The organism is Amycolatopsis sp. NBRC 101858, from assembly GCF_030269325.1.
GTDB classification, from domain to species: Bacteria; Actinomycetota; Actinomycetes; order Mycobacteriales; family Pseudonocardiaceae; genus Amycolatopsis; species Amycolatopsis ponsaeliensis.
The window spans coordinates 2,488,743-2,544,320 of the sequence record NZ_BSTD01000001.1 but is presented as its reverse complement, the minus strand read 5'-3'; the positions used below and the strand labels follow the sequence as shown (position 1 = coordinate 2,544,320).

General features: G+C 69.7%; 59 protein-coding genes and 3 tRNA genes (1 of these 62 cut by a window edge). 33 read left to right on the top strand and 29 right to left on the bottom strand.

What is annotated here, in order from left to right:
• On the top strand, positions 1-86 hold the 3' end of the coding sequence (locus QSK39_RS12380) for a FadR/GntR family transcriptional regulator (RefSeq protein ID WP_285477735.1). Its footprint begins 661 nt before the window's first position; the window shows 86 of its 747 coding nt (coding positions 662-747); its start codon lies off the left edge, out of view; its stop codon occupies positions 84-86.
• Positions 87-96: 10 nt separating this feature from the next.
• Positions 97-1,131, top strand: coding sequence for a patatin-like phospholipase family protein (locus QSK39_RS12375; protein WP_285477734.1), 1,035 nt, complete (start codon positions 97-99; stop codon positions 1,129-1,131).
• Here the strand turns inward: QSK39_RS12375 and QSK39_RS12370 are convergent.
• From QSK39_RS12370 to QSK39_RS12355, 4 genes are all read right to left on the bottom strand, one after another.
• The gene (locus QSK39_RS12370; RefSeq protein WP_285477733.1) at positions 1,128-1,709 is read right to left on the bottom strand and encodes a class F sortase; all 582 of its coding nucleotides are present in this window, start codon (positions 1,707-1,709) and stop codon (positions 1,128-1,130) included. The genes QSK39_RS12375 and QSK39_RS12370 overlap by 4 nt on opposite strands.
• Entirely contained in the window at positions 1,706-2,509 is an 804-nt protein-coding gene (locus tag QSK39_RS12365) for a hypothetical protein (RefSeq protein WP_285477732.1), read from the bottom strand. The genes QSK39_RS12370 and QSK39_RS12365 overlap by 4 nt, the downstream gene beginning before the upstream one ends.
• A gap of 61 nt (positions 2,510-2,570) precedes the next feature.
• Complete coding sequence (locus QSK39_RS12360; RefSeq protein WP_285477731.1) at positions 2,571-3,611, bottom strand: trans-sulfuration enzyme family protein; 1,041 nt, start codon at positions 3,609-3,611, stop codon at positions 2,571-2,573.
• Positions 3,612-3,702: 91 nt separating this feature from the next.
• Positions 3,703-6,921, bottom strand: a complete 3,219-nt coding sequence (locus QSK39_RS12355; protein WP_285477730.1) for a penicillin acylase family protein — start codon at positions 6,919-6,921, stop codon at positions 3,703-3,705.
• A gap of 139 nt (positions 6,922-7,060) precedes the next feature.
• Between QSK39_RS12355 and QSK39_RS12350 the strand changes: the two genes are divergently transcribed.
• The 4 genes from QSK39_RS12350 (at position 7,061) to QSK39_RS12335 (ending at position 9,990) form a co-directional block, all read left to right on the top strand.
• Positions 7,061-7,435: an FKBP-type peptidyl-prolyl cis-trans isomerase gene (locus tag QSK39_RS12350; protein WP_155548343.1), complete on the top strand. Its 375-nt coding sequence runs from the start codon at positions 7,061-7,063 to the stop codon at positions 7,433-7,435.
• A 104-nt stretch (positions 7,436-7,539) separates the two neighbouring features.
• Complete coding sequence (locus tag QSK39_RS12345; RefSeq protein ID WP_285477729.1) at positions 7,540-8,292, top strand: S1 family peptidase; 753 nt, start codon at positions 7,540-7,542, stop codon at positions 8,290-8,292.
• 89 nt (positions 8,293-8,381) lie between these two features.
• Positions 8,382-9,134 carry a S1 family peptidase gene (locus QSK39_RS12340; RefSeq protein WP_285477728.1) on the top strand — a complete coding sequence of 251 codons (753 nt, stop codon included), beginning with the start codon at positions 8,382-8,384 and terminating at the stop codon, positions 9,132-9,134.
• A 115-nt stretch (positions 9,135-9,249) separates the two neighbouring features.
• Entirely contained in the window at positions 9,250-9,990 is a 741-nt protein-coding gene (locus tag QSK39_RS12335; RefSeq protein WP_285477727.1) for a S1 family peptidase, read from the top strand.
• A gap of 135 nt (positions 9,991-10,125) precedes the next feature.
• On the opposite strand, the gene QSK39_RS12330 is transcribed toward QSK39_RS12335, so the two are convergent.
• Positions 10,126-10,208 (bottom strand) — tRNA-Leu (locus QSK39_RS12330).
• A 131-nt stretch (positions 10,209-10,339) separates the two neighbouring features.
• Here QSK39_RS12330 and QSK39_RS12325 point away from each other — a divergent pair.
• From QSK39_RS12325 to pknB, 7 genes are all read left to right on the top strand, one after another.
• On the top strand, positions 10,340-11,575 hold the full coding sequence (locus tag QSK39_RS12325) for an FHA domain-containing protein (RefSeq protein ID WP_285477726.1): 1,236 nt from the start codon (positions 10,340-10,342) through the stop codon (positions 11,573-11,575).
• A gap of 100 nt (positions 11,576-11,675) precedes the next feature.
• Positions 11,676-12,137: an FHA domain-containing protein FhaB/FipA gene (locus QSK39_RS12320; protein ID WP_003079002.1), complete on the top strand. Its 462-nt coding sequence runs from the start codon at positions 11,676-11,678 to the stop codon at positions 12,135-12,137.
• Entirely contained in the window at positions 12,134-13,531 is a 1,398-nt protein-coding gene (locus tag QSK39_RS12315; protein ID WP_285477725.1) for a PP2C family protein-serine/threonine phosphatase, read from the top strand. Before QSK39_RS12320 ends, QSK39_RS12315 begins: the two co-directional genes overlap by 4 nt.
• On the top strand, positions 13,531-15,018 hold the full coding sequence (locus tag QSK39_RS12310) for an FtsW/RodA/SpoVE family cell cycle protein (protein WP_285477724.1): 1,488 nt from the start codon (positions 13,531-13,533) through the stop codon (positions 15,016-15,018). Before QSK39_RS12315 ends, QSK39_RS12310 begins: the two co-directional genes overlap by 1 nt.
• Complete coding sequence (locus QSK39_RS12305; RefSeq protein ID WP_285477723.1) at positions 15,015-16,484, top strand: peptidoglycan D,D-transpeptidase FtsI family protein; 1,470 nt, start codon at positions 15,015-15,017, stop codon at positions 16,482-16,484. Before QSK39_RS12310 ends, QSK39_RS12305 begins: the two co-directional genes overlap by 4 nt.
• A gap of 3 nt (positions 16,485-16,487) precedes the next feature.
• Positions 16,488-17,828, top strand: a complete 1,341-nt coding sequence (locus QSK39_RS12300) for a serine/threonine-protein kinase (RefSeq protein ID WP_285477722.1) — start codon at positions 16,488-16,490, stop codon at positions 17,826-17,828.
• Positions 17,825-19,780, top strand: coding sequence for a Stk1 family PASTA domain-containing Ser/Thr kinase (pknB, locus tag QSK39_RS12295; RefSeq protein ID WP_285477721.1), 1,956 nt, complete (start codon positions 17,825-17,827; stop codon positions 19,778-19,780). Before QSK39_RS12300 ends, pknB begins: the two co-directional genes overlap by 4 nt.
• 54 nt (positions 19,781-19,834) lie before the next feature.
• On the opposite strand, the gene QSK39_RS12290 is transcribed toward pknB, so the two are convergent.
• The 4 genes from QSK39_RS12290 to QSK39_RS12275 all read right to left on the bottom strand — a co-directional run bounded on the left by QSK39_RS12290 (position 19,835) and on the right by QSK39_RS12275 (position 22,312).
• Positions 19,835-20,152 carry an effector-associated constant component EACC1 gene (locus tag QSK39_RS12290; protein ID WP_285477720.1) on the bottom strand — a complete coding sequence of 106 codons (318 nt, stop codon included), beginning with the start codon at positions 20,150-20,152 and terminating at the stop codon, positions 19,835-19,837.
• Positions 20,153-20,250: 98 nt separating this feature from the next.
• Positions 20,251-20,892 (bottom strand): hypothetical protein, encoded by a 642-nt coding sequence (locus QSK39_RS12285; protein ID WP_285477719.1) that lies wholly within the window; start codon positions 20,890-20,892, stop codon positions 20,251-20,253.
• Positions 20,880-21,671, bottom strand: coding sequence for an ATP-binding cassette domain-containing protein (locus QSK39_RS12280; RefSeq protein ID WP_285477718.1), 792 nt, complete (start codon positions 21,669-21,671; stop codon positions 20,880-20,882). The genes QSK39_RS12285 and QSK39_RS12280 overlap by 13 nt, the downstream gene beginning before the upstream one ends.
• Positions 21,668-22,312, bottom strand: coding sequence for an aminodeoxychorismate/anthranilate synthase component II (locus QSK39_RS12275; protein WP_285477717.1), 645 nt, complete (start codon positions 22,310-22,312; stop codon positions 21,668-21,670). The genes QSK39_RS12280 and QSK39_RS12275 overlap by 4 nt, the downstream gene beginning before the upstream one ends.
• Before the next feature lie 112 nt (positions 22,313-22,424).
• Here QSK39_RS12275 and QSK39_RS12270 point away from each other — a divergent pair, with 112 nt between their 5' ends.
• Complete coding sequence (locus tag QSK39_RS12270) at positions 22,425-23,753, top strand: FAD-dependent oxidoreductase (protein ID WP_285477716.1); 1,329 nt, start codon at positions 22,425-22,427, stop codon at positions 23,751-23,753.
• Here the strand turns inward: QSK39_RS12270 and QSK39_RS12265 are convergent.
• Positions 23,750-24,406 carry a response regulator gene (locus tag QSK39_RS12265; protein WP_285477715.1) on the bottom strand — a complete coding sequence of 219 codons (657 nt, stop codon included), beginning with the start codon at positions 24,404-24,406 and terminating at the stop codon, positions 23,750-23,752. The two genes, QSK39_RS12270 and QSK39_RS12265, sit on opposite strands and share 4 nt — an antisense overlap.
• Positions 24,346-26,169 carry a sensor histidine kinase gene (locus tag QSK39_RS12260; protein ID WP_285477714.1) on the bottom strand — a complete coding sequence of 608 codons (1,824 nt, stop codon included), beginning with the start codon at positions 26,167-26,169 and terminating at the stop codon, positions 24,346-24,348. The genes QSK39_RS12265 and QSK39_RS12260 overlap by 61 nt, the downstream gene beginning before the upstream one ends.
• Positions 26,170-26,339: 170 nt before the next feature.
• Here QSK39_RS12260 and QSK39_RS12255 point away from each other — a divergent pair, with 170 nt between their 5' ends.
• The 3 genes from QSK39_RS12255 (at position 26,340) to QSK39_RS12245 (ending at position 28,277) form a co-directional block, all read left to right on the top strand.
• A complete protein-coding gene (locus QSK39_RS12255; RefSeq protein ID WP_285477713.1) occupies positions 26,340-27,053 on the top strand; it encodes an ABC transporter ATP-binding protein in 714 nt (237 codons plus the stop codon).
• Positions 27,050-27,784, top strand: coding sequence for an ABC transporter permease (locus QSK39_RS12250; RefSeq protein WP_285477712.1), 735 nt, complete (start codon positions 27,050-27,052; stop codon positions 27,782-27,784). Before QSK39_RS12255 ends, QSK39_RS12250 begins: the two co-directional genes overlap by 4 nt.
• 100 nt (positions 27,785-27,884) lie before the next feature.
• Positions 27,885-28,277, top strand: coding sequence for an SCO5389 family protein (locus QSK39_RS12245; protein WP_257922765.1), 393 nt, complete (start codon positions 27,885-27,887; stop codon positions 28,275-28,277).
• Here QSK39_RS12245 and QSK39_RS12240 read toward each other — a convergent pair.
• Genes QSK39_RS12240 through QSK39_RS12225 form a run of 4 tightly spaced genes read right to left on the bottom strand, consistent with a single transcriptional unit; the run spans position 28,246 to position 30,906 of the window.
• Positions 28,246-29,235, bottom strand: a complete 990-nt coding sequence (locus tag QSK39_RS12240) for an LLM class flavin-dependent oxidoreductase (RefSeq protein ID WP_285477711.1) — start codon at positions 29,233-29,235, stop codon at positions 28,246-28,248. The genes QSK39_RS12245 and QSK39_RS12240 overlap by 32 nt on opposite strands.
• Positions 29,232-29,711: a protein-tyrosine phosphatase family protein gene (locus tag QSK39_RS12235; protein ID WP_285477710.1), complete on the bottom strand. Its 480-nt coding sequence runs from the start codon at positions 29,709-29,711 to the stop codon at positions 29,232-29,234. The genes QSK39_RS12240 and QSK39_RS12235 overlap by 4 nt, the downstream gene beginning before the upstream one ends.
• Complete coding sequence (locus QSK39_RS12230; RefSeq protein ID WP_284743404.1) at positions 29,684-29,839, bottom strand: hypothetical protein; 156 nt, start codon at positions 29,837-29,839, stop codon at positions 29,684-29,686. Before QSK39_RS12230 ends, QSK39_RS12235 begins: the two co-directional genes overlap by 28 nt.
• The gene (locus tag QSK39_RS12225) at positions 29,839-30,906 is read right to left on the bottom strand and encodes a class E sortase (protein ID WP_502873264.1); all 1,068 of its coding nucleotides are present in this window, start codon (positions 30,904-30,906) and stop codon (positions 29,839-29,841) included. The genes QSK39_RS12230 and QSK39_RS12225 overlap by 1 nt, the downstream gene beginning before the upstream one ends.
• A gap of 183 nt (positions 30,907-31,089) precedes the next feature.
• Here QSK39_RS12225 and crgA point away from each other — a divergent pair, with 183 nt between their 5' ends.
• Both crgA and QSK39_RS12215 read left to right on the top strand, forming a co-directional pair.
• Complete coding sequence (gene crgA / locus QSK39_RS12220) at positions 31,090-31,356, top strand: cell division protein CrgA (RefSeq protein WP_284743405.1); 267 nt, start codon at positions 31,090-31,092, stop codon at positions 31,354-31,356.
• 112 nt (positions 31,357-31,468) lie between these two features.
• Positions 31,469-31,846 (top strand): PH domain-containing protein, encoded by a 378-nt coding sequence (locus QSK39_RS12215; RefSeq protein ID WP_285477709.1) that lies wholly within the window; start codon positions 31,469-31,471, stop codon positions 31,844-31,846.
• Here the strand turns inward: QSK39_RS12215 and QSK39_RS12210 are convergent.
• Both QSK39_RS12210 and QSK39_RS12205 read right to left on the bottom strand, forming a co-directional pair.
• Positions 31,843-32,808 carry a rhomboid family intramembrane serine protease gene (locus QSK39_RS12210; RefSeq protein ID WP_285477708.1) on the bottom strand — a complete coding sequence of 322 codons (966 nt, stop codon included), beginning with the start codon at positions 32,806-32,808 and terminating at the stop codon, positions 31,843-31,845. The genes QSK39_RS12215 and QSK39_RS12210 overlap by 4 nt on opposite strands.
• A 31-nt stretch (positions 32,809-32,839) precedes the next feature.
• Positions 32,840-33,364, bottom strand: a complete 525-nt coding sequence (locus QSK39_RS12205; protein ID WP_284743408.1) for a peptidylprolyl isomerase — start codon at positions 33,362-33,364, stop codon at positions 32,840-32,842.
• Between the two features lie 89 nt (positions 33,365-33,453).
• Here QSK39_RS12205 and QSK39_RS12200 point away from each other — a divergent pair, with 89 nt between their 5' ends.
• Positions 33,454-33,990, top strand: a complete 537-nt coding sequence (locus QSK39_RS12200) for a hypothetical protein (RefSeq protein ID WP_284743409.1) — start codon at positions 33,454-33,456, stop codon at positions 33,988-33,990.
• Positions 33,991-34,054: 64 nt separating this feature from the next.
• Here the strand turns inward: QSK39_RS12200 and QSK39_RS12195 are convergent, their stop codons facing one another.
• Together QSK39_RS12195 and QSK39_RS12190 are read right to left on the bottom strand one after the other, a co-directional pair.
• The gene (locus tag QSK39_RS12195) at positions 34,055-34,507 is read right to left on the bottom strand and encodes a DUF6918 family protein (protein WP_285477707.1); all 453 of its coding nucleotides are present in this window, start codon (positions 34,505-34,507) and stop codon (positions 34,055-34,057) included.
• A gap of 148 nt (positions 34,508-34,655) precedes the next feature.
• The gene (locus QSK39_RS12190) at positions 34,656-35,189 is read right to left on the bottom strand and encodes a DUF2020 domain-containing protein (protein WP_285477706.1); all 534 of its coding nucleotides are present in this window, start codon (positions 35,187-35,189) and stop codon (positions 34,656-34,658) included.
• Positions 35,190-35,271: 82 nt separating this feature from the next.
• Here QSK39_RS12190 and QSK39_RS12185 point away from each other — a divergent pair, with 82 nt between their 5' ends.
• The 4 genes from QSK39_RS12185 to QSK39_RS12170 are packed head-to-tail and all read left to right on the top strand — an operon-like array spanning position 35,272 to position 39,125.
• Positions 35,272-35,883 (top strand): hypothetical protein, encoded by a 612-nt coding sequence (locus tag QSK39_RS12185; protein WP_285477705.1) that lies wholly within the window; start codon positions 35,272-35,274, stop codon positions 35,881-35,883.
• Position 35,884: 1 nt separating this feature from the next.
• Positions 35,885-36,523, top strand: coding sequence for a pyridoxine/pyridoxamine 5'-phosphate oxidase (locus QSK39_RS12180; RefSeq protein ID WP_285477704.1), 639 nt, complete (start codon positions 35,885-35,887; stop codon positions 36,521-36,523).
• A 52-nt stretch (positions 36,524-36,575) separates the two neighbouring features.
• A complete protein-coding gene (locus tag QSK39_RS12175) occupies positions 36,576-37,703 on the top strand; it encodes an SMP-30/gluconolactonase/LRE family protein (protein ID WP_285477703.1) in 1,128 nt (375 codons plus the stop codon).
• A 33-nt stretch (positions 37,704-37,736) separates the two neighbouring features.
• Positions 37,737-39,125 (top strand): alpha/beta fold hydrolase, encoded by a 1,389-nt coding sequence (locus QSK39_RS12170; protein WP_285477702.1) that lies wholly within the window; start codon positions 37,737-37,739, stop codon positions 39,123-39,125.
• Between the two features lie 180 nt (positions 39,126-39,305).
• Here the strand turns inward: QSK39_RS12170 and QSK39_RS12165 are convergent.
• Together QSK39_RS12165 and QSK39_RS12160 are read right to left on the bottom strand one after the other, a co-directional pair.
• Positions 39,306-39,378 (bottom strand) — tRNA-Ala (locus QSK39_RS12165).
• A 27-nt stretch (positions 39,379-39,405) separates the two neighbouring features.
• A complete protein-coding gene (locus QSK39_RS12160) occupies positions 39,406-39,573 on the bottom strand; it encodes a DLW-39 family protein (RefSeq protein ID WP_086679331.1) in 168 nt (55 codons plus the stop codon).
• 406 nt (positions 39,574-39,979) lie between these two features.
• On the opposite strand from QSK39_RS12160, the gene QSK39_RS12155 reads away from it, so the two are divergent.
• The 9 genes from QSK39_RS12155 to QSK39_RS12115 all read left to right on the top strand — a co-directional run bounded on the left by QSK39_RS12155 (position 39,980) and on the right by QSK39_RS12115 (position 45,915).
• A complete protein-coding gene (locus tag QSK39_RS12155; RefSeq protein WP_285477701.1) occupies positions 39,980-40,420 on the top strand; it encodes a VOC family protein in 441 nt (146 codons plus the stop codon).
• A 21-nt stretch (positions 40,421-40,441) separates the two neighbouring features.
• Positions 40,442-40,906 (top strand): nitroreductase family deazaflavin-dependent oxidoreductase, encoded by a 465-nt coding sequence (locus tag QSK39_RS12150; protein WP_285477700.1) that lies wholly within the window; start codon positions 40,442-40,444, stop codon positions 40,904-40,906.
• A gap of 79 nt (positions 40,907-40,985) precedes the next feature.
• Positions 40,986-41,165: a hypothetical protein gene (locus QSK39_RS12145; protein ID WP_285477699.1), complete on the top strand. Its 180-nt coding sequence runs from the start codon at positions 40,986-40,988 to the stop codon at positions 41,163-41,165.
• Positions 41,162-41,803, top strand: a complete 642-nt coding sequence (locus QSK39_RS12140) for a hypothetical protein (protein WP_285477698.1) — start codon at positions 41,162-41,164, stop codon at positions 41,801-41,803. The genes QSK39_RS12145 and QSK39_RS12140 overlap by 4 nt, the downstream gene beginning before the upstream one ends.
• A gap of 147 nt (positions 41,804-41,950) precedes the next feature.
• Positions 41,951-42,733: an SDR family oxidoreductase gene (locus tag QSK39_RS12135; RefSeq protein WP_285477697.1), complete on the top strand. Its 783-nt coding sequence runs from the start codon at positions 41,951-41,953 to the stop codon at positions 42,731-42,733.
• A gap of 58 nt (positions 42,734-42,791) precedes the next feature.
• The gene (locus tag QSK39_RS12130) at positions 42,792-43,688 is read left to right on the top strand and encodes an MmyB family transcriptional regulator (protein ID WP_285477696.1); all 897 of its coding nucleotides are present in this window, start codon (positions 42,792-42,794) and stop codon (positions 43,686-43,688) included.
• Positions 43,631-44,173, top strand: coding sequence for a site-specific integrase (locus tag QSK39_RS12125; RefSeq protein WP_353051043.1), 543 nt, complete (start codon positions 43,631-43,633; stop codon positions 44,171-44,173). The genes QSK39_RS12130 and QSK39_RS12125 overlap by 58 nt, the downstream gene beginning before the upstream one ends.
• 145 nt (positions 44,174-44,318) lie before the next feature.
• Positions 44,319-45,296 (top strand): pentapeptide repeat-containing protein, encoded by a 978-nt coding sequence (locus QSK39_RS12120; RefSeq protein ID WP_285477694.1) that lies wholly within the window; start codon positions 44,319-44,321, stop codon positions 45,294-45,296.
• Positions 45,262-45,915 (top strand): pentapeptide repeat-containing protein, encoded by a 654-nt coding sequence (locus QSK39_RS12115; RefSeq protein ID WP_285477693.1) that lies wholly within the window; start codon positions 45,262-45,264, stop codon positions 45,913-45,915. The genes QSK39_RS12120 and QSK39_RS12115 overlap by 35 nt, the downstream gene beginning before the upstream one ends.
• 6 nt (positions 45,916-45,921) lie before the next feature.
• Here QSK39_RS12115 and QSK39_RS12110 read toward each other — a convergent pair.
• The 8 genes from QSK39_RS12110 to dnaN form a co-directional block, all read right to left on the bottom strand.
• Positions 45,922-45,995 (bottom strand) — tRNA-Ile (locus QSK39_RS12110).
• A gap of 49 nt (positions 45,996-46,044) precedes the next feature.
• Positions 46,045-46,734: a DUF3566 domain-containing protein gene (locus tag QSK39_RS12105; RefSeq protein ID WP_285477692.1), complete on the bottom strand. Its 690-nt coding sequence runs from the start codon at positions 46,732-46,734 to the stop codon at positions 46,045-46,047.
• 38 nt (positions 46,735-46,772) lie between these two features.
• Entirely contained in the window at positions 46,773-49,367 is a 2,595-nt protein-coding gene (gene gyrA / locus QSK39_RS12100; protein ID WP_285477691.1) for a DNA gyrase subunit A, read from the bottom strand.
• A 51-nt stretch (positions 49,368-49,418) separates the two neighbouring features.
• Positions 49,419-51,386: a DNA topoisomerase (ATP-hydrolyzing) subunit B gene (gene gyrB / locus QSK39_RS12095; RefSeq protein ID WP_285477690.1), complete on the bottom strand. Its 1,968-nt coding sequence runs from the start codon at positions 51,384-51,386 to the stop codon at positions 49,419-49,421.
• Between the two features lie 197 nt (positions 51,387-51,583).
• Positions 51,584-52,210, bottom strand: coding sequence for a DciA family protein (locus tag QSK39_RS12090; RefSeq protein WP_502873263.1), 627 nt, complete (start codon positions 52,208-52,210; stop codon positions 51,584-51,586).
• Positions 52,211-52,295: 85 nt separating this feature from the next.
• Complete coding sequence (recF, locus tag QSK39_RS12085; RefSeq protein ID WP_285477689.1) at positions 52,296-53,450, bottom strand: DNA replication/repair protein RecF; 1,155 nt, start codon at positions 53,448-53,450, stop codon at positions 52,296-52,298.
• Positions 53,451-53,460: 10 nt separating this feature from the next.
• Positions 53,461-54,351 carry a phosphogluconate dehydrogenase (NAD(+)-dependent, decarboxylating) gene (gene gnd, locus QSK39_RS12080; protein ID WP_285477688.1) on the bottom strand — a complete coding sequence of 297 codons (891 nt, stop codon included), beginning with the start codon at positions 54,349-54,351 and terminating at the stop codon, positions 53,461-53,463.
• 33 nt (positions 54,352-54,384) lie between these two features.
• Positions 54,385-55,518, bottom strand: coding sequence for a DNA polymerase III subunit beta (dnaN, locus tag QSK39_RS12075; RefSeq protein WP_285477687.1), 1,134 nt, complete (start codon positions 55,516-55,518; stop codon positions 54,385-54,387).
• Between the last annotated feature and the right edge of the window lie 60 nt (positions 55,519-55,578).

Here is a 55,578-nt window from a genome sequence, read left to right as displayed (position 1 = left end):
TCGCCAAACAGGCGTTGTACGACAACTACGCCGAATACGTGCCCGCCGCGCAACGGCCACTGCTCGCGCCCTTGCTGCGGTCCTAGACTGCGCGGGATGGACACGGCGAAACGGGACGGCGTCGGGCTCGCGCTGTCCGGGGGCGGTTACCGCGCGATGCTCTTCCACGCCGGCGCGCTCTGGCGGCTCAACGAACTCGGCTGGCTGCCGAAGCTGACCACTGTCTCGAGCGTCTCCGGTGGTTCGATCGCCGCCGGCGTCCTGGCGCACGCGTGGCACAAGCTGTGGTTCGGCGAAGACGGCGTCGCGGAGAACTTCGGCAAGGAAGTCGTGCAGCCGCTGCGGAAACTGGCCCGCACCAACCTCGACGTCCCGGTGACGCTGAAGGCCATGGTGATGCCGTGGCGCAGTGCCGGCGAGGAGCTGGCCCGCCGCTACGCGAAGCACCTCTTCGGCGACTGCCGCCTCGCGGACCTCGACCCGGCCGGGCCGAACTTCGTGTTCACCGCGACCAGCCTGCAGGACGGCTCGCTGTGGTGGTTCTTCCGCCAGCCCGGCCCGCACGGGCAGGTGCCGCTGGCGACCGCGGTGGCCGCGTCGTCGGCCTTCCCGCCGCTGCTCTCGCCGGTCGTGATCCCGGATCCGCACCAGCCGGACCGCAAGATCGTGCTCAGCGACGCGGGTGTGTACGACAACCTCGGCCTCGACCCGATCGAGAACCAGCGCGCGACCGTCCTGGTCAGCGACGCGGGCAAGAAGATGAAGCACGAGGAACGGCCGAAGCACAACTGGCCGATGCAGTTGTTCCGCGTGCTGACCGTGATGGACAACCAGGTCCGCGAACTGCGCACCGGCTCGCTGCTGAAGTCCTACCAGGACAAGCAGTTCGCCGGCACGTACTGGGCGACCTACAGCGACATCACGCACTTCGAGCTGCCGGACGCGCTGCCGGCGCCGATCGAGCGGACCCGCGAGCTGGCCGAGACGAAGACACGGCTGACCAGGACGTCCGAGCAGGTGCAGGACAGGCTGGTCAACTGGGGTTACGCGGTCTGCGACGCCGGGATGCGCCGCTGGGTCTGTCCCGGTTCGACGGTGCGGCCGGAGTTCCCGTACCCGGGCGGTGTCTAGGCCGCGAGGTTCGCGTAGACGACGATGTTGTCCTTGTAGCTGTGCGCGGCGTGGTCGAAGACGCCACCGCAGGTGATCAGGCGCAGTTCGGGCTTGTCGCTGTTGCCGAACACGGCCTCCTTCGGGAACGTGTCCTTCGGGACCTGCGTGACGCGGTCGACGACGAACTTCAGCTTCTTGCCGTCGCTGCGGTCGATGTCGACTTCGTCGCCGGGCACGAGGTCCTTGAGCTTGTAGAAGATGCCGGGCATCTTGTCGCCGTCGACGTGCCCGAGCACGACCGCCGGGCCGACGTCGCCGGGCACGGGCGAAAGCTGGTACCAGGCGGCCTGCATCGGCTTGTGCACCGACGGCACGGAAATCGAGCCGTCGGTCTTGAGGCCCACCGAGATGAGGCTGGAGTCGGCGCCGATCTTGGGGATCTGCACCGACGTCGGCCGCAGGCCTTTGAACGGCGCGGTCACCGGAACCGACGACGGCACCGGCGCTGCCGCCTTGGGCGGTTCCGTCGCAGCGGAACCGCAGCCGGCCAGCGTCAGCGCGAGGGCGACCGCGACGGCCGCCCGGCGGACGGTCACCGGGCCGTGCCGCCGAAGCCCGTCTCGATCCCGCCCTTGGGCGTGACCTTGACCTGGGCCTTCGGTGCGGAGTTGCCGGAAGCGGCCGAGGTCGAGGTCGCCGTGGTGACGGGCGCGGTGCTCGACGCGCTGGTGCTCGACGGCGCGCTGCTGCTGGTGGTGGTCGGCGCGCTGGTGGTCGTCGACGGGTTCGTGGTGCTGGTCTCCGGCGGCGGCGCCTGCTCGAAGGTGACGACACCCTCGCCGTCGACGCCGACGCAGGTCCAGCTGAACTTGCCGGTGGTCGTGCCCGGCGGCAGCTGGGTGACGCGCACGGAGTAGTGCCAGATCCGGCCGTCGGCCCCGTCCTGGTCCGGGCCGCCGGTGACGTCCAGGTACTGGGTCGCCACGTTCCCGGGTGCGCCGGCCGCGCAGTTGATGGTCAGGCTGCCTTCGCCGCCGACACCGACCGCACCGGCGCCGGTGTTGTCCTGGTAGTCGTCGTCCGCCGGCGGCGCCTCCTGGGTGTCGCCCTCGACCTCGGGCGCGGCCTTGGGCGCGATCCGCTTGTCGGTGGTCTTGACCTCGGGCTGGTTCGCCTTGCTCGATGCGGTTCCCGAAGGGGAGGAAGGCGCACTGGAGGGCGCCTCCGAGGACGTGCTCGTCGGGCTGCTGGAGGTCGTCGTCTCCGAAGTCGACGTGGTCGTCTCCGTCGTCGAAGTCGGGGTCTCGTCCTCCGCGAGCGCGACCGGCGCGGCGACGAAGGTGGCCAGCGCCGCCGCCGAAACGACACCCGCGACCCGGTTCAGCGTTCTACCCACGATGACTCCCAACGGCGGTTGACCTGCGATGCCGCGACTATCGACGATTTGTCGACCGGCGTTACTCCGCTAACGCGGTGTTCAGGTCCCGCCACAGGTCGTCAGGATCCTCGAGACCGACGCTGAACCGGACCAGCCCCGGCGGCACGCGCTCCTCGCCGGGGAGCCACGCCCGCCGTTCGACCAGGCTTTCGACCCCGCCGAGGCTGGTCGCCGGGACGATCAGCCGGGTCGACGCGCAGAACCGGTCGGCGGCCTCGGCATCGGCCAGGTCGAAGGAGACCATCATCCCGAAGCCCGGGTAGCGCACCCGCCGGACCGCGGGGTGCTCGCCGAGGCGCGCGGCCAGCAGCGCGGCGGTGCGGGACTGCTCGGCCAGCCGGACCGGCATGGTCCGCAGGCCCCGCAGCGCGAGCCACGCTTCGAGCGCGCCCGGCGTCGAGCCGACGCGGGTCCGCGCGCCCTTCAGCTCGGCCGCCACCTCGGGGTCCGCCGCGACGGTGATGCCCAGCAGCAGGTCGCTGTGCCCGCCGATCAGCTTGGTCGCGCTGTGCACGACGACGTCAGCACCGAGTTCGAGGGGCCGCTGCTGCAACGGCGTCGCGAAGGTGTTGTCAACGACGACCCGGCCGCGCGCGGCGGCGGCGATCGTCTCGATGTCCATGACGTCGAGGGTCGGGTTGGTCGGCGACTCGAGCCAGACGAGGTCGGACGTCGCGGCTTCGGCAACCCAGGCCGCGGTGTCGGTCGGCTCGAGCTCGGTGACGGCGAGCTTGCCGAGCTTCTGCGCGTGGGCGAGCACCCCGCGCGTCACGGCGTAGCTGAACGTCGGCACGACCACCCGCGACCCGACCGGCAGCAGGTCCAGTACCGCGGACAGCGTGGCGACACCGGACGCGAACGCCGTCGCGTGGCCGCCTTCGAGCGCCCCGACGGCTTCTTCGAGCGCGTGCCAGGTCGGCGTCCCGTCGCCGCGCGCGTACACGGAGTCGCCCCCGGCCCGGTAGGTGCTGGTGGCGACGAGCGGGGTGTTCAGCGGCTCGCCGGGGCCGTGCGGCCGGCCGGCGGCAATGGCCTTGGTGCGGGGCGTCCAGTCGTCCATGCGATCACGGTAACCGCAGGTCATCCCCCGGTCACTGTGACGAAGACGGCCGGCTCGCCCCCGCGTCCAGGGGCGAGCCGGCCTGGCTCCTTCAGTGCGCGTACACCTCGAACTCGTAGAGCGAGTACCCGTACTTCGTGCCGCGCTGGACGCCTTGCAGCTTCACGAACCGGGCCTGCGCCGGCGTGAAGGACACGTTGTCCTGCCCGCCGTTCCCGTCCGTGACGACCGCCGCGTCCGTCCAGTTCACCGCATCCGGCGAAGTCTGGATCTTGTAGCTCTTGCCGTACGCGGATTCCCAGCTCAACGCCACCCGCGAGACCTGCTGCACCGAACCGAGGTCGACGGTGATCGCCTGGTCGTCGCTCCAGTCGCTGGCCCAGCGGGTCGAAGCGTTGCCGTCGATCGCGTTCGACGCCGGGGAGTTGTAGAAACCGGTCTCGGCACTCGTGGCGCTGACCGTCTTCCCCGGCGCGAGGTTCGCGATGTTGTCCCCGCGGTGCGCGGTGTACTCGACGACCTGCTGGAACGTCGGGCGGTTCTGCCAGCTGATCTTGTCCTGCGTGATGCCGCCGAGCGCGGTGTGCACGATCGTGTCGGCGCACCACTGGTCGCCGGCCGAGCAGGACGCGTCACCGGGGTAGACGGTGTTCGCGGCCTGGCCGGCGGCCGTGGTCAGCGAGTCGACGAGCGCCTGGCGGCACGTCGTGACGTTCCCGCCACCGCAGAACGTCTGGCCGAGCGGGCCGGCCACGGGCTGGCCGAGCACCTGCCGGATGTCCTTGCTGACGTAACCCCACCAGCCGAACTGGAACGACGAGCCCTTGTGCGGCTGGCCGGTGTGCTGGCCGTTGCCGTTCTGGAACCCGGACGGGCTTTCGTTGATGCCCAGCACGCCGGTCATCGCGTTGTAGGCGTCGTCGCCCATGCCCGGCTTGAACTCGGCCTGGACGAGCAGCGGCCACCAAGCGTCGAAGATGCGGATCGCGTCGGCGTCCGCGTACGCCTTGCTGCCCGGCGAAGTCTCCTTGCGCTGCTGGCCGTTCGAAAGCCACGTCTTGAGCTTCGCCTCGGCGTCCGCGGCCGCGCCGGTGGTCGGCGTCTTGTCGAGCACCTGCAGCAGCAGCGGCAGGACCCGCTCGGCCCGCAGGTCGGCCAGCGCGGCGTCCTCCATCGCCTGGGTCAGGTTGACCCGGGTGACCTTGGTGCCGCTGGAGATCAGCTTCTTCACGCGCGAGTCGAGCAGGTCGACGCGGTGCACGGCCGACTTGTCCGCGCCCGCCGCCGCGTAGCCGTCAGCCTGCGCGTTGTTCCAGCTGACGTAGTAGTCCTGGTTGATCGACTGCGGGTGCTGCGCCGCCGGCGTGTACGTCGCGACGTTGCCGGCCGGGTTCCAGCCGTTCCAGTCGTGGCCCTGGTCGCCCCACACCGGCAGGTTCGGGTCCACATTGGACTGCCGCGAGGGGTTGCTGCCGGAGTTGAAGTAGGCGATGTCCTTGGAGTCGGCGTAGAACCAGTTGAACGTGTAGTTGATGTCGGCCGCGGCCTTCTGGAAGTCGGCCGCGGACTTGACGAAGCCCGGGTCGTTCAGCTCCTGGAAGCCGATCAGCGAGTCGACCTCGTGGAAGTAGGACGAGCGCAGGGCCGCGTACGCCACCGGCTTGCCGCCGACGGTCGCCCGGCTCTGCACCGGCCCGTACTTCGTCCGGTAGCTGCGCAACGTGTACGAACCCGCCGCGGTCCCGTCGGCCACGGTCGGCTTCCAGGCGTTCTTGACCTCGACGGTGTCCATCGCGATGCACTGGCCTTGCCAGGTGTAGTAGTTCGAGTCCTTCGTCGGCGCCTTGCCGCTCGGGTCGCACAGCTGCAGCGCGTAGGTGTCGATGATGTCCTGCGCCGACGTCGTCGCGCTCCACGAGTAGTCCTGGCCGCGGCCGAGGAGCGTGTACATGCTCAGGCCGGCGAAGGCCGCGCCACGCGAGCTGATGCCCGGGCCCTGCAGCTCCTGCAACAGCAGCAGCTGCGGCGCGAAGTAACCGGTCTGCGGGCCGAACACCGCGACCGGGTGGCCGCTGGCGGTCTTCGCGCCGGAGACGAGCAGCGCGTTCGACATGCCGTGCTTCTCGCTCAGCATGTTGCCCGGCAGCACGCCGTTGTCGAACATCCCGCGGGCGGGCTCCTGCTCGGCGGGCGCGGGGACGTCCACAGTGGACGGCGTCGCGGTGGCAGCCGAGCCGGTCTTGTCGAACACCAGCTGCTGCCCGGTCACCGAACCCTTGTCCGGCAGGGCCTGCCCGACCGCGTTGGCCGGCGTCTTGCCGTACGGGAAGGTCTGGCCGTCGTGCAGCGTCTTGACGGCTTCGGGGTCGTCCTCCGCGCGCAGGCTCTGCCACACCTTCTCGCCCTGCACGACGCCGTACTTCTCCTGCATCGCGAGCTTCGCGACGGCGTTCTGCACCTCACCACCGCCGCCCGCGCCGAACTCGGCGCCGACCAGCGAGGCCAGCGCGACCAGGTCGGTCAGCTTGAACGGGTCGATCGTGCCGGCGTTGGTGATCGCGTCGACGTGCCCGGTCAGCACGTACTCGCCCGGGAAGTACCGGCCACTGTGGGAGTCGTTGATGTACTTGTTGATGCCGTCGACGTAGGCCTGCGCGTCGGCGAGGCCCTGCGCGCCCCGCGGGCCGCTGCTCGCGACGCGGTCGATCTGCTGCTGCAGCTCAGCCTCGGTGTACGGCGCGTTCGCGAAGAACTGCTGCTCGAGCTCGCGGTTGGCCTCGGCGCCACCGGCGAACGGCGTCACCTGGCCGCGGGCGGCGTGGCGCAGCACGTCCATCAGCCACAGCCGGTCCTGCGCCGCCGCGTACCCGGCACCGAACTCCGTGCCGCTGCGGGTGGTCCCGGTGATGTGCGGGACGCCGAGTGCCTTGTCCCGCACGATCGTGACGTCCGACCGCGGCTTCGTCGTGCTCGCGACCTGGTCGGCCGCCACGCCGAACGAAGAGTCGTTGAAGTACTGGTTGATCGTGCCTGTGGTCAGCGTCTTGTACCCGCCCGCCAGGGACGCGTACTTGCCGATCTGGTCGGCCGCGTGGTCGGGCCGGGTGCCGAGCACCTTGTGCGCCAGGATTTCGGCGAGGGTGGCGCTGCCCTGTTCGCCGGGCGGCAGGATGTCGCTGCACTGCCCGCCGCAGTAGTCGTCGGGCGACGCGGCCGCCTGTGCGGCCGGAGCGGTGACGGCGACTTGGGTGAGACCGGCCACGAGGGCCCCCAAAGCCGTCAAGGTCAGGGCGCGGATGCCACGTCGCATGCCGGGCTCCCCTCAGTCAGAAGAGTGACGAAGCGCACGCTACCGAGCAGTAGCCGAAGTGTGAAGACTTTTCGCGTTTTTCAGCCCTTGGACGTAGTCCGTTCGGCGCAGCCTCGCGCGCGTGGGTACGGTGAGTGCCATGACCTTGGAAAAGCCCCAGATCGACCGCCCCGAGGGCAACCCTCCGGCCGACCTCGAGATCACCGACATCACGGTCGGTGACGGCGCGGAGGCCACGCCCGGCAAGGCCGTCACCGTGCACTACGTCGGCGTCTCGCACTCGACCGGCGAGGAGTTCGACGCGTCCTGGAACCGCGGCGAGCCGCTGCGCTTCGGCCTCGGTGCCGGCCAGGTCATCTCCGGCTGGGACCAGGGTGTCGCCGGGATGAAGATCGGCGGCCGGCGCAAGCTCGTCATCCCGCCGCACCTGGGCTACGGCGACCGCGGCGCGGGCGGCGTCATCAAGCCGGGCGAGACCCTCATCTTCGTCGTCGACCTGGTCGGCGTTAACTGACTTTCCGGCGGTGGCGGGGATTCCCGCCACCGCCTTCGCGTTCTTCGCTACCCTCGCCCCCATCGCCGGCCCCCGAGGCCGGCCCTGATCCGGGGGTTTTTCCCATGCGCACTCGCGCTTTGCTCTCCGCAACACTCTTCGCGCTCGCCGCGGCGGTGGTCACCGCGGCACCGGCTTCGGCCGTGGCCAACGGCTCCGACGTCCCGCAGGGGACGTTCAAGTTCGCCGCGAAGCTGACCATGACGGACATCCCGCGGACCGACGGCACCAAGTACAACAGCGCCTGTTCGGGTTCCCTGATCGCCAAGAAGTGGATCATCACGGCCGGCCACTGCTTCCACGACGCGGCCCGCAACCCGGTGTCCGGCCCGGTGCCGTACCCGACGTCGGTCCTGCTGGGCACGACGACCGTGGACAAGCCGGGCGTCACCCGCAACGTCGTGACGGTGTACCAGTCGCCGAGCAACGACATCGCGATCGCGGAGCTCGACAAGCCGGTCTTCGGCATCGAGCCGCTGTCGCTCAACCGCCGCACGCCGTCGATCGACCAGAAGGTCACGCTCGCCGGCTGGGGCGCCCTCACCTCGGTCGACCCGACGCCGGGCACGAAGCTGCAGCAGGGCCAGCTGAAGGTCGCGACGGTCGACCCGCAGTACGTGGGAGTGAAGGGCTTCGCCCCGACGTCCACGACGAGCGCGTGCACGTACGACTCGGGCGCGCCGTACTTCGTCCCGTCGGGCAAGGGCGGCCGGATCGTTTCGGTCGAGAGCGACGGGCCGGACTGCCCCCACGACCAGGCCGAGACGACGGCCCGCGTGGACGTCGTGGCGGACTGGATCGCTTCGCACTTGGGCTGAACGGACGCTTTTCCCGCGCCTCGGCGTCACTACCCTCGAAAGTGATCACCGGCCTTCGACCGCCGGTGCGTGACAAGGGGGATCCACCGATGCGCGTTCGCGCTGTGTTCTCTGCTGTCCTTTTGACGCTGGCCGCCGGTCTCGCCACCGCGGGACCGGCGGCGGCCGTCGCCAACGGCTCCGACGTCCCGGCGGGGACGTTCGGCTTCGCCGCCAAGCTGACGATGACGAACATCCCGAAGCCCGACGGCACGAAGTACAACAGCGCGTGCTCCGGCGCGCTGATCGCGGCGAAGTGGATCATCACCGCGGGCCACTGCTTCCACGACGCCAACCGCAACCGCGTCTCCGGGCCGGTGCCGTACCCGACGGCGGTGCTGCTCGGCACCGTCAACCAGAGCACGCCGGGCGTGACGCGCAACGTCGTCACGGTCTACCAGGCGGCCGCCAACGACATCGCGATCGCGACGCTCGACGCGGACGTCACCGGTATCACCCCGCTGACCGTCAACCGGGTCACGCCTTCGGTCGGGCAGCTGCTGACCCTCGCCGGCTGGGGCAGTCTCACCGCCACCAACCCCACGCCCTCGACGAAGCTGCAGCAGGGGACCGTGAAGGTCGGCCAGGTCGCCGCCTCGACGGTCGGGGTCCAGGGTGTCGCCCCGACGTCGACCACCAGCGCCTGCGTGTACGACTCCGGCGCGCCCTACTTCGTCGCGGGCGGCTCGGGTGGGCAGCTCGTGTCCGTGGAGTCGACCGGGCCCGACTGCCCGCACAACCAGCTCGAGACCACTTCCCGCGTGGACGTCGTCGCGGACTGGATCGCTTCGCACACCGGCTGACCTCCTTCCGGGCGTCACCCGGTGGGCCATCGGGTGACGCCCGGCCAGGGAATTCCGCGGGGCGCGCCCCGGCCCTAACGTCGAACGTCGATCATCGACTCGACGAAGGGGAAGAATGCGCCTGCGCGCTCTGCTCGCCGCTGCTGTCCTGACCATCACCGCCACCCCTGCCGCCTTGGCCGCGCCAGGGGTCGCCCACGGCTCGGACGTTCCGCCGGGCCAGTTCGGGTTCGTCGCGAAGCTCGCGATGACGAAGATCCCGCGCCCGGACGGCTCGACCTACAGCAGCTACTGCACCGGCGCCCTGATCGCGCCCGCCTGGGTCCTGACCACGGGCCACTGCTTCCACGACGCGAACCGCAACCGCGTCTCGGGCAAGGTCCCGTACCCGACGACGGCGACCCTGGGCCTGGTCGACGAGGCGACGGAGTCCGGCGTCGCCCGCAAGGTGACCGAGGTGGTCCAGGCCAAAGAGAACGACGTGGCGCTGATCAAGCTCGACACCGCGGTGACGACGGTCCAGCCCCTCAAGGTGAACCGCGCGGTGCCGAAGGTCGGGCAGCAGCTGACCCTGGCGGGCTGGGGCAGCCTGACGGGCACCGACCCCAAGCCGGCCTCCCGCATGCAGCAGGGCACGGTGGCGGTGGCCAAGGTGGAGCCGGCGACCCTGGGCGTCCGCGGCGCGGCTCCCGAGATCACGACGAGCGCGTGCACGTACGACTCAGGAGCCCCCTACTTCACGGGGACCGAACTCGTGGCCCTGGAGGCGACGGGCCCGGGCTGCCCCCACGCGGGCATCGAAACGACCAGCCGCGCCGACATCCTGGCGGCCTGGATCGCCAAAACGACGGCTTGATACACCTCGAACTCCGCCGTGAGCGAACACCACGCAGAGCCAAACGGGTGATATTCCCCACCTGAGCAGAAGAAGTTCCGCCTGGTCGACGTACACGAAAAAGGGCCCCGGCAACCAGCCGGGGCCCTTTCGGTGTGGGCGAGGAGGGAGTTGAACCCTCACGTCCTTTCGGACACACGGACCTGAACCGTGCGCGTCTGCCATTCCGCCACTCGCCCGAGTGCTTCTCTGCGACAGCGAGGAGAAGACTAGCAGGTCGTTTGAACGGGTTTCACCGGGGGCCGTGTCCGGGCTGGCTCACCCGGATAGGATCGATAGCGGAAGCACACGTGTGAGGAGGTTTTCCCCGGTGAGCCGCGTCGAGCGTTTTGACAGACGCCTCGAGAACCTGGTGGGGAACACTTTCGCGCGCATGTTCGGTGGCAACGTCGTCACGCAGGAAGTGGCGATCGCCCTGGAACGGGAGAGTGAGGAGAACGTTCGTGAGCTGGCAGGCGGTCGGCAGCTCGCCCCCAATCACTACATCGTGTCCCTGGGGGCAGCTGACCACGAGCGCATGGCCGGTGACGAGCAACGGGTCACCCAGGTGCTGGCCAAGGCGGTGGCGGAACACCTCGCCGCCGAGGGCCTGGACACCTATGGTGACGTCGTCGTATCACTCGAGCGCAACGAGGCGCTGCATACTGGACAGTTCAAGACCCGTTCGTCCGTCGATCCCGACGCCCGCCCCTCAGGCGCCGGTTCACCGCGGTCGGCACGACCCAGCAACGCAGGAGACCCAGCAATGAGCCAGCCCCCCGGCTACGGCCAATACGACCAGGGTGACCCGTACGGCCAGCAGGGCCAGTACGGCTACGGACAGCAGGGTGGCCAGCAGCCCGGGTACGACCAGGGTTACGGCCAGCAGCAGGGTGGCTACGAACAAGGTGGCTACGGCCAGCCCCAGGGCGGTGGCTACGACCAGCAGGGTGGCTACCAGCAGGGTGGCTACGAACAGGGCGGCTACGGCCAGCCCCAGCAGGGCGGCTACGACCAGGGTTACGGCCAGGGCCAGCAGCCCGCCTACGACCAGGGTGGCTACGCCCAGCCCCAGCAGGGCGGCTACGACCAGGGCGGCTACCAGCAGGGCGGGTACGACCAGTACGCCGGCCAGCAGCAGCCCGGCTACGACCAGTACGGCGGCCAGCAGCAGGGCGGCTACGACCAGTACGGGCAGCAGGCGTACGGCCAGCCGGCCGGTGGCGACCCGTACGCCCAGCAGCAGGGTGGGTACGCCCCGCCCGCGGCCGGTCGCCAGCTCGCGGCGAGCCTGCAGCTCGACGACGGCTCGAACCGGACGTACTCGCTCAAGCAGGGCGGGAACGTCGTCGGCCGCGGCCAGGACGCGGACTTCCGCCTCCCGGACACCGGCGTCTCGCGCCGGCACCTGGAGATCACCTGGGACGGCCAGAGCGCGACGCTCGCCGACATCGGTTCGACCAACGGCACGACCGTGAACGGCACTCCGGTCCAGACCTGGCAGCTCGCGGATGGCGACGTCATCCGGGTGGGGCACTCGTCCCTCGTGTTCCGTACACAGGGCTGACTGGGGGCACGGAATACTGTTCCCGCAGAATTGACGTGCGGGGGGACCGCGGCGTACCCGCGTCGCGGCTGCACGGACGAGTCGGGAGCGGACACACCAAGTGCCAGAGCTGGTCGTACAACTCACCAGGGTGGGCTTCCTCGTGCTGCTCTGGCTCTTCGTGTTCGCCGCGCTCAGAGTCGTCCGCTCGGACCTCTACGCGGCGTCGGGTATGCGCGTCCAGGTGCCGACCTTCGGACGCAAGAAAGAGAAGAAGCCGCGCAACAGCAAGTCGCCGCAGCAGCTGCTGGTGACCCACGGTGCGCTGGCCGGAACCCGCATCGCGCTCGACGGACGGCCGATCCTGATCGGCCGTGCCGACGACTCCACGCTGGTGCTCGACGACGACTACGCGTCGACCCGGCACGCCCGGATCGCCCAGCGCGGTGAGGACTGGTACGTGGAAGATCTGGGCTCGACGAACGGGACGTATCTGGACCGGGCTAAGGTCACTGCACCCCTCCGGGTCCCGCTCGGAGTCCCCATCCGGATCGGCAAGACGGTGATCGAGCTTCGCCCATGACTCTCGTCCTCCGCTACGCAGCCCGCAGCGACCGGGGCCTGGTGCGTTCGAGCAACCAGGACTCCGTGTACGCCGGCCCTCGCCTGCTCGCGCTCGCCGACGGTATGGGTGGCCACGCGGCGGGTGAGGTGGCCAGCAAGGTCGTCATCGCCTCGCTCGCGCCGCTCGACGACGACGAACCCCGCGACGACCTGCTCGCCCAGCTGCGAGAGGCGGTGGCGAACGGCAACGCCGCGATCGCCGAACTCGTCTCGCAGGACCCGGACCTGGACGGCATGGGCACCACGCTCACGGCCGTCCTGTTCGCCGGCACCCGCCTCGGGCTGGTGCACGTCGGCGACTCACGCGCGTACCTCCTGCGAGGCGGTCAGTTCGCGCAGATCACGCGCGACGACAGCTTCGTCAACGAACTGCTCGAACAAGGCCGGATCACGCCCGAGGAAGCCGCGGTGCACCCGCAGCGGTCACTGCTGCTGAAGGCCCTCACCGGGCACGAGGTCGAGCCGAGCCTGACCGTGCGCGAAGCCCGCTCCGGCGACCGGTACCTGATCTGCTCGGACGGCCTGTCCGGCATGGTCAGCGACGAGACGCTGACCGAAGCCGTGCAGATCCCGGACCCGCAGCAGTGCGCGGACCGGATGATCGAGCTGGCGCTCAAGGGCGGCGGCACCGACAACGTCACGGTGATCATCGCCGACGTCGTCGACGTCGACTTCGGTGAGGACGCGCCCATCGTGGGCGGCGCCGCCGGGGACGGCAGCGACGAGCTGCACCAGGGCGACTCGCCCGCGGCGCGGGCCAGGGCACTCACGCAGCCGGCGCCGCAGCCGCGGCCCGAGCTGCCGCAGCCGAGCGTGGATCCGAAGGCCAAGCGCCGGAAGCGGTTCCGCTGGCTCGCCGGGGCGCTGGTGGTCCTCATCGTGCTCGCCGCGGCCGCCATCGCGACCCGGTACTTCGTCCTGAGTCAGTACTATGTCGGCGAAGGTGCGGACCAGGAGGTCGTGATCTACCGCGGCGTTCCCGGCAGCATCCTCGGCATCGACCTGCACACGTACGAGCAGGGCTCGTGCCCGCCGAACCAGGTGTGCACGGACAAGCTGCGCATCGACCAGCTCCAGGAAGACGCGCGGCTGGCGGTGCAGAACGGCGTCAAGAAGGACAGCCTCGACGACGCCCGGAAGTACATCGACGACTTCCTGCAACTGCACAAGCGCCTGAACAACTGCGCGCCGGCGGGCGGTCAGCCGTCCCCGACGCCGACCCCCACGGTCTCGCCGACGTCCACACCGTCGGCCCCGGCCGGCTCCACAGCTCCGTCGTCGGCGAACCAGCCAGCGGGGAGGGACTGCTCGACGCCGAGTTCGACGGCACCGACGACGGGAGGCGGTAACTGATGAGCCAGCCCGCCGCGCGCGCCGCCGAGCCGCTCGCCGCGCAGTTCCAGACGAACCCGCCGCGTGACGTCCCGACCCGCCGCAACACCGAGCTGGTGCTGCTGGGGTTCGCCGCGTTCATCGTCACCATCGCCCTGGTGCTGGTGGAGGCGAACCAGGAGCAGCAGCTCACCTGGTCGATCGTCTGGCTCGGCCTCGCCTACCTCGCGATCTTCGCCGCGGCGCACCTCGCGGTGCGCAAGTGGGCGCCGTACGCGGACCCGGTGCTGCTCCCCTGCGTCGCGCTGCTGAACGGCATCGGCCTGGTGATGATCCACCGGATCGACCTGGCACTGGCGGAACGCGCCGCGCAGAACGGCAAGGACTACACGCCCGCCGTCACCGCCCAGGTGCTGTTCACGGTCATTTCGCTGGCGTTCTTCGTCGCGGTGCTGGTCTTCGTGACCGACCACCGCACGCTGACCCGCTACGGCTACACCGCGGGCCTGGTCGGGATCGTGGCGCTGGCCCTGCCGGCGCTGCTGCCGTCGAGCCTGTCCGAGGTCAACGGCGCCAAGGTGTGGCTGAAGCTGCCGGGCTTCTCGATCCAGCCGGGCGAGTTCGCGAAGATCCTGCTGATGATCTTCTTCGCCTCGTTCCTGGTGTCGAAACGCGACCTGTTCATGGTGGCGGGCAAGAAGTTCCTCGGCGTCGAGCTGCCGCGCGCGCGTGACCTGGGCCCGATCCTCATCGCCGCGGTCGCCTGCATCGGCATCCTGGTGTTCGAGAAGGACCTCGGCACGTCGCTGCTGTTCTTCAGCGTCATCCTGATGATGTTGTACGTGGCGACCGAGCGGATCATCTGGGTCGTCCTGGGCCTGAGCTTCTTCGTCGGCGGCTGCCTGATCGCCTACAACCTCTTCACCCACGTCCAGCAGCGCGTCGCCAACTGGCTGGACCCGCTGGCCACCTACGACAAGCTCGGCGGCGGCTACCAGATCGCGCAGGGCCTGTTCGGGCTCGGCACCGGCGGCATCGGGGGCACCGGCCTCGGCGCCGGGCGCCCGGACATGGTCCCGGAGGCGAACACCGACTTCATCACCGCCGCGATCGGCGAAGAGCTCGGCTTCATCGGCCTCGCCGCCGTCCTGATGCTGTACCTGCTGGTCGCGATGCGCGGCATGCGGAGCGCGCTCGCGGTGCGGGACACGTTCGGCAAGCTGCTCGGCGGCGGGCTGGCGTTCACCATGGTCATGCAGATCTTCGTCGTCGTCGGCGGGGTCACGAAACTCATCCCGGAGACCGGTATCACCGCTCCCTTCCTGTCGAAGGGTGGTTCGTCGCTGCTGGCGAACTACATCCTCGTCGCGCTGCTGCTCCGCGTCTCGGACGCCGCCCGGCGGCCCGCGGCGCGGCCGAAGCCGCAGGCCCAGCCGCAGGCGCCGATCGCCGAGGCGAACACCGTGCTCGTGCAGCGCCCGCCGGCGGACGGGGGCGCCCAGGCATGAACACCCCGCTGCGCAAGGTCGGCATGGCGATGCTCGTCATGGTCGTCCTGCTGCTGGCGAACGCCACCTACATCCAGGTGGTGAAGGCCGACGACTACCGCACCGACTCGCGCAACGCGCGGGTCCTCTACGACGAGTTCGCCCGCCGCCGCGGCCAGATCGTTTCGCAGGCGAACGGCGAAGTGCTGGCGAAGGTCGACCCGTCGAACGACAAGTACAAGTACACCCGGTCCTACGTCGACGGGCCGATGTACGCCCCGGTCACCGGCTACTACTCGATCAACTACGGCTCCGGCGGGCTCGAGCGTTCCGAGGACGACGTCCTCAACGGCTCGGACCCGCGGCTGTTCGTGCGCCGGCTGTCGGACATGGTCACCGGCCGCGACCCCAGCGGCGGCAACGTCCGGCTGACCATCGACCCGGCCGTCCAGAAGGCCGCGTACGACCTGATGACGCAGCGGAACTACACCGGCGCCGTCGTGGCACTGGAGCCCAAGACCGGCCGGATCCTGGCGATGGTGTCGACGCCGTCGTACGACCCGAACAAGCTGGCGTCGCACACGTCGAAGGCGCAGACCGACGCCTGGAACTCCTACGTCAAGGACCCGAAGAACCCGATGCTGAACCGGGCGATCTCGGAGACCTACCCGCCGGGGTCGACGTTCAAGCTGGTCACCGCCTCGGCCGTGCTCGAAGACGGCAAGGGCCCGGACACCCCGGTCAACCCGGCGCCGAACACGAAGCTGCCCGGCACGAGCGTCACGCTCGAGAACTACGCCGGCGAGACCTGCCCGGGGAACACGTTCAAGGACGCGCTGGCGCACTCCTGCAACGTGCCGTTCGCGGAGTTCGCGGGCCAGCTCGGCGCGGACAAGATGAAGAAGACCGCCGCGAACTTCGGCATCGGGCAGACCGACCTGACCGTGCCGATGAAGGTGGCGCCGTCCACGGTCGGCCCGCTGGACTCCCAGGGTGCGCTCTACCAGAGCGGCATCGGCCAGCGCGACGTCCGGCTGACCCCGCTGCAGGACTGCCTCCTCGCGGCCACCGTGGCCAACGGCGGGATGGCGATGAAGCCGCAGCTGGTGCAGTCGGTACTCGCGCCGGACCTCTCCACCATCGAGGACTACAGTCCCACCGAGCTCACCGGCACGGCGGCACTCTCGTCGTCGAACGCCGCGATCCTCAAGGACATGATGATCGCTTCCGAGGGCTTCACCAAGGGCGGCGGCAAGCGCCCGGACATCCAGATCGCGTCGAAGACCGGCACGGCCGAGCACGGCACGGACTCCAAGAACACCGCCCCGCACGCGTGGTACACCGCCTTCGCCCCGGCGAACGACCCGCAGATCGCGGTCGCCGTCATCGTCGAAGACGGCGGCAACCGCGGGCTCGCGGCCACCGGCGGCTCGGTCGCCGCGGAGATCGGCCGCGCGGCGATCAACGCGAAACTCGGGGGTGGATAGCGCATGCTGTCCTCCGGTCACCTGCTGGCCGAGCGGTACAAGCTGACGAGCCGGATCGCCGTCGGCGGGATGGGTGAGGTCTGGCAGGCCAGCGACACCCGGCTGGACCGGACCGTGGCCGTCAAGATCCTCAAGGCCGAACTCTCCGGCGACGCCGAGTTCCTCCACCGCTTCCGCACCGAAGCGCGGATGACGGCGTCCCTGAACCACCCCGGCATCGCCGCGGTGCACGACTACGGCGAGACCATCTTCGACGGCGACCTGTCGATCGCGTACCTCGTGATGGAGCTCGTCGACGGCGACCCGCTGGCCGGGTTGCTGGCCAAGCACGGGCGGCTGTCGGCGGAGTTCACGCTCGACATGCTCGAGCAGGCGGGCAACGCGCTGCAGGCCGCGCACGAACAGGGCCTGGTCCACCGGGACGTCAAGCCGGGCAACATCCTGGTGACGTCGGCGGGCCAGGTGAAGATCACCGACTTCGGCGTGGCGAAAGCAGCCGACGCCGCCCCGGTCACCCGGTCCGGCATGGTCATGGGCACCGCGCACTACATCGCGCCGGAGCAGGCGCTCGGGCACCCGGCCGAGCCGGCGTCCGACGTCTACTCGCTGGCGGTGTGCGGTTACGAGTGCCTCGCCGGGCACCGGCCGTTCCTGTCCGAGAACGCCGTGACGGTCGCGATGATGCACATCCGCGACATCGCGCCGCCGCTGCCGCCGGACGTCCCGCCCGCCGCGCGCGCGGTGATCGAGGCGACGCTGGTGAAGGACCCGCGGCAGCGCTACAACAGCGGCGGCGAGTTCGCGGCCGCCGTCGCCGCGGTTCGCGCCGGGATGCCGCTGCCGACGCCGCGGGGGCTGGTCAACGCCACGTACGCGACGGGCCAGCAGCCGGTGGTGCAGCAACCGCAGCAGCAGCAACAGCCGGTGCAGCAACCGGTGCAGCAGCAGCCGGTCCCGCCGCAGCAGCAGCACATGCCGGTCGGCCCGCCGTCGCCGGCGGTGAACCCGATGGTCGCCATCGGCCCGCCGTCGCGGCCCGTGCTGCGCCCGGCCATGCCTCCGGTGCCCCGGAAGAAGTCCCAGTGGGGCTGGTGGGCGCTCCTCGCGGCCATCCTGCTCGTTGTCCTGGTGGCGGCCATCGTCCTGGTGGCGAAGATGATCGGCAGCTCGGGCTCGCCACCGCACACCAGCCAGACGAGCCAGGTGGTCCCGGGCAGACAGCCGCCCGCGGAGGAATCGCCCGTTTCGAGCGCGTTACCGGCGGATTCTCCCGGCACGACCGACGATGGCCAGCAAGGCATCATGACCACACCTTGGACGGAATGGAACGGCACCCAGAGATGAGCACACCCAGACTGCTCTCCAACCGGTACGAGCTGGGCGAAACGCTCGGCTACGGAGGCATGTCCGAGGTCCATCACGGCCACGACGTGCGCCTCGGCCGGGAAGTCGCGATCAAGATCCTCCGTGCCGACCTCGCCAGGGACCCGCAGTTCCAAGAGCGCTTCCGCCGTGAAGCGCAGAACGCCGCCGCCTTGAACCACCCGGCGATCGTCGCGGTCTACGACACCGGCGAGGCCAACACCGAATTCGGCCCGCTGCCGTACATCGTCATGGAGTACGTCGAAGGCCGGACGCTGCGCGACATCGTCAAGACCGAAGGCCCGATGTCGCAGAAGCGGGCCATGGAGGTCATGGCCGACGTCTGCGCGGCCCTCGACTTCTCCCACCGCCACGGCATCGTGCACCGCGACGTCAAGCCGGCCAACGTGATGATCACGAAGAACGGCGCGGTCAAGGTGATGGACTTCGGCATCGCGCGCGCGATGCACGACGGCCAGTCCGCCATGACCCAGACCGCCGCGGTGATCGGCACGGCGCAGTACCTGTCGCCGGAGCAGGCCCGCGGTGAGTCGGTCGACGCCCGTTCCGACGTCTACGCCGCCGGGTGCGTGCTGTACGAACTGATCACCGGCGAGCCGCCGTTCACCGGGGACTCCCCGGTCGCGGTGGCCTACCAGCACGTCCGGGAAGACCCGAACCCGCCGTCGTCGGTCAACCCGGCCGTGGCGCCGGAGCTCGACGCCGTCGTGCTGAAGGCACTGGCGAAGGGCCCGGCGAACCGCTACCAGTCAGCCGCGGAGATGCGCTCGGACCTGGTGCGCACGCTCTCGGGCCAGCGCCCGGCGGCGCCGATGGTGATGTCCGAGGACGAGCGCACGCAGGTGATGAACGCCGACCGGCGGCAGCCGCAGCGCTACGAGGAGTACGACGCCCCGGACGACGAAGACCCGAAGGCCAAGCGCCGCCGGCGCACGATCCTGGCCGCCTTGGCCGCGGTGTTCGTGCTGGGCGCGGTGCTGCTGATCATGTGGCTGTCCGGCTCCTTCAAGGGCGGCGGCGACCAAACCGGCACGGTGGCGATCCCGGACGTCAAGGGACAGTCGGAGCTGGCGGCCAAGAACACGTTGCGCGAGAAGGGCTTCAACAACTTCGCGCCGAACAAGACCGTCGTCTGCGGGGTGCCCGACGCGAGCGGGAACACGCCGTGCACCAGCGACCAGGTCAACCAGGTCATTTCGGTGACGCCTGACGTGGGCACGCCGGTCGCGACCACGGCGCAGATCACGCTCACGATCGGCACGGCGCCGGGCAAGGTGAAGGTGCCGGACCTCAAGAACCTCGGCCGCGACGACGCCGAGGCGAAGCTGAAGGAAGCCGGCCTCACCCTGAACCAGTCGATACAGGACGTCGACACCAACGACCCGGACCAGGTCGGGAAGGTCGTCAGCCAGACTCCCCAGGCGGACAGCGAGGTCCAGCAGGGCACGAGCGTGTCCATCTCCATCGGCAAGGGCAAGCAGCAGAAGCAGGTCCCGAGCGTGATCGGCAAGTCCTTCAGCGACGCCAACTCCACGCTCACCGGTCTCGGGTTCACCGTGAAGCGGGTGGACCAGCAGTCCGACCAGCCGAAGGACCAGGTCATCCAGCAGATCCCGGTCGGTGGTTCGGTGCCGGTCGGCAGCCAGATCACGCTGACCGTGTCGTCGGGCCAGCCGGACAACAAGATCGAGATGCCGCAGCTGGTCGGCATGACGCCCGAGGACGCTCAGGCGAAGCTGCAGAGCATGGGCTGGACCCAGCAGCTCCGGGAGCAGTCCGACCGGACCAGCAACAAGCCGGAAGGCACGATCACCAAGCAGAGCGTGCCGCCGGGTACGCAGATCGACAAGGACCAGAACATCACGGTCGGGGTGTCGGAGCCGCTGTTCCCGACGTCTACCGGCGGTCAGTAGCGAGTTCAGACGAAGAAGGCCCGCACGGTTCGCCGTGCGGGCCTTCTTCGTTGCTCAGGCTTTGTCGAGAAATCCTTGGACGGCCCCGAGAACCTGTTCGGCGTCACTCGCGGGACCGCAGTCGAGCTCCAGTTCTTCGGCCGCGCCGGAGCGTTTGACCTTCAGGGAGACCCGGCCTTCGCGATAGCGTCGAAGCCAGGCGAACAAGGAACGGCAGAAAACGCCGGCGGAATTGCTCGTCACGCCGACCACGACGGCGTCGAACAGCTGGACGCGGCCGCGGAGCTCGTCCTCGCCGCGCAGCCAGGCGGCCAGGTCCCGGAGCTCGCCGTCGGAGTCCGGCCCGGTGATCGCGACGATCCCAGCCGTCACCCGTGCTCCCTTCGCCCAGAACCGAAGGACCCGAACCCTAGTCGGCTCCGCGCACCCGCCGGAACCCCGCTACGGAAATTGAAGATTGCAAATTGCACTCAGGAACGACGCTGCACGAGCCGCGCCACGACGAAGAAGCTCGCGGCCAGCACCACCACCGACGCCACCACCGCCAAGACGAGCGGGCCGCCGACCGGTTCCTCGTCCGTCAGGGCGTGCAGCAGCGGGTGGACCAGCGGGATCTTCGCCAGCAGCACGACGATCGACGTGACGACGGCGGCGAGCACCGTCCAGCCGACCCGCTGCACGAGCAGCCGCGAGCACGGCAGGGCGATCGCGATGCCCAGCAGCGCGCACGCGAGGTGCGCGAGCAACCCGATGCCCAGCGCCGACGGCTGGAACCTGAACGACTTGAGCGCCGACCACGCCTCGGTGATCACCGTCAGGACAACCGAAAACGCCAGCACCGTGCAGATCGCGCCGGTGATCATCCGCCGCCACTGCCGCGCGTGGCTCAGGGTGACCAGCCGCTGCACCGGATCCTCGATGTCGAGCAGCGCGATCGTCAGCCAGCACGACACGACGAGCAGCCCGCCGGCGCTCACGCCGAACAGCGGCAACGGCGGCGAATGCGGGTCGGCGTAGAGGATCACGCACAGCGCGAGGTAGGCCAGCAGCGCCGGCAGGTACCGCTGCGAATGACCGAGCAGGGCCAGGTAGTAGCGGGTCAGGGCGAGCACGGCGCCACCTCCCGCACCGACCAGCCGTCCTTCAACGCCCGCAGCAGCACGGCATCCACCGAAGCGACCTCGACCGTGAGTACGGCTTGAGCGTCCTCGGTGACCGCGTGACGTACGCCCGGCTCGTCCACCCAGTCGGTCCCGTGGCCGCGCAGCACGATCCGCGTCGTCGGCTCGGCGCTCTCCGCCGTGAGCCGGCCGTCGTTCATGAGGTGGACGACGTCGGCGTGGTCGTGCACCACCTGCGGCCGGTGGTCGGTGAACACGACGCTCGCGCCGCGCGCCCGCGTCTCGGCGACGACCTCGCCGAGGATCGCGTGCGTGCCGACGTCGAGCCCGGACCACGGCTCGTCGAGGATCAGCAGGTCCGGCCGCACCATGACGGCCTGCGCGAGCCCGACTTTCTGCGCGTTGCCCTTGGACAGCGTGCGCAGCGGCGCCGTCGGGCCGCCGACCAGCGCGAGCCGCTCGAGCAGCGGGTCGATCACCGAGAGGTCGGCGAGCCCGTGGATGCGCGCCATGTGCCGCAGGTACGCCCGCGCGCCCATGCGCTGGCCGGCCGGGAAGCGGTCCGGCAGGTAACCGATGCGCGGGGTGCCGGTGAGCGTGCCGGTGGTCGGGTGCGAGACGCCGGCCATGATCCGCAGCAGCGTCGACTTGCCGGAGCCGTTGCTGCCGAGGACGCCGACGACGCGGCCGGGCTCGATGCTCAGGTCGACGTCGTGGAGGACGAAGTCACCGCGTCCGTACCGCTTGCCGACCCCCTCGAGCCGGATCACGCAACAGCGGCCTTCTGGAGCGCCTTGGTCGCACGCTCGAGCTCGTTCACGCGGGCCGGGTCGACGGGATGCCCGGCCGCCGCCAGCCAGTTGGCCAGCATCCGGTGGCCGCCCTCGGTGAGCACCGACTCGGGGTGGAACTGGACGCCTTCCAGCGGCAGCTCGCGGTGGCGCATGCCCATCACGATGCCGGACTCGGTGCGGCCGGTGACCTCGAAGACGTCGGCCGGGATGGTGTCGGGCAGCACGGTCAGGGAGTGGTACCGGGTGGCCGTGAACTCCTCGGGCAGGTCCTTGAGGACGCCGGCGCCGGTGTGGCGGACCTGGCTCGTCTTGCCGTGCAGCAGCTCGGGCGCGCGGTCGACGGTCGCGCCGTAGACGACGCCGAGCGCCTGGTGGCCGAGGCAGACGCCGAGCATCGGCGTGCGCGTCTCGGCGCACTTGCGGACGACGTCCATGCTCTGACCAGCGCGTTCGGGAGTGCCGGGGCCGGGCGAGACGAGCACGGCGTCGAACTCGGGCACGCGGTCGAGGTCCACGACGTCGTTGCGCCAGACCGTGCAGTCGGCGCCGAGCTGGGCCAGGTACTGGACCAGGTTGTAGACGAAGCTGTCGTAGTTGTCGACGACGAGAACGCGCATGGCGCCGAGCCTACCGGCTCTCAACTAGTGGACCGTACTGCAAATCACATTTTAGGTTAGGGCAACCTAACTTACCGTGGAGGGTGTGAGCCGATCTCTTCGCGTAGCCGTCGTGGGCGCTGGTCCCGCCGGTATCTACGCCGCCGACATCCTGGACAAGTCTGACGTGTCAGACACTGTCGTGACGATCGACCTCTTCGAACGCATGCCCGCCCCCTTCGGCCTGATCCGCTACGGCGTCGCGCCTGACCACCCGCGCATCAAGGGCATCGTCACGGCGCTGCACAAGGTGCTCGACAAGCCGAACATCCGCCTGCTGGGCAACATCGACTACGGCACCGACATCAAGCTCGACGAGCTGCGCGAGTTCTACGACGCGGTGATCTTCTCGACCGGCGCCTCCGCCGACCGCGCGCTCGACATCCCGGGCATCGACCTGGACGGCAGCCACGGCGCCGCGGACTTCGTCTCCTGGTACGACGGCCACCCGGACGTGCCGCGCACCTGGCCGCTGACCGCGTCGTCGGTCGCGGTCCTCGGCGTCGGCAACGTGGCGCTGGACGTCGCGCGCATCCTGGCGAAGACGGCCGACGAGCTGCTGACCACGGACATCCCCGACAACGTCTACCAGGGCCTGAAGGCCAGCCCCATCACCGACGTGCACGTGTTCGGCCGCCGCGGGCCCGCGCAGGCGAAGTTCACGCCGCTGGAGCTGCGCGAGCTGGACCACTCGCCGAACGTCGAGGTCATCGTGTACCCGGAGGACATCGAGTTCGACGACGGCAGCATCGCGGCGCTGCGGGCGTCGAAGCAGATCGACATGGTCGTGAAGACCCTGCAGGAGTGGGCGATCCGCGAGCCGGGTTCGCGCCCGAAGCGGCTGCACCTGCACTTCTTCCACTCGCCCACCGAGGTCCTCGGCACGGACGGCCGGGTTTCCGGCCTGCGCACGGAACGGACCGAGCTGACCGGGGACGGGAACGTGCGCGGCACGGGCGAGTTCCACGACTGGGACGTCCAGGCGGTGTACCGCGCGGTGGGGTACCTGTCGTCGCACCTGCCGGAGCTCCCGTTCGACCACGTCGGCGGCGTCGTGCCGAACCAGGCGGGCCGCGTGCTGGACCTGGACGAGAACCAGCTCCCGGGCGTGTACGTGACGGGCTGGATCAAGCGCGGACCGGTGGGCCTGATCGGCCACACGAAGGGCGACGCGGCGGAGACGATCGCGAGCCTGCTGTCGGACGCGGACACGCTGACGGCCCCGAAGTACGCGTCCCCCGACGCGATTCTCGATTTCCTGGCGGCGCGCGGAATCCCGTTCACGACGTGGGAAGGCTGGGGCAAGCTCGACGCGCACGAGAAGTCGCTGGGCCTGGCCGCCGGCCGCGAGCGGATCAAGGTCGTCGAGCGCGAAGAGATGACCCGGGTTTCGCGCGGCTAACCGGCACCGAGGTACGCCAGCACGGCGAGCACACGGCGGTTCGTGTCGTCCGAAGCCGAGATGCCGAGCTTCTGGAAGATGTTCGCCGTGTGCTTGCCGACCGCGCCTTCGCTGAAGTGCAGCCGTCCGGCGATCGCCGCGTTGGAACAGCCCTCCGCCATCAGGGAAAGCACCTCACGCTCTCGAGGCGTCAAGGCGGCCAGCGGGTCGGAAGCGTTGCCCGCCACCAGTTTCGCGATCACCTCGGGATCCATCACCGTGCCGCCGGCCGCCACCCGGCGGACCGCGTCGATGAACTGGTCCGCGTTGAACACCCGGTCCTTCAGCAGGTAGCCGATCGCGCCCGTGCCGTCGGCCAGGAGTTCGCGCGCGTACAGCTGCTCGACGTGCTGGGACAGCACCAAGATCGGCAGTCCCGGCATCTCGCGGCGGGCGGCCAAGGACACCTGCAGGCCTTCGTCGGTGTTCGTCGGGGGCATGCGAACGTCCACAACGGACACCTCGGGCCGGTGCTCACGCAGGGCCGACGCCAGTTCCGGACCGCTGCCGACCGCCGCCACGACGTCGAAGCCGTGGGCCGCCAGCAAATGCGTCAGGCCGTCTCGGAGGAGGTATTGGTCTTCGGCGACAACGGTTCGGGGTCGATCTGGCACGGGATCTCCACGGTCGCCCTGGTCGGCCCGCCGATCGGGCTGGTCAGGGTCAACCTACCGTCGAAGGCGCCCAGCCGGCGCTCGATTCCGCGGAGTCCCGAGCCCAGCGCCGGGTTCGCGCCACCCTTGCCGTCGTCGGTCACGACCACCGTCAGCTGGTCGTCGGTGAAGTCCACCTCGATCGACGCGCGCTTCGAACCGTGTTTGGCGGCGTTGCCCAGCAGTTCCGACACCGCGAAGTACGTGCACGCCTCGACCGGCTCTTCGACGCGGCCCGGCAGCGAGCCGGTGACCTCCGTCTTCAGCGGGCTGTCGAGGGCCAACGCGCGCACGGCGTCGAGCAGCCCGCGCTCGGACAGCACCGGCGGGTGGATGCCGCGGATCAGCGTGCGCAGTTCGGTGAGCGCCTCCGACGACGCCGCGCGCAGCTCGGCCGCGAGCCGCTTCGCCGCCGCCGGGTCGGTGTCCACGAGCGCCTCGACCGCGCCGAGCTTCATCCCCATCGCGACCAGCCGCGACTGGATGCCGTCGTGCAGGTCGCGTTCGATCCGCCGCAGCTCCGCCGCCTGCGTGACCGTGACATCGGTGCGGGTCTGCTTCAGCCGTTCGACGCGCGCGGCGAGCCGGGTCGCGTCCGTCGGCCCCAGCCAAACCCGCGCGAAGCGGGCCTGCTGCCGGGCCAGCCACGTCGCCGGCGCCACCCCGGCGACGATCATCGCGAGCGCCACCGGCGTCTGCACCGCGGCGCCGAAGTGCGTCGAGACCTCGGGGAACGGCCACCACGTCACCGGCGACGACACGAACGGCCGCCACACCCACAGCGTGAAGAGGCCGACGGTGCCGCGGCCGACCAGCGCGACCGAGGGCAGCACGAGGAGCAGCGAGACGAGCGGGATCAGCGCGCCGCCCGCCATGTCGCGCCAGGTGGCCCGATCACCCACGACCCACCGCGTGCGCGCGTGCTGCACCGGCCAGAACGGCTCCTCGTACAGCTGCTTGCCGGACTGGAAGAGCCCGTCCGCGCGCGGCACCGGCAACCCCGGCGGCGGCAGGTACGGCCGGGCGATCCGCACGCCGGTCCAGTTGCCGGATTCGCGACGCAGCGTGTCGGTGACCGAGCGGGTCCAGAGGATCACCGGCGCCGCCACCGGCATCGCGAAGGCGATCACGACGAGCTGCCACACCGAGAACACGAGGATCACCACGGACAGCGCGAGGATGCCCATCTGGTGTCCCAGCGACTCGAGCCGGCGGTGCAGCCAGCGCCCCTGGCCCGGGACGGGGTCCGGGCGCGGGCCGAGCCACCAGCGCGTCCACCGGCCGTAGCCGCGCAGCGCCACCGGCCCGCCGAGCAGCGCCGCGACCGGCAGCAGGAGCGTGACCAGCGGGTTCAGCACCTGCCAGACGAACTCGCGGCCGGCGGCCGGGTCCTCCATCGCCCAGGTGAAGCGGCGGTTCCAGCGGATCCAGAACGCCCGCTTGTAGAGCGTGTTGCCGTCGCGGTACCAGCCGTCGCGCTCCCGCACCGGCTCCGGCGGCTCGCGCCGGTACGGCGCTTCGATCTCGACGCCGCACCAGCGCGCGGCCAGCGTCCGGGCCGTCGCCGAGCGGCGCCGGGCCCACTCGATGGCGGGACCGAGGAAGAAGACCAGCCCGACGCACAGCAACGCGAAGGCGATCGCTTCGACCAGCACGTCGAACCAGCTGATCACGGCGAGCGCGGCCAGCGCGCAGGCCCGCCCGAGGGCACGCAGGTACGTCATCGCCGCACCTCCTTCCCCGCCGATCTTCGCCGGACCACCGCTGCCCGCGCACTGCCCGAAGCCCCACGACCGGGGTGGGCCCAGCCCCACCCCCGCGTCAGCAAAACCCTACTTGAGCTGGGGATTCAGCGTCATTCTGCGCGGCACCGAACCTTCGTAGCTTTGTCCCCATGCCCCTCATCGAAGTCACCGACCTCCGCAAGCGCTACGGCTCCCGGGTCGCGGTCGACGGCGTTTCCTTCACCGTCGAGCGCGGCGAAATCTTCGGCATCCTCGGCACGAACGGCGCCGGGAAGACCACCACGGTCGAATGCCTGCAGGGCCTCCGCCGGGCCGACGGCGGGACGATCTCCGTGCTCGGCCTCGACCCCGCGACCGACCGCGCCGCGCTGACCCGCCGCGTCGGCGTCCAGCTCCAGGAGAGCCGGCTGCCGGCCAAGCTGCGGGTGCGGGAGGCGCTGGAGCTGTTCGCGTCCTTCTACCCGGACCCGGCCGACGTCGACGTCCTGCTCGACCAGCTGGACCTGCGCGACCACCAGCGCGCCTACTTCGGCAAGCTCTCCGGCGGCCAGAAGCAGCGCGTGTCGATCGCGCTCGCGCTGGTGGGCAACCCGGAACTGGCCATCCTCGACGAGCTGACCACCGGGCTCGACCCGCACGCCCGCCGCGAGACGTGGCGGCTGGTCGAAGGCGTGCGCGCCACCGGCGTCACCGTCCTGCTGGTCACGCACTTCATGGACGAGGCCGAGCGGCTCTGCGACCGCGTCGCGATCTTCGACGCCGGCCGCGTGGTCGCGACCGGCACCCCGACCGAGCTCCGCGCCGCGGCCGGAGCCTCCACTTTGGACGACGCGTTCGTCTCGCTCACGAGGAGCTCCCTGTGAACACCTTCGCCAAGATCACCGCCACCGAAACGAAGCTCTTCCTCCGCACGCCGTTCATGGCCATCGCGGGCATCCTGCTGCCGGCCGCGGTGCTGCTGGCGGTCGGCGCCATCCCGGGCATGACGGAGCCCAGCCCGGCCGCCGGCGGGTTCCGGTTCATCGACGCGTGGGTGCCGTCGGTGATCGTCATCAGCCTCGCGATGCTGGCGCTGCAGTCGATCCCGGGCGCCGTCGCGACCTACCGCGAGCAGGGCGTGCTGCGCCGGCTGGCCACGACACCGGTGCACCCGGCGAACCTGCTGGGTGCGCAGCTGCTGATCCACGTCGTGGTTGCGCTGGCCGGCATCGGCCTGACGCTGGGCGTGGCCCACGCGGCCTACGACGTCCCGATGCCGAAGCACCCGCTGCTGTTCCTGCTGACGCTGCTGCTCGGCACGGTCTCGATGTTCTCGTTCGGCCTGCTGGCGGCGGCTTTCGCCCGCACGGCCAAGGCCGCGGGCGGCTTCGCGATGATCGCGTTCCTGCCGACGATGTTCTTCGGCGGCGTGTATCTGCCGCGGCCGCTGCTGCCGGAGGTCCTGCGGCGGATCGGCGACTACGTCCCGCCGGGCACGCAGCCCCTGCAGGACGCCTGGGTCGGCACCGGCGTGCAGCCGCTGCAGCTGGTCGTGCTCGCCGGCTTCGCGGCGATCGGAACAGCGCTGGCGGCGAAGCTCTTCCGCTGGGAGTGACCACCCTTTCCGCCATATTGGTGATGATCATCGTTTTCTCTTGTGGCGGGGTCGCCCGGCCGGTAGCCAGGAGAGTGGCCCTGCTCAAACTGGAGGTTCGATGTCCCTGGACGTGTCACCCGCGCTGCTGGAGAAGGCCGAGCGCGGGGAGGTCACCGACGCCGAGTTCGTCACCTGCGTCAAGGAATCCCTGCCGTACGCCTGGGAGGTCATCACCGGCGTCATCGCCGACGCCGAGGGAGCGGCGGACGGCTTCGCCGACAACGAGACGCCGCCGCCGAGCGAAGCCGCCCGCGGGCAGCTGCTGCGGGCGCTGGCCTCGGACGCCATCCGCGGCGGCCTCGAGCGCCACTTCGGCGTCAAGCTGGCCTTCCAGAACTGCCACCGGGTCGCCGTGTTCAAGAACTCCGAGCTCGACGGCGACCGCTACCGCGCGTTCGTCTCGCCGCGCGGCCAGCTGCTCAACCAGAGCCCGGAGCTGCGGGACTGCTAGCCCGCAGCGCGGGCAGCACCTCGGTGCCGATCCGCGCGATGTTCGCGTAAGTCCCCTCCGGCGTACCCGACGCCTCCACGAGCATCAGCACGTGGGAGACGCCGGTGCGCCGGAGGCTCGTTTCCAGGGTCCGGACGCAGTGGGCCGCGTCGCCGACGGGGTGGATCCCGCAGAGCCGTTCGGTGTACTCCCCCGGATCTCGTGACGGCCCGGGCCGCCCGTCGACCGTGACGTGCGCGCCGAGCCCGTCCTTCAGCCACGCCGGGAGCGCGGTGCGGACGACGTCGGCGTCGCCCACCTGGCAGAGCACGGTCGAGACGTGGTCCGCGGGCTTTCCGTAGGCCGCGACGGTTTTCGCCTTTTCTTCGTCGTCGGCGTGCAAGCCGAGCAACAGCGGCAGGTTTCTCGCCGCCGCTTGCCGCACCGCAGCCGATTCCGGCCCACCGCAGGCCACGACGACGTCCGGCCGCCGTGGCGGAGCCGGCACCAGCGGCACCTCCCGGAACGCGAAGTGCCTTCCCCTGGCGTGCACGTGGCCGGTGGTGGCCCGCAGGAAGACGTCGAGGGTCTCCTCGAAGCCGGTCTCGTAGCGGTCCAGGCCGGCGCCGAAGACCTCGAGGTCCTGCCACGGCCCACCCCGCCCGACGCCGAGCCGCAGCCGGCCACCGGAAACGGCGTCGAGCATCGCCCACTGCTCGGCCAGCGCCACGGGGTGCGTGGTCGACAGGACGCTGACGGCGGTCCCGACCCCGATCCGCGACGTCCGGCCGAGGACGTGCGCGGCCAGCGTGACGGCGGACGGGCACACGCCGTAGGGCACGAAGTGGTGCTCGGCGAACCAGACGTCGTCGAAGCCGGCTTCTTCGGCCAGCTCGGCGGCGCGGACGGACCGGCGGAGGACGTCGGAGTCGCGTTGACCGGGGAACCGGCCGCTGACCAGGAAGACCCCGAACCTCACGGGGCCAGCTCGTTCCCCAGGTACCGTACGAACAGCTCGTTGTGCAGCACCCGCGGCGAACGGCGGGCCCGGACGAGCGCGATCGCCTCCGTCACCCCGAGCCCCAGCTCGACGAGCGTCCGCGCGACCACCAGGCCGGACCGGTTGTACCCGGCGTGGCAGCGCACGAGCGTCTTGCGGCCCGCTCGCACGGCCTCGGCGGCGAGCACGGCCAGCCGCTCGACCTGCTCGAGCTGCTCCGGGGTCAGCGGTCCGTCCGGGATCGGGACGCAGTGGTGCTCGACGCCGTCCGGCGGACCGTGGCCTTCGCGGCGGTAAAGGCTGATCACGACGTCGAACTCGCGCGCGACGACCACCGGCACCTCACCCGTCACCTCGAACCGGGTGTGCCCGCCGATCCAGAGCCCCGGCCGGACCTCGCTCCAGGCCGGGTCCTCCGCGTACCGGCTCAGTTGACCGCGACCTCGTTGAACCACAGCCGCGGCTCGAGCCACGGGAACACCACGAACATCAGCAGCGCGACCACGCCGAGCGCGAGGACCACGGCGATCGTCAGCTTCACCGCGAACGGGCCGGGGAACTTCCGCCAGAGCCAGCCGTACATCAGGCCTCCCCGATCTTCGAGAGCAGGTCGCCGTAGTCCTTGACCTGGTTCTTCGGCACCTGCTGGGTCAGCACCGACGTGATGATGAGCCGCTGCTGGGCGGAGAACTGCGGGTGGCACGTGGTGAGCGTGAGCAGCGCGGCCTGCTGGGCCTTCGGCAGCGTGTCGGCGCCCTTGTACGGGACCGGGTTCACCGCGGTGCCCTGGCTGGGCAGCACGACCTTGCGGCCGAACGTCTCGTCGTACGCGCCGCCGTCCTCGGCGTTCGGGTCGCGCAGGGTGGAGACGCCCTTGCACTTCGGGTCGGCACCCTTGCCGCCCGCCCAGTTCTCGATCTCGTCGTCGTAGGGCAGGACCTTGTAGATGTAGAAGTCGGTCGAGGTCTCGATCACGATCTGGTCACAGGAGGAGAGGTTGTCCAGGTCGTTGAACGGGGCGCCCTTGCCGACGCGGTGGCCGGCGACGGCGAAGTTGCCGGGCTCGCCGGGCAGCGACGTGCCCTTGTAGTGGCCGGGGCCGACCTCCAAGGAGGCGTCGTCGGTGCCCTCCTGGATCGTGAAGTTGTAGTCGACGCCGAACGTCGGGATGTGGATGCGGGCGAACGCCTTGCCGTCGATCAGCTCGGGGTGCAGCGTGCGGTCGTGCGCCCACTCGCCGTCGAGCTGGTCGCTCGCCTCGGACTGCTTGCCCGCCGAGAACAGGTCGGTCACGTACAGCTCGTAGACCATGAACAGCAGCACGACCAGGCCCAGCGTGATGAGGATTTCGCCGGCCGTCCGGATCGCCACGCCACCCTTGCCGAGGGGTGCGGGGGGCGGCTTCTCCTTGGTCGCGGTGCCGCCCTTGCCGACCGGGGCGAACACGACCGTCTCCTCGGCCGAGCCCGGCGGCGGGGCGGGGCTGGTGTAGCGGCGCGGCGGCGGGCCCTGCGGCCGCCGGGGAGGCTGTCCCGGCGCCGGGCGGGGCGGCAGCTGCCCGCGCGGGGGCGTGGCCGGTCGGCGCTGGGGAACGGGCCGTTGCCCGGGGTTTCTGCGCCGGTCGTCATCCGGTCCTTCGCGCGTAGTCACGCAAGCTCCTCTCAAGCCGCGTCCGACCCTTGGTGACCCCGACGTCACGGTACGGGAAATCCGACCACTCCCGGCCGCTGCTTTCCTGCGGTCGTTTACGTTAACGTGTGCACGTGGCGCTGGTTGCGCACCCCGAGCGGGTCATCGCCACCGACCAGCCCGAACAGCACCGCGAGGAACACGATGCCCAAGTCCAAGGTCCGCAAGAAGACGGCTTACACCCCGCCTGCCGACCGGCGCACGCCGGTGAAGGTGCGGGCGGCCGGTCCCACCGGTCTCGCCTGGAAGATCCCGATGTTCGGGATGATGCTCCTGGGCCTGATCTGGCTGCTGGTGAACTACATCGCCGGGGACAAGATCTCATGGATGGCCGACCTGGGGAACTGGAACTTCGCCGGCGGGTTCGCGCTGATGATCGCGGGTCTCCTCATGACCATGCGCTGGCGCTGATTATTACTCCGAATGGCGGCTTGACGCCGAATTACACCGGTGTGACTCATCCCCAGTGTGGATAACCCCTGTGGATAACTACCCCACCTCGTGGGCACCGCGTCGGGCCCTTGTGGTATCGACGTGGGCGGTCACCGCGCTGCTGCTGGTCGGCGTGGTGGCCGACGTGCTGACCGGCGACCGCGGCGGCCTGGTGCTCTTCGCACTGGCCACGCTGGCCGTCGGCGCGTTCGCCACCCATTCGACGCTCGTGCGGCCCCGCCTGGCCGCCGACGCCGAGGGCCTGGTGACCCGGACGCTGAACGGCACGCAGCGGCTGCCCTGGGCGCAGACCCGCACGCGGCTGCGCACCACCCGCCGGCTGGGCCGCGACGGCGTCACGCTCGAGATCGAGCACGAAGACGACCTATACGTCTTCGGGTGGCTCGAACTGGGCGAAGACCCCCGCGACGTCCTGGACGTGCTCAGCACGCTGCGGGCGCGCAGCTAACCGCCGCAGGTGTAGTAGAGGCCCTGGCGGTACTGGACGAACTGGCAGGTCTCCGGCGGGAACTGCGCACCCTTGTAGATCATCAGGCCGATGATCGCGACGGTGATGATCGCGACGCCGATCGCCTGGTAGCGCGCCTGGTCGACCTGCGGCGCGTAGAGCAGCGCGACGGTGACCAGCGCTCCCGTCACCAGGCCGCCGGCGTGCGCCCAGATCGAGATGCCCGGGATGCCGAAGGTGATGAAGGCGTTCAGCGCGAGCGTGATGAGGAGGCCGGTGGGGTTCAGGCGCAGCTTCAGCACGGTGACCGCGTAGGCGCCCATCAGGCCGAACAGCGCACCGGACGCGCCCGCCGTGCCGGGGAAGCCGCCGGGGTCGCCGAACAGCAGCACCGCCGCCGACGCGCCGAGCATGGAGACGAAGTAGAGCGCCAGATAGCGGGCGCGGCCGGTGACCTGCTCCAGCGACCGGCCCATCATCCACAGCGAGAACATGTTCACCGCGATGTGGATGGGCCCGAAGTGCAGGAACCCGCTGGTGAGGACGCGCCACCACTCGCTGTGCCCGAGGGTCGCGTCACCGTACAGGGCGCCGTACTGGAAGAGCGACGACAGTTCGTTGTCGTTCAAGCTCCCCGACTGGACGACCGTGATCAGGAAGACCAGGACGTTGACCGCGAGGATCGCCTGGGTGACGAGCACCGACTGGGAGAGCCGCGCGCCGAAGACGGTGCGCTGGCCGAACCCGGCCTCCTGGTAGCCGCGGTGCTGCCGGCGTTGCTGCTGGGTGCCGCTGTGGACGCAGTCGGTGCACTGGAAGCCGACGGGGGCTTCGCGGAGGCAATCCGGGCACGCCGGACGCCCGCACCGGGAACAGCTCAGCCCGGTCGGGCGGTTGGGGTGCCACCAGCACCCCGGGAGTGCGGCCTGGGGTTGCGCGGCGGGGTTCGGCGGTTGGCTCACGATGAGACCAACCTACCGAAACCTGACCGGCTCAGCCCTCGTGGTCGATCGTGACCTTCTCGATGACGACGTCGGTCAGCGGACGGTCCGCCGGCCCCGTCGAGATACGGCCGATCGCGTCGACGACGTTGCGCGACTCCTGGTCGGCCACCTCACCGAAGATCGTGTGCCGGAAGTTCAGGTGGGTGGTCGGCGCGACGGTGATGAAGAACTGCGAGCCGTTCGTGCCGGGCCCGGCGTTGGCCATGGCCAGCAGGTACGGCTTGCTGAACTGCAGCTCCGGGTGGAACTCGTCGCCGAACTTGTAGCCCGGGCCGCCGCGACCGGTGCCGGTCGGGTCGCCACCCTGGAGCATGAAGCCGTCGATGACCCGGTGGAAGATCGAACCGTCGTAGAAGGGGCCGGAGTTCGTGCCCGCCGCGTTCGGCTGGGTGTACTCCTTGGTGCCTTCCGCCAGCCCGACGAAGTTCGCGACCGTCTTCGGCGCGTGGTCGGGGAGCAGGTTCAGGTTGATGTCACCCTGGTTGGTGTGCAGCGTAGCTTTCACGCGTCTCATCGTGCCATCAGCAGCGGGCGGCGGCGAAAAGGGGCACGATAGGTTACGGGTAACAGAGCAGTGTCAAAACGAATGATGAGGTGAAGTCCATGTCCCGGGCGACAGCCCAGGCCGCCGAGACCGCCGACAAACTCGTCTCCGAGGGCGTCAAGCACGGCCGGCGCGCGCAGAAGCAGCTCGCGAAGAAGACCGAGCTCACCCGCAAGGAGCTCAAGAAGAGCTCGAAGGCCGCTCGCCAGGAGGCACTCGCCCGCCTGTCCGAGCTGCGCAAGCCGGGTCGCAAGGCGAAGAAGGCCGCCATCAAGGCCGCGAAGGCGGCCGGCGAGTCGAAGCGCCGCGGCAAGAAGGACTTCAAGGCGGCGAGGAAGGACTTCGCGGCCGCGGTCGTCGAGGCGAAGGCCGCCGCCAAGGGGACGCGCAGCCGTCGCCGCTGGCCGTGGCTGCTCGGCCTGGTCGTGGTCGGTGCCGGTGCCGCCTACGTCCTCCGCTCGAAGCAGGAGCCGCCGGTCGCGCCCGCGCCGCCGAAGGCCACCCCGCCCGCGCCGAAGCCCGCCGAAGCGGCGAAGCCGAGCCCGCAGGCGAACGGCAAGGCGCCGTCCCCGGCGCCCGCCGAGAAGAAGAACTGAGCGGCACACGAAGAGGCCCCCGGGCGTGCACCCGGGGGCCTCTTCAGTGGTGCCTGGAGTCCGCTCAGACCGCGGCGGCGTGCTTGTCGATCAGCTGGCCGAGGCGGGGCAGGGCCTCCTCGACGTTCTTCTTGCCGTTCGGGCGCAGCTTGCCGTAGACCTTCTTGATGCTGTCACGGCTGCTGCGCTCCGCGCGCGAGTCGGTGACGCTCAGCAGCGCGTCGGAAGCCTCGTCCGAGCGGCTGGTCAGGTAGGCACCGAAGTCGTTGCCGCCCTGGGCGCGGTAGTCGCCGTAGAACGGCTCGAGCGCGGTGGCGAAGTCCGGCAGCAGCGTGTCGACGGCCGAGGGGATGATGCCCGGCTTGATCTTCTTGACCGCGGCGAAGCCGGTCTTGACGACGGCACCCGAGACGCCGCCCTTGTCCGAGACCTCGGCGTCGACGAGGGTCTCGAAGTCGGTCACGACAGCCGGGCGACGGCTGGAGTCGAGCAGGATTTCCTTGAGGGTGTCAGCCACGATCTAGTCCTTTGTCGTTGCAGATTTTGTGCCCGGCCCCCGGGGGTGGGGATCCCCCGATGGCTGCGGTGCGCGAGTCCACGAAGCCTGCGCGTGACGCACAGGGTAATACAAGATCAACATCACTCACCCGTGTGGAGCCCGCTACCTAGAGCTTAAGGGCAGCGATAGCCTTCTTGACCACTGTGCGTGCCTTCACGCTCTGCTTTTGGTTAGTGGTCGCGATGACCGCCGCGGTACCCTTCGAGACCGCGTAGACGGCACCGTCATCGGTCGACTCGTAGCCGCCCTTCCAGCCCGCCGGGTCGCTCGCCGGGTTGGACGAGTCGACCGGCGCCACCTTGTTGACCAGCGCCGTCGCCGTCTTCGCGTCCCCGACGTAGACCCGGACGGTGAGCTGGATCTTCCCGTCCGGGCGGTAGAAGAAGCACGCCGGGTGCGGCTTGTCCGCCGACACCCGCACCTTCGACACGTGCTGGCCGTTCGAGTCGGCCACGAACTCGCTGTCGAGGTACGGGCAGTCCTCGGTCGCGGACGGCTGGGGGTCCGGCGGCAGCTCCGAACCCGCGGCCGTACCGGCGGACGCCGACGGCGGGCTGGGGGTCGCCGTCCCGGACACGATGGAGGGGCCGCAGCCGGCCAGCAGCAGCACGGCGGGCGCGAGAAGTACGAGTCGTCGCATAGCGCGCACAGTCAACCATGAAGCATGTGTGAAACCCGCTGGCTGAATCCGCCGAGACGGCCGGCCGTGCGAACATGGCATCGTGCTTACCCCCGAGCAGTACCTCGGCGTGGTGGCCGAGCGCATCCAGCGGTCCGGCGGCAGCTTCGGGTCCGTGCAGATCGGGCCCGCGCTCTGCCCCGTCGGGTTGTTCGCCGAGTCCGTGATGCTCTCGACGATGAACTACTGCGTCATCGCCGCGGCCGTCCCCGAGATCAGCGCGGCCGCGCTGTACGACTTCACCGGCCGCGCCACGCAGTACGCGCGCGCCAACCTGGTCGGCACCATGGGCTGGACCGCGGCCTCGGTCGTCATCGCCGGGCTCGTCGGGCAGCACGTGCACCCGGACGCCGCGCAGGCCGCGTCGGCGAAGACGAGCAACCAGTTCGGCGGCGAGACGCGGATGGTCGCCGTGGACCTCACCGCCGGCCAGACGTACGCCTTCACCGGCGGGAAGATGTGGGGCGCCGCGATGCACGGCGCGATCCGCGCCAAGCTGACGTTCTGCTTCCCGCCTCCCGCCGAGGCCTACCAGCAGGTGCAGTGGCAGCAGGCGCAGGTCCAGCCGCAGCAGCCGCCAGTGCCGCCCCCGCCGGCCGCCGGGCCGCAGGCGCCCAGCTACCCGCCGCCGGGACAGCAGCCGTACGGTTACTGACATGGTCGCGTTGCGCGGATGGCCCTCGTTCCCGGAAGAACTTCCCGTGTTCACACCGGAAACGGCGGCCCCGGACCCGCAGGCGCTCTTCGTCGAGTGGCTGACCGAAGCCGGCGAGCACGTGCTGGCGCCGCACGCCGTCACACTGTCCACTGTGGACGCCGATGGCGCGCCGGACGCGCGCGTGGTGATCCTCAAGGACGTCGGGCCGGCCGGCTGGGCGGTCGCCACCAGCTCGGAAAGCCCGAAGGGGCTGCAGCTGCGGAAGGACCCGCGCGCCGCGCTGACGTTCTTCTGGCCTGGGCGAGGCCGCCAGGTCCGGCTGCGCGGCCCGGTCACCCCCGCGGCGCCCGAGGTGTCCGCGGCGGACTTCCTGGCGCGGCCGCCGGCGTCGCGCGTCGAGGCGTTCATCGGGCACCAGTCCCAGGTGCTGCACGACCCGGCGGACCTCGACGCGGCGGCCGCGGAAGCCCGGCGCTGGGTCTCGGAAAACCCGGACACCGCCCCGGAAACGTGGACGCGGTACCTCGTCGACCCGGACGAGGTCGAGTTCTGGCAGGCGAGCCACGACCGCAGGCACGTGCGGCTGCGGTACCGGAAGACCGACGGCGGCTGGGTCCGCGAGCGCCTCTGGCCTTGACGGTCCGGGCGCGGCGGCGTAGGCAGGAAATCCGACAAAACGGAGGCCCCGCATGCGCCGCACCGTCGTCCTCGCCGCCACCGCCGCGCTCACCGCCGGGCTGTTGTCCGGTGCTTCCGCCGGTGAAGTCTCCTCGGCCCAGCACCCCGCCGTCTTCGAGACGGTGTTCGCATCGCCGCTCGGGATCGAAGGCCTGACCACCGACGGCCGCGGCAACCTCTACGCCCCGGCCCGCGGCGCCGACCCGTGCCCGGTCTACCGCGTCGCGGCCACCGGCGGCCCGGCCGCCGTCGTCGGCACGATCCCGGCGCCGTGCAGCCCCGCCGGGCTGGCGTTCGACCGCCGTGGCCGGCTGTACGTCGCGAACGGCGAAACCGTGGTGTCGTTCGTGCCGGACGCGGCGAACCCCCCGGCGGCGACGGTGTTCACGAGCGGGGTCCCGGGCGCGAACGGCCTGGCGTTCGACCGGTCGGGCGCGCTCTGGATCTCCGACGGCGGCACCGGCCAGGGCCGGGTCTGGCGGGCGGGCGCGGACGGCGTCGCGCTCGAACAGTTCCGGGTGCAGCCGATGGTCAGCGACGTGCTCCCCGGCGGGATCGGCCGGGACGTGCGTGGCCTGCCACCCGGCACGGTCACGATCACCCCGAACGGCCGGACCGCCGCGGACACCGCGGGTTCGCAGCACATCGTCGCCAACGGCCTGGCGTTCACCGCGGACGGCACGCTGCTCGTGGCGGACACGGCACGCGGCGCGCTCTGGCGCGTGCCGATGGACCGCTCCGGCCGCCCACGCGCGGCGACGGGCTGCGACGTCGCGTTCCCGGCGGACACGCTGTGCCTGGACGACCTCGAGGTGCAGCACCCGTACCTCGAAGGCGCCGACGGGATCGTCCTCGACCGCGCGGGCAACGTCTGGACGGCGGCGAACGAGCGCAACGCGATCGTGCTGGCCCGCCGCGACGGCCGCGTCGTCGAGTACTTCCGCAACCTGGCCGACGCGACGTCGAAGCTGCGCAACGCGGGGCCGCTGGAGTTCCCGACCAGCCCGGTGCTGCTCCCGGACGGCCGTCTGTGCGTCACGAACTCCGACGGCAACCGCCGCGACAACGCCCCGAACACGGCGGGCGAAGCGAACCCCGCGGGCCCGGTGCGGGGGAAGATCTCCTGCGTCCGGGGGTAGACCGCGGACGGGCGGCTGTGCGCATGATGGATCATGCGTTCGAAACTGCTGACCGCCGGGCTGGTCCTGGCGTTGACTGCCGCACTCGGGGGTGTGGCCGCGGCCGACGCGCGTCCTGGGGGACGACCGAAGCTGACGGACCCGCACCCGTGCCCGGGACAGCCGGGCTTCACCTGCTCGACGCTGACCGTGCCGTTCGACCACACCGGCCGCCGGCCGGGCACGCTCGACCTGCCGGTCGCGACGTCCGACAACGTGACCGCGCCGAAGGGCGTGCTGCTGTTCCTCACCGGCGGGCCCGGGCAGGGCGGCGTCGGCACCATCACGCGGATCGCGACCCAACGGCTGCCGGAAGTCGCGAAGGACTACCGGATCGTCATGCTCGACCAGCGCGGGACCGGCGCCGGCGCGCTGAACTGCCCGGAGCTGCAGGCGCAGATCGGCAGTTCGGACATCGCGACGCCGACACGCGATGCGGTCACCGAGTGCGCGCGCATCCTCGGTGACACGGCTCCGCTGTACTCGACCGACCAGACCGTCGCGGACTTCGACCGGCTCCGGCAGGCGCTGGGCGTGCCGAAGATGGTGGTCGACGGCGTCTCGTACGGCTCGTTCACGGCGGCGCGGTACGCGGTCGCGCACCCGGGCAACGTCAGCAAGGTCGTCCTCGACTCCGTGCTGCCGCACCACGCTTCCGCGTCGGACTCCCTCTACCTGACCGGGCTGACGGCCGAGGCCCGCGTGCTGCGCGCGGCGTGCGCGGTGGCCCCGGCCTGCGGTTTCGACCCGGCCGAGGACCTGGCGTGGGTGGTGCGCCACCGAAGCGTGGCCGACGGCGTGAAGATCTTCGACGCGATCGTGGCGTACGAGTTCTCGGACCCGACTTACCGCTCCCCCGACGCGGGCGACGTCATCGGCGCCCTGCACGCGGCGCGCACCGGTTCGCCCGACTGGCTGGATCAGCTGGTTACCGGCTACACGACCGAGGACGTGCCACCGGCGTCCTTCAGCTCGGGCTTGCACGCGGCAACGCTGTGCGCGGACCAGCGTTTCCCGTGGGGCACGTCGTCGACACCGGTCGGATTGCGGCAGCCACTGTTGTCGCTGACCGCGCGTGCACTGCCGGCGTCGGCGACGTGGCCGTACACGACGGAAGTGGCGACGCAGCAGGGCTTCATCCAGGGCTGCTTGCCGTGGCCGGCGGAGCGCGTCGGCTCGAACCCGGCGTCGAAGCTGCCGAACGTCCCGGTGCTGCTGCTGAACGGCGACCGCGACCTGTCGACGCCACTGGAGTGGGCGCGCGAGGAGGCCGCCTTCGCGCCACAAGGAAAACTGGTGATCGTCCCAGGCGAGTCGCACTCGATCCAGAACCGCGAGCGCGGCCACGCAGGCCGGGACGCGGTGATCAGCTTCCTGAAGTAAGGCTCTCGAAGACGGCGTCCCGCACCTCGCCGTCGGCCGGTGACGTCGACGACGAGCTAGCCGACGAGCTGCCCAGGCCCGTGGTAGGTGGCGAACCCACCACGATCGACCTGGACGACGGGAAGATCCACGCGCTTGATCAGCCATCCCACGCAGCCAGGCTACGCCGGGATTTCGGGGTGGAGCTGAGGGGAATCGAACCCCTGACCCCCGCCTTGCAAAGGCGGTGCTCTACCAATTGAGCTACAGCCCCGGGTGCGGGCTGACGCCCGCGGAAAACTCAGTTGTGGGACGCACCCGCCGGCTTGGCCGGGGTGGTGCCGTTGTTCGAGGGGACCGGCGCGGTCGCCTCACGCCACAGGTCGGCCTCGGCCTTGGCCGCCTTGTTGCGCTTCACGACGAACAGGACGCCGCCCGCGATGACCGCGAGTGCCAGCAGCTTCTTCACCGAAGCCCCCTTCTCAGCTTGCTTCCCTTACCCGGCGATGTTACTGCACCGGCGCCGAGCGCCGTCGGGGGCGGTGGTTCCACGTGGAACCACGATTGCGCAGGTAACGCAGGTCACATGTGGAGGGAAATACCGAGGCGGGGTGTCTCGTTATACCCACTGGTCGGTGCGCCCACCGTGTCCCCCGGGCCTCAACCACTGCCTTCGCGGAGTTCCGTCCGGCTGGAGCCGCGAAGCGCCTCATCGCCGAGAGGCGACCGTGGCGCGCATCGACCGTGACCGCTCAGCCCTGCCGGTACATTCTCTTCCCGGCAGGGCTGACCTGTATCCGTGTCGAGAACGCGGTGCCGGCTCCGTCCCAGGGGCACGAGCGGCCACGAGGGCCGCGTGACCAGGGGAGAAACCCATGACAATCCAGCGGCTCGACAACATCGGCCTCGTCGTCCACGACATGGAGGCGGTCATCGCGTTCTTCCTCGAGCTCGGTCTGGAGCTCGAGGGCAAGGCAACGGTCGAGGGCCCGGACGTGGACCGCCTCGTCGCACTCGACGACGTCCGCTGCGACCTGGCGGTGGTGCGAACCCCGGACGGCCACGGCCGGCTCGAACTGATGAAGTTCCACACGCCGGCGTCCCCCGCCACCGCCGAGCCGAACGCCCCGGTCAACACCCCCGGCTTCCGGCGCATCATGTTCGCGGTCGACAACCTCGCCGAAGTCCTGCCCCGGCTGCGACCCCACGGCGCCGAGCTGATGGGCGACCTGGTCGAGTACGAAAACGGCTATCGGCTCGCCTACGTCCGCGGCCCCGAAGGCATCATCATCGCGCTGGCCGAAGAACTCGCCTGAACCGCTGGAAAGGACCCCACGATGGCCACCGCAGACGACCTCGACCGCGCCACGGATTCCCAGTGGGACTGGGTAGCCGAGCAAACCCGCACATACCTGGACTCGGGCGGCACCAAGGGCCACGAGTCGAACGGCGTGTACACGCTGATCCTCGCGACAACGGGCCGCAAGACGGGCACGCCCCGCCGCACGTGCCTGATCTACGGCAAGGCAGGCGACGACTTCGTGGTCGTCGCCTCCAAGGCCGGCGAGGACGAGAACCCGGAGTGGTTCAAGAACCTCCAGGCGAACCCGAGCGTGGGAGTCCAGGTGGGAACCCGCCGCCTGACCGCCCGAGCCCGGGTGGCCACCCCGGCCGAGCGAGGTCCCTTGTGGACCCAGATGGCCGAGATCTTCCCGCTGTACGACGAATACGCGGAGAAGACGGACCGAGAAATCCCGATCGTCCTGCTGACCCCGCAGACTCTTGCCAACCCGGTGCCGTGAACCGGCCGGCGTAACGGGCAGACGATGGCGGGCGACCCCTGAGGCGTTGGAATGCCGCCCACTCGCCTGAGGTCCGAACATGTCGATGCCTGTGGAATTGATCGTGTTGGAACAGCAGAGGATGGCTGCCATCGCAGCGGCGGCACAGGACCGGCGCCGACGGCGGACTGCCTTCCTGCTGTTGATGAACGTGTCGTCGACCGGTGCGCACGACGGAGGCGATGTTCTGCCCGGCAAGACGGACGAGCCTGCGCGATGACCTACGGGACTTTGGCGTTCCGGCGGCACAGGTACACCGGCGTCAAGATCACCGACGATGGAGAGAGCCGCTACGTCAACCGGGAAACCGCGGCGGACTACTACGCGAAGACGGTAATCGAGCCGGCCAACCTCGACTACCAGAGGGAACTGGAGAGGCGCCGAAAGGCCAGATCGAAATTCATGGACTCGGCGGTGATCCACGAGCCCCCGGCGACCTGGAAGGAACGAAAGCGTCTGGCCGGCAGCGAAAGGGTGACCCTGGATGGGGTTGTCCACACCGTGCCGGCCGGCCAGGCGGAACGATTCATCCGGGACGAAACAGCCAGGCGCTTCCCCGCCCTGCCGAAACCGGAGACTGTGCCGTTCGATACCTGGTTCCAGCAGAACTCCGAAGAACGACGGGTGTGGCAAGGCTTGTTCATCACCGCGGACACCACGGAGGCCCTCCCCGGGGAGATCGTGACACTCGATGATCACGGCTACCCGATCAGCGAAGCCCTGGGTGAGCTGAACAAGCGGAAGCAAGAGGGGTGGCGGCTGGTCCACGTGTCCGAGGACCACGGCCTGTACAACGGCGCGGACTCCCACGACGAGGCCTACCTGACCCGCGTTCGGTACCTCTTGGAAAAGGACTGAGACCAGCCACGCCGGTGCAGCGTGAGCCGGCGCACCAGACAAGGGTGGCTCTCGCAGTACCTGTATCACCAGAATCTCCCCGACGTCCAAACCGCCTGTCAGCCTCTTTGAGTCGGCTCCCGGCTACAGAGGAGAAGTAAAAGACCAATGGCGGACAACCTTTTCGATCTGAGTGGGAAACACGCACTTGTCACGGGCGGCACCAAGGGAATCGGGATGATGATCGCGCGTGGCCTTCTGCAGGCGGGCGCTCGAGTCGTCGTCAGCTCACGCAACACAGACACGTGCGCGGAGGCACAGCGGCAGCTTTCCGAATTCGGCGACGTTCAAGCAATTCCCGCCGACCTGTCCAGGTACGAGGAGTGTCGGCGCCTCGCCGATCTTGTCGAGGCCGGCTCGGAACGCCTGGACATCCTCGTCAACAACGCGGGAGCGATGTGGCGCGAGCCGCTGGAGACGTTTCCGAACGAGGCCTGGGACACGGTGATCGACCTCAACCTCAAGTCGCCGTTCTGGCTGGTGCAGGCGCTGCTCCCGGCACTTCGGCGGGCGGGCACCGCCGATGATCCCGCACGGATCGTCAACATCGGCAGTATCGCCGCCATCCACGTCGCCGAGTCGCCCAACTATTCCTACGCCAGCAGCAAGGCGGGACTCCACCAGCTCACCAGGGTGCTCGCCAGGGAACTGGGCCCCCAGCACGTCACGGTGAACGCGGTGGCCCCAGGACCGTTCCCGTCGCAGATGATGGCGTCCACGCTCGAGGCCGTCGGCGACACGATCGCGGCGAAGGCCCCTCTGCGCCGGCTCGGCCGCGACGACGACATGGCCGGTATCGCCGTGTTCCTCGCCGGCCGGGCCGGGTCCTACCTCACGGGCACCGTCATCCCGGTCGACGGCGGCATCGCCACGACCGCATCGGGTACCTAGGCGTCGGGGGTACCCGCAGAACCTCCCTTCACCTGCGGACAGGACCTACCGTGAAGGGATGACCACGATCGATCCGCGCACCGAGATCAAGGAATTCCTGAGCTCCCGTCGCGCGCGGATCACGCCCGAGCGGGCCGGACTGCCCGCCTACGGCGGCAACCGCCGGGTCAAAGGTCTGCGTCGCGAAGAGGTAGCTCTGCTGGCAGGGGTGTCAGTCGACTACTACGTGCGCATGGAACGCGGCAGCCTCACCGGCGCTTCCGACGGGGTGCTCGACGCGCTGGCGGCTGCCTTGCAACTCGACGAGGCCGAGCGCGACCACCTGTTCCACCTCGCGCGGCAGTCCAGGGCACCCGGCGGTCCACGCCGCCGGCGCCCCGCCGCGACGGTGCGTCCGGCGCTTCAGCAGGTGCTCGACGCCATCACCGACGCGCCGGCGTGGATTTGCAACGGCCGCTATGACGTGCTGGCCATGAACCACCTCGCCCGCGCGCTGTATTCACCGGTATTGGCCGACACACGACAGCCGGCGAACACCGCGCGGTTCGTGTACCTGGATCCCAAGGCGGCGGAAACGTTCTTCGTCGACTACGACCGAATCGCCTGCGACGTGGCCGCGAAGCTACGCATGGAAGCCGGCCGCAATCCGCATGACGAGGAACTGATCGCCCTGGTCGGCGAGTTGTCGACGCGCAGTGAACTGTTTCGGCAGCGGTGGGCATCGCAGGACGTTCGGCTCCACCGGTCCGGACGCAAGCGGTTTCACCATCCGGTAGTGGGCCGGCTCGACCTGGACGCCGAGTCGATGGAGCTGCCTACCGACCCCGGCCTGCACCTGACCGTCTACACCGCACCCACCGGCACGCCGACCGCGGACGGTCTGGCCCTGTTGGCATCGTGGGCGGCCGACCAGTCACGCAAAAGCCCGGCTCGCGATATGCGAACCGGGCTTTGACTTGCGTGGGCCTACCAGGACTTGAACCTGGGAGCCCTTCGTTATCAGGGCAAGGCGGGTGGGGACACGAAGACCAAGAGTCACGACGTTCGCTCGCGCTTCCCGGTCGGGCGGTCGATGCCCTGAAGCGACAAAAGCTCCGCCAGAAGCGTCAGCGCGAGTCGGCCGGCGACCGGTGGCAAGAACTCGGGATCGTGTTCGCGTCGGACGTCGGGACGCAGCTCGACACGGCCAACGTCCGGCGCGGCTTCCGACGCATCTTGAAGCTTGCGGGCCTCGAACCGAAGGACTGGACACCGCGTGAGCTGCGCCATAGCTTCGTGTCTCTGCTCTCCGACAGCGGGCTCACCATCGAGGAGATCTCGCGGCTGGTGGGGCACTCGGACACGAAGGTGACCGAACTGGTCTACCGCCACCAGTTGCGGCCGGTGATCCAAGACGGCGCGAAAGCGATGGACGCGATCTTCCCGGATTCGGTGGCGTAGCTACTCCCATCTGACCACCAGGTTCCAAGGGCCGGTTCGACGTTCTCGAACCGGCCCTGACCTGCGGGCCTACCAACCGTCGGTTGCTGCCGGCCCGGACCCTGGGTGTAGCACTGGGTCGTTCGGCGACGACTGATCGTTAGTGATGAAGTGGATGCCGAAGGTCCCCAACCTGCCAGCATTGGACTGGGCGTTAGCGCGCGGAACGCTGGTGCTCAGCGGCGCGGCCCTGCTGGCCGGGATAACGGTGCTGTTCGGGTGGATTGACTGGTTGGCGTTGGGCTGGTGGGCACGCGCTCACGCCGTGCCGCTGGCTCTGTTCGCCGCTGCCGGGGCAGGTATGGCCGCTGCTAGTTGGCGGATGCGTGGGCAGCATGCACCGCGGACGCGGGCATCGGGGATGAGCTGGTGGGCCGTCGTTGGTGCCGCAATCGTGGTGGTCATCGTGGCCTGGGTCGCGACCAACTGGCTACTAGGTGAGGCCACCGCAGCAAAGGACCCCGGCGCCGCGCGGGTCGACGCAATCAAGACCGGTCTAGGCATCGGCGCCGGCACCACGGGCATCTTCGCACTCCTGCTAGCGGTGCGGCGGCAGTGGCACAGCGAGAGTGACGCGACCGAGAAAAACGTCACTGAGCTATACGCCAAGGCCGCCGACCAGCTCGGCTCGGCTGAAGCACCGGTACGCCTGGCTGGCCTCTATGCCCTCGAACGGCTCGCCCACGACAATCCAGGACAACGACAGAGCATCGTCAACGTCATTTGCGCCTACCTGCGCATGCCCCACGCGCCATCCAGCTTGGAACCGGCGAACGACAGCATGGCTGATCAGGAACGAGTCCAGGAACGCGAGGTTCGACTTGCAGGCCAACGAATTCTCACCGATCACCTTGCCCCGCGGAACCGCCGGAAGTTCTGGGACGACATCGACCTCGACTTCACCAACGCGCACCTGATCGACTTCACCTTGAGGGACTGCCGACCGCGGAATTGCCGTTTTGACGGCGCAACCTTCGCCCGGGAGGCGGCGTTCGACAACGCGACTTTCACCGGCGACGCCTCGTTCGACCGCGCGACCTTCACCCGCGGTGCCTCGTTCGACATCGCAACCTTTACCCGGTAACGCCTGGTTCGACGGCGCGATCTTCGCCGGTCAAGCCTGGTTCGGCGAAGCGACCTTCACCCGCGACGCCTCGTTCGCAGATGTCACCTTCACCGACCACGCCTGGTTCAATGAAGCGACTTTCACCGACCACGCCTCGTTCAACGGCGCCACCTTCACCCGCAACGCGGCGTTTGACGTCGCGACCTTCACCGAACGCGTCTCGTTCCGCGGCGCGACCTTCATCCGCAACGCGGATTTCCCCGGCGCGACCTTCGCCGACCACGCCTGGTTTCGCGGCGCGACCTTCGCTCGGAAGGCCCGGTTCGACAACGCGACCTTCAGCGGTCATGCCTCGTTCGACCGCGCGATCTTCACTGGTGATGCCTCGTTCGACCGCGCGACCTTCACAGGTGCTCTCCCGACGATCAATCGAGGAGTCGCAGAGAAAGCTAGGTTTACTAATGTCATACTCACCAGCCATTCGCAGGACCGCAGGACCGTCGCGAGCATCGTCGTGAACGAAAGCGACGTGCACGCAACTGCTGGCGAGACCGACGCTCCCTCAGAGCGGCAGTCACCCACTTGGTCACCCAGGTCACGCAAAAGCCCGGTTCGCGCATGCGCGAACCGGGCTTGACCTGCGTGGGCCTACCAGGACTTGAACCTGGGACCTCTTCGTTATCAGCGAAGCGCTCTAACCGCCTGAGCTATAGGCCCCTGAACGAGGAGAACTTTACAGGACCCCCGAAGGGGCCCTGCAACCGGGTTACTCCCGTTCCGACAGCGTGACTTCGAGGCCGCCCGCGAGGTCGGCTGACACGTTGTAGATGAACGCGCTGACCGTGGCCAGGGCCGACACCAGGACGATGTTGATCGCTCCCAGGATGGCCGCGATGCCGAACACCCGGCCCGCGCTGATCAGCGGCTCCGAGGATGCGTTGGCGCCTTCGCCGCCCACCAGGGACGAGTACGTTCCGTTCAGCTTGTCCCAGACGCCCATGCCGTCGAGGACCGTGTACAGGACGCCGACCGCCACCAGCCAGACGAAGAACATCGCAACGCCCAGTACCAGGGACAGCTTGAGCACCGACCACGGGTCGAAGCGCTTCACCTGCAGTGATGCCCGGCGCGGGCCGCGGCCCGGGCGCCGCAAAGCGCTGGGCCGGGCTCGCTGGGAGGACGCCGAGGGGACGGCGGCCGCGGACGGCTCGCCGCTCGGCGGGGTGTCTCCACTTCCGCCGAACAGGCGAGGCGCCGCGCTGCCGGTCACCACCGGGCGCTGCTCCGGGGAGACCGGCTGGGTCTCCTCGGCCGCCGGCTCGGGTTTGTACAGCGCCTCATCCGTGGCCAGCTTCACCGTTGCCTCGGAGTCGCCGTCCTTGCCGACCCGCTGCCAGGGCGGGCTCGCCGGAGTCCCGTTCGAACCCGCTGCCTCGGGATTCTCGGATGGTGTCACGAAGAGTCAGTCCTTACCCGTGCCGTGGTGACGCCGTCTCACTGCTCCGGCGGCGCCGTCGTTTCTTCGTCCGCTGCTGTCGTCTCGGCCACGGTTTCCGTCACGGCTTCCGCCGTGCCCTCCGCCGTGACTTCGGCTTCCGCGTTGTCGTCGCCATTGGCGACGTCCGAGGGCTCGTCCGCGTTGCGTGCGACCGCGAGAAGAGTGGTTCCTTCGCCGAGATTCATCAGCCGGACCCCCTTCGTCTGCCGCCCTGCCTTGCGCACGTCGCCCGCCGGCGTGCGGATCACGCCGCCGCTCGAGGTGATCGCGTACAGCTCGTCCTCGGCGTCGACGATGAGCGCACCCACCAGCCTGCCACGTTTGCGGTCGTGCTGAATGGTGAGCACACCCTTGCCGCCGCGGCCCTGGACCGGGTAGTCCTCGATCGGCGTCCGCTTGGAGTACCCGCCGTCCGTCGCGACCAGCAGGAACTTGTCCTCCTTGACCACGCTGATGCCGAGCAGCTCGTCACCGTCGTTGAACCGCATGCCCAGCACACCGGACGTCGGGCGGCCCATCGGCCGCAGTGCCTCGTCGGTCGCGTGGAAGCGGATCGACTGGCCTTCGGCCGACACCAGGAGCAGGTCGTCCTCCGCTGACGCCAGCACCGCGCCCACCAGCTCGTCGCCCTCGCGCAGGTTGATGGCGATGAGGCCGCCGGAGCGGTTCGAGTCGAAGTCGGTGAGCTTGGTCTTCTTCACCAGGCCGCGCTGGGTGGCGAGCACCAGGTACGGCGCGACCTCGTAGTTCTTGATCTGGATGACCTGGGCGATCTGCTCGTCCGGCTGGAACGCCATGAGGTTCGCCACGTGCTGGCCGCGTGCGTTGCGGTTGGCCTCGGGCAGCTCGTACGCCTTGGTCCGGTAGACGCGGCCCTTGTTCGTGAAGAACAGCATCCAGTCGTGCGTCGAGCAGACGAAGAAGTGCTGGACGATGTCGTCCTGCTTCAGCGTCGCGCCCTGCACGCCCTTGCCGCCGCGCTTCTGCGAGCGGTACAGGTCGGTTTTCGTTCGCTTGGCGTACCCCGTGCGGGTGATCGTGACGACGACGTCCTCGACGGCGATGAGCTCTTCGTCGGTGACGTCGCCGCTGAAGCCGATGATCTTCGTGCGCCGGTCGTCGCCGTACTTCTCGACGATCGCCATCAGCTCGTCGCGGATGATCGCGCGCTGCCGCTCCGGCTTCTCGAGGATGTCCTTGAGGTCGGCGATCTCCAGCTCGATCTCGGCCAGCTGGTCGATGATCCGCTGGCGCTCCAGGGCGGCCAGGCGCCGCAGCTGCATGTCGAGGATCGCGGTGGCCTGGATCTCGTCGACGTCCAGCAGCTCCATCAGGGCCGGCCGGGCCTCGTCGGCGGACGGCGACCGCCGGATCAGCGCGATGACCTCGTCGAGCATGTCGAGGGCCTTGACGTACCCACGCAGGATGTGGGCCCGCTCTTCGGCCTTCTTCAGGCGGAACCGGGTCCGCCGGACGATGACCTCGACCTGGTGCTTCACGTAGTGCCGGATGATCTGGTCGAGCCGCAGCGTGCGCGGCACGCCGTCGACCAGGGCCAGCATGTTGACGCCGAAGTTCTGCTGCAGCTGGGTGTGCTTGTAGAGGTTGTTCAGCACGACCTTCGCGACCGCGTCGCGCTTGATCGTGACGACGATCCGCATGCCCGAGCGGCTGTTGGACTCGTCGGCGATGTCGGCGATGCCGGTGAGCTTGCCGTCGCGGACGAGGTTCGCGATGTTCTCGACCAGGTTGTCCGGGTTGACCTGGTACGGCAACTCGGACACGACCAGGATCGTGCGGCCCTTCGCGTCCTCTTCGACCTCGACGACCGCGCGCATCCGGATCGAGCCGCGGCCGGTGCGGTAGGCGTCCTCGATGCCGGACGTGCCGAGGATCATCGCCCGGGTCGGGAAGTCCGGGCCCTTGACGCGCACCAGCAGCGCGGCCAGCAGCTCGTCGTCGGTCGCCTCCGGGTTCTCCAATGCCCAGACGACGCCTTCGGAGACCTCGCGCAGGTTGTGCGGCGGGATGTTGGTCGCCATCCCGACCGCGATCCCGGAACCGCCGTTGACCAGCAGGTTCGGGAACCGCGACGGCAGGACGTCCGGCTCCTGCGTGCGGCCGTCGTAGTTGTCGGAGAAGTCGACGGTGTCTTCTTCGATGTCGGCCAGCATCTGCATGGCCAGCGGCGCGAGCCGGGACTCCGTGTACCGCATGGCGGCCGCGGGGTCGTTGCCCGACGAGCCGAAGTTGCCCTGGCCGTCGATCAGCGGGTACCGCAGCGACCACGGCTGGGCGAGCCGGACCAGCGCGTCGTAGATCGCCGAGTCACCGTGTGGGTGGTAGTTGCCCATGACGTCGCCGACGACGCGGGAGCACTTGTTGTACCCGCGGTCCGGCCGGAAACCGGAGTCGAACATCGAGTACAGGATCCGGCGGGCGACCGGCTTGAGGCCGTCCCGCACGTCCGGCAGCGCCCGCGACACGATGACGCTCATCGCGTAGTCGATGTAGGAGCGCTGCATCTCCTGCTGGATGTCGACCGGCTCGATCCGGTCGTGTTCCGGAGCCGGCGGCAGAGTTTCCGTCATGAGGTCCTTCTCGAGTGGAGAGTCCTAGCGGGACAAAGAGCGGGGGAACGCCTACACGTCCAGGAAGCGCACGTCCTTGGCGTTGCGCGTGATGAACGACCGGCGGGCCTCGACGTCCTCGCCCATCAGGACCGAGAACAGCTCGTCCGCCTGGGCGGCGTCGTCCATCGTGACCTGGCCCAGCAGCCGGTTCGCCGGGTCCATCGTGGTCTCCCACAGCTCTTCGGCGTTCATCTCGCCGAGACCCTTGTAGCGCTGGATCGCGTCGTCCTTCGGGAGCCGCTTGCCGGCCTCGACACCCGCCTGGATGACGGCGTCGCGCTCGCGGTCGGAGTACGCGTACTCCGGCTCCGCCCGCGGCCACTTGATCTTGTACAGCGGCGGCCGCGACAGGAAGACGTGGCCGTGCTCGATCAGCGGCGCCATGAAGCGGAACAGCAGGGTGAGCAGCAGCGTGGTGATGTGCTGGCCGTCGACGTCGGCGTCGGCCATCAGCACGATCTTGTGGTAGCGCAGCTTCGACAGGTCGAACTCGTCGTGGATGCCGGTGCCCAGCGCGGTGATCAGCGACTGGACCTCGGTGTTCTTGAGGACGCGGTCGATGCGGGCCTTCTCGACGTTGATGATCTTGCCGCGGATCGGCAGGATCGCCTGGTACATCGAGTCGCGGCCTTCCTTGGCCGAGCCGCCGGCCGAGTCGCCCTCCACGATGTAGAGCTCGCACTCCGCCGGGTTGGTCGAGCGGCAGTCCTTGAGCTTGCCGGGCAGGCCGCCGATCTCCAGCGCGCCCTTGCGGCGGACGAGGTCACGCGCCTTGCGCGCGGCCATCCGGGCCTGCGCCGAGGAGATCGACTTGTTGATGATCGTCTTGGCCTCGGTGGGGTTGCGCTCGAACCAGTCCGCCAGCCACTCGTTCGACTGCTGCTGCACGAACGTCTTGGCCTCGCTGTTGCCCAGCTTGGTCTTGGTCTGGCCCTCGAACTGCGGCTCGCCCAGCTTGATCGAGACGATCGCGGCGAGACCCTCGCGCACGTCGTCACCGGTCAGGTTGGCGTCCTTCTCCTTGAGCAGCTTCTTGTCGCGCGCGTAGGAGTTGACGACGCGGGTCAGCGCGGCGCGGAAGCCCTCTTCGTGGGTGCCGCCCTCGTGCGTGTTGATCGTGTTGGCGAACGTGTAGACCGACGGCGTGAAGCCGGTGTTCCACTGCATCGCGACCTCGACCTCGAGGCCGGTGCCCTTCGCGTCGAAGGAGATCACGCTGGGGTGGATCGGGTCCTTGCTGCCGTTGATGTGCTTGACGAAGTCCTCGAGCCCGCCCGGGTAGCAGTAGACCTTCTCCTTGACGCGGGCGACCTTGCCTTCGGCGTCTTCCTCGGTCTCCTCGTCGGCGACGCGCTCGTCGCGCAGGGACAGCGTCAGCCCCTTGTTGAGGAACGCCATCTCCTGGAGGCGGCGCGAGATCGTCTCGAAGTTGTACGTCGTGGTCTCGAAGATGCCGCCGTCGGCCCAGAACGTCATCGTCGTCCCGGTCTCGGTCGCCGGGCCGAGGTCTTCGAGGGGCCCCGGGATCTGGTCGGTGTACAGCTGGCGCCAGCTGCGGCCGCCGTACTTGACCTCGGCGAGCAGCTTCGTCGACAGCGCGTTCACCACGGAGATGCCGACGCCGTGCAGGCCGCCGGACACCGCGTAGGAGTCGCTGTCGAACTTGCCGCCCGCGTGCAGCTGGGTGAGCACGACCTCGATGGTCGGCTTGTTCTCCTTGGGGTGCATGTCGACCGGGATGCCGCGGCCGTCGTCGACGACGCGCACCCCGCCGTCGGCGAGGAGGGTAACCTCTACCTTGGTGGCGTACCCGGCCATGGCTTCGTCGACCGAGTTGTCGACGACTTCCTGGACGAGGTGGTGCAGCCCGCGTTCACCGGTGGAACCGATGTACATACCGGGGCGCTTGCGGACCGCTTCGAGGCCTTCGAGCACCGTGATCGACGACGCGTTGTACTCGCTCTTGTTCTCGGTCACCGGCGTTGTTTCTCCTCGTCTCGCCCGAGCGGACACTCGCTCCCTTCCAGTGTACTTGGCCGCGTCCGCTGGCATGCGGCAAGGACACCCCTGAGCGCGTCGCAGACGGACGAAATCGGTCCAAGCCGAGTCTTGACGTATCTCGGGAGGTCTGGATGCGTTCTCGGGGCATTCAACCGAGCATCACGCAACCCGGGTCAGCCGTACGTGTCACGCGGGCCGCGACCTGGCACGTGCCGGGGCCCTTTCCGCCAGCTCGGGGCCATCGGACCCTGGATCCGCATGCGCTTGACGACGCCGTTCCCGACCCCCGCCGCGATCTTGGCCAGCAGCTTTCCCTGCAGCAACCGGAGCTGGGTGGCCCACGCCGTGGAGCTGGCGCGGACGGTGAGTTCGCCGTCCTTGAGCGCGACCGGCTGCGCGTGCTCGGCGACGTCTTCGCCGACCAGCCGGGCCCACTGGGCGAAGACGCGGGCGGTCGTGACGCTCTCGTTCCAGCCGCGGTCGGTGATCATCCGCGAGACGAGCCGGCCGAGCGGCTGCGGGTCACGCGGGTCCGCACCCGGCCCCGACCAGCGCCGGCGCCGCGGGTTCTGGCCCCCGCCACCGCCGACGGCGCGCCGCCGGTACCCCGGCGAGGTGCCGCGTTCCTTGGCCTTCGCCTTGGCCGCTTCGAGCGCGGCGTGGGCGAGGTCCCGGCCGGTGGTCCCGTTCGGAGAAGCGTCGCCGTCACGCTCAGTGCCAGCGGGTGACTCGGTGGCCCCGCGTGGCGATTTTTGCCACCCATCTGGCCGCACGGTCACGGGCAGCGATAACTCATTCACCGTGTTATCCACACTGTCCACAGGTTTGTCCCCAGATCGGGTGCGATTTGTGTCGCCGATCACATCGGGTGTTCGATCGGGCCGCTCAGGCACGACTGACCTCACCATCCGCCACCACGAACCGGGACCCGGCGAGCTCCCCGGGCACGTCTTCGTCGACCGCAGCGGTCACCAGCACCTGTTCGGCGCTCGCGGCCACCTCGGCCAGCCGGGCCCGGCGCTTGCGGTCGAGCTCGGCGAACACGTCGTCGAGCAGCAGCACCGGCTCACCCGCCTCCGCACGCAGCAGCTCGTAGCTGCCGAGCCGGAGGGCGAGCGCGAACGACCACGACTCGCCGTGGCTCGCGTAGCCCTTGGCCGGCGCCTGGCCCAGGATCAGCTCCAGCTCGTCCCGGTGCGGGCCGACCAGGCTGATCCCGCGCTCGAGCTCGGCCTTCCGAGCTTCGCCGAGCGCCTTGAGTAAGACGTCCTTGAGGACTTCGGGTTGCGCCCGTTCGCCATCCGGTACGCCGTACGCCCCCGGCAGGGCCTCACCCAGCGAAGACTTGTACGAGATCTTCGCCGGCCGGGAGTCCGGCGCGACGCCCATGTACGCCGAAGCCGCGTACGGCCCGAGGTCCGCGACGAGGTTCAGGCGCGCCGCCAGCAGCTCCGCGCCCGCCACCGCGAGGTGGTCGTCCCAGACTTCCAGCGTCGACAGCGCGTACGGGTCTTCGCGGCCCGTACGCCGTTTCCCTGCCGTTTTGAGCAGGGCGTTGCGCTGCTTCAGCACCTTCTCGTAGTCGGCCCGGACCCCCGCGTACCGCGGCGCGCGCAGCACCAGGAGCTCGTCGAGGAACCGGCGTCGCTCACCCGGGTCACCCCGGACCAGCGCGAGGTCCTCCGGCGAGAACAGCACCGTGCGCAGGATCCCGAGCACGTCGCGCGGCCGGCCGACCGCGCCGCGGTTGACCCGGGCGCGGTTCGCGCGGCCGGCGGTGATCTCGAGCTCGACCGTCAGCTCGCGGTCGTCGTTGACCACCGCGACCCGCACCAGCGCGCGCTCGCAGCCGTGCCGGATCAGCGGCGCGTCCGTCGCGACGCGGTGCGAGCCCAGCGTCGCGACGTACCCGATCGCTTCGAGCAGGTTGGTCTTGCCGCGACCGTTCTGGCCGACCAGCACGGTCGGCCCCGGTTCGAGGGCGAGATCGGCCTGGGGCCAGGAGCGGAAGTCGGTGACCTGCAGGTGACGCAGATACACCAGGAACTCCTTACCCGCCGACCTTCTTCACGGCGTGCCCGCCGAACTGGTTGCGCAGTGCGGCGACCGCGCGCATCGCGGCCGAGTGCTCCTGGCGCGAAGCGAACCGGGCGAAGAGCGCGGCCGAGATGACCGGCGCCGGCACCGCGTTGTTGATCGCCTCTTCCAGCGTCCAGCGGCCTTCGCCGGAATCCTCGACGTAGCCCTCGAGGTCGTCCAGCTCCGGGTCCTCGTCGAGCGCGCGCACGAGCAGGTCGAGCAGCCACGACCGGACGACCGTGCCGCGCTGCCAGCCCTTGATCACCGCGGGCACGTCGTCGACGACCTTCGCGGCCTCGAGCAGCTCGAAGCCCTCGGCGAAGGCCTGCATCATGCCGTACTCGATGCCGTTGTGGATCATCTTCGCGTAGTGCCCGGCGCCGACGCTGCCCGCGTGCGAGAAGCCCTCCTCGCGCGGGCCTTCCGGGCGCAGCGCGTCGAAGATCGGCATCGCGCGCTCGACGTCCGCGGCCGTGCCGCCGACCATCAGGCCGTAGCCGTTGTCCTTGCCCCACACGCCACCGGACACGCCGCAGTCGACGTACCCGATCTTCTTCGCGGCGAGGAGCTCGGCGTTCAGCTTGTCGTCGGTGTACTTCGAGTTGCCGCCGTCGATGACCATGTCACCTTCGGAGAGCAGGTTGCCCAGCTCGGTGACGGTCTGCCGGGTCGGCTCGCCGGCCGGGACCATGATCCAGACGATCCGCGGGCCGTCCAGTTTGGACACCAGGTCTTCGAGCGACGTCGTGTCGGTGACGTCCGGGTTGCGGTCGTAGCCGACCACCTCGTGACCGGCCGCCCGCAGCCGCTCACGCATGTTGAAGCCCATCTTGCCCAGGCCGATCAGACCGAGCTGAACCATGAGATCCCCTTACGTGCTAACGAAATGTGCGGGTCAGCCGGGAAGGCGGACCGGCATCAGGAGGTAGAGGTAGCCGGGGACGACGTTGCCCTCGGGGTCGGCGGGCTTGATCAGCGCGGGCCGGTTCGGCGTGGTGAACGTCAGCTCCGCCCGGTCGCTGTGGAGCGCGCCGAGACCGTCGACGAGGTAACCCGGGTTGAACGCGATGGTCACCGGCTCACCTTCGTACTCGACCTGAAGCTCTTCTTCGGCGCTTCCCTCGTCGTCGCCGCCCGCGGACAACCGCAGCGTGTTGTCCCCGAACTCCAGTCGTACCTGAGTCCCCCGCTCCGCCACCAGTGAAACGCGCTTGATGCTCTCGGTGAGAGCGGACACGTCGATGACCGCGCGTGAAGTGTGCGACGCGGGCAGCAACTGGCGGTACGGCGGGAACTCCGCGTCGAGCAGGCGGGTCGTCGTGTAGCGCCCGGAACCGGACAGGCCGAGTAGGCCTTCGCCGCTGGCGAGCGCCAGGCGGATCGTGGCGCCGCTCGCGCCGAGCGTCTTGGCGGCTTCGGCGAGCGTGCGCGCCGGGACGAGCACCGCGGCGTCGGCCAGGCCCTCGGCCGGCTGCCAGGTGAACTCGCGCATGGCGAGCCGGAAGCGGTCGGTCGCGACGAGGGTCAGCGCGGTGCCGGAGATCTCGAGCCGCATGCCGGTGAGCATCGGCAGCGTGTCGTCCTTGCCCGCCGCGACGACGACCTGGGTGACGGCCTGGCCGAACGCATCGCCGGCGAGCTCGCCCGCGAAGGCGGGCTGGGCCGGCAGCTGCGGGTAGTCCTCGACCGGCATGGTCGGCAGGGAGAACCGCGCGGTGCCGCACGTGATGGTGGCGCGCGCGCCGTCGACGGAGATCTCGACCGGCTGCGCGGGCAGTGCCTTGGTGATGTCGGCCAGGAGACGCCCCGAGACCAGCAGGCGGCCGCCGTCGGCGATCGTCGCCGGGACGCCGACCGTGGCCGAAACCTCGTAGTCGAAGCCCGAGACCGTCAATGCGTCGGTTTCGCCGTCGGAACCGGCGTCGAGGAGCACACCGCCCAGCACCGGCACGGGAGGCCGGGAGGGGAGGCTTCTCGCCACCCACGCGACGGCGTCGGCGAGCCCGTCACGCTCGACGCGGATCTTCATGCGCGCATCCTTTCGACGACCGAGCCCCAGTCGGCTCGGGCCAGGCCTCGCTCTGGCAGG

Bases quoted from the DNA above. Each gene is read 5' to 3' on its own strand.
- QSK39_RS12375 (WP_285477734.1), top strand. From the start codon at position 97: ATGGACACGGCGAAACGGGACGGCGTCGGGCTCGCGCTGTCCGGGGGC.
- QSK39_RS12360 (WP_285477731.1), bottom strand. From the start codon at position 3,611: ATGGACGACTGGACGCCCCGCACCAAGGCCATTGCCGCCGGCCGGCCG.
- QSK39_RS12355 (WP_285477730.1), bottom strand. From the start codon at position 6,921: ATGCGACGTGGCATCCGCGCCCTGACCTTGACGGCTTTGGGGGCCCTC.
- QSK39_RS12350 (WP_155548343.1), top strand. From the start codon at position 7,061: ATGACCTTGGAAAAGCCCCAGATCGACCGCCCCGAGGGCAACCCTCCG.
- QSK39_RS12345 (WP_285477729.1), top strand. From the start codon at position 7,540: ATGCGCACTCGCGCTTTGCTCTCCGCAACACTCTTCGCGCTCGCCGCG.
- QSK39_RS12340 (WP_285477728.1), top strand. From the start codon at position 8,382: ATGCGCGTTCGCGCTGTGTTCTCTGCTGTCCTTTTGACGCTGGCCGCC.
- QSK39_RS12335 (WP_285477727.1), top strand. From the start codon at position 9,250: ATGCGCCTGCGCGCTCTGCTCGCCGCTGCTGTCCTGACCATCACCGCC.
- QSK39_RS12315 (WP_285477725.1), top strand. From the start codon at position 12,134: ATGACTCTCGTCCTCCGCTACGCAGCCCGCAGCGACCGGGGCCTGGTG.
- QSK39_RS12310 (WP_285477724.1), top strand. From the start codon at position 13,531: ATGAGCCAGCCCGCCGCGCGCGCCGCCGAGCCGCTCGCCGCGCAGTTC.
- QSK39_RS12305 (WP_285477723.1), top strand. From the start codon at position 15,015: ATGAACACCCCGCTGCGCAAGGTCGGCATGGCGATGCTCGTCATGGTC.
- QSK39_RS12300 (WP_285477722.1), top strand. From the start codon at position 16,488: ATGCTGTCCTCCGGTCACCTGCTGGCCGAGCGGTACAAGCTGACGAGC.
- pknB (WP_285477721.1), top strand. From the start codon at position 17,825: ATGAGCACACCCAGACTGCTCTCCAACCGGTACGAGCTGGGCGAAACG.
- QSK39_RS12275 (WP_285477717.1), bottom strand. From the start codon at position 22,312: ATGCGCGTTCTCGTCGTCGACAACTACGACAGCTTCGTCTACAACCTG.
- QSK39_RS12260 (WP_285477714.1), bottom strand. From the start codon at position 26,169: ATGACGTACCTGCGTGCCCTCGGGCGGGCCTGCGCGCTGGCCGCGCTC.
- QSK39_RS12255 (WP_285477713.1), top strand. From the start codon at position 26,340: ATGCCCCTCATCGAAGTCACCGACCTCCGCAAGCGCTACGGCTCCCGG.
- QSK39_RS12245 (WP_257922765.1), top strand. From the start codon at position 27,885: ATGTCCCTGGACGTGTCACCCGCGCTGCTGGAGAAGGCCGAGCGCGGG.
- QSK39_RS12230 (WP_284743404.1), bottom strand. From the start codon at position 29,839: ATGTACGGCTGGCTCTGGCGGAAGTTCCCCGGCCCGTTCGCGGTGAAG.
- crgA (WP_284743405.1), top strand. From the start codon at position 31,090: ATGCCCAAGTCCAAGGTCCGCAAGAAGACGGCTTACACCCCGCCTGCC.
- QSK39_RS12205 (WP_284743408.1), bottom strand. From the start codon at position 33,364: ATGAGACGCGTGAAAGCTACGCTGCACACCAACCAGGGTGACATCAAC.
- QSK39_RS12200 (WP_284743409.1), top strand. From the start codon at position 33,454: ATGTCCCGGGCGACAGCCCAGGCCGCCGAGACCGCCGACAAACTCGTC.
- QSK39_RS12190 (WP_285477706.1), bottom strand. From the start codon at position 35,189: ATGCGACGACTCGTACTTCTCGCGCCCGCCGTGCTGCTGCTGGCCGGC.
- QSK39_RS12180 (WP_285477704.1), top strand. From the start codon at position 35,885: ATGGTCGCGTTGCGCGGATGGCCCTCGTTCCCGGAAGAACTTCCCGTG.
- QSK39_RS12175 (WP_285477703.1), top strand. From the start codon at position 36,576: ATGCGCCGCACCGTCGTCCTCGCCGCCACCGCCGCGCTCACCGCCGGG.
- QSK39_RS12170 (WP_285477702.1), top strand. From the start codon at position 37,737: ATGCGTTCGAAACTGCTGACCGCCGGGCTGGTCCTGGCGTTGACTGCC.
- QSK39_RS12155 (WP_285477701.1), top strand. From the start codon at position 39,980: ATGACAATCCAGCGGCTCGACAACATCGGCCTCGTCGTCCACGACATG.
- QSK39_RS12150 (WP_285477700.1), top strand. From the start codon at position 40,442: ATGGCCACCGCAGACGACCTCGACCGCGCCACGGATTCCCAGTGGGAC.
- QSK39_RS12145 (WP_285477699.1), top strand. From the start codon at position 40,986: ATGTCGATGCCTGTGGAATTGATCGTGTTGGAACAGCAGAGGATGGCT.
- QSK39_RS12140 (WP_285477698.1), top strand. From the start codon at position 41,162: ATGACCTACGGGACTTTGGCGTTCCGGCGGCACAGGTACACCGGCGTC.
- QSK39_RS12135 (WP_285477697.1), top strand. From the start codon at position 41,951: ATGGCGGACAACCTTTTCGATCTGAGTGGGAAACACGCACTTGTCACG.
- QSK39_RS12130 (WP_285477696.1), top strand. From the start codon at position 42,792: ATGACCACGATCGATCCGCGCACCGAGATCAAGGAATTCCTGAGCTCC.
- QSK39_RS12120 (WP_285477694.1), top strand. From the start codon at position 44,319: ATGAAGTGGATGCCGAAGGTCCCCAACCTGCCAGCATTGGACTGGGCG.
- gyrA (WP_285477691.1), bottom strand. From the start codon at position 49,367: ATGACGGAAACTCTGCCGCCGGCTCCGGAACACGACCGGATCGAGCCG.
- gnd (WP_285477688.1), bottom strand. From the start codon at position 54,351: ATGGTTCAGCTCGGTCTGATCGGCCTGGGCAAGATGGGCTTCAACATG.
- dnaN (WP_285477687.1), bottom strand. From the start codon at position 55,518: ATGAAGATCCGCGTCGAGCGTGACGGGCTCGCCGACGCCGTCGCGTGG.